The organism is Rhodoferax sp., from assembly GCF_011391645.1.
Classification (GTDB): domain Bacteria; phylum Pseudomonadota; class Gammaproteobacteria; order Burkholderiales; family Burkholderiaceae_C; genus Rhodoferax.
Map to the genome: position 1 here is coordinate 1 of NZ_JAABQC010000003.1, position 55,871 is coordinate 55,871.

52 protein-coding genes, 3 tRNA genes and 1 riboswitch (1 of these 56 running past the window's edge) are annotated in these 55,871 nt (G+C 60.7%); of the genes, 30 read left to right on the forward strand and 25 right to left on the reverse strand.

Annotated features, from left to right (window positions below; all coding sequences use genetic code 11):
* Positions 1-248 precede the first annotated feature (248 nt).
* Entirely contained in the window at positions 249-1,619 is a 1,371-nt protein-coding gene (locus tag GPS82_RS00785; RefSeq protein ID WP_296490168.1) for a tryptophanase, read from the forward strand.
* 12 nt (positions 1,620-1,631) lie between these two features.
* Here the strand turns inward: GPS82_RS00785 and ipdC are convergent, their stop codons facing one another.
* On the reverse strand, positions 1,632-3,254 hold the full coding sequence (gene ipdC, locus GPS82_RS00790) for an indolepyruvate/phenylpyruvate decarboxylase (RefSeq protein WP_296490169.1): 1,623 nt from the start codon (positions 3,252-3,254) through the stop codon (positions 1,632-1,634).
* Positions 3,255-3,329: 75 nt separating this feature from the next.
* Positions 3,330-4,493, reverse strand: coding sequence for an AAA family ATPase (locus tag GPS82_RS00795; protein WP_296490170.1), 1,164 nt, complete (start codon positions 4,491-4,493; stop codon positions 3,330-3,332).
* Positions 4,494-4,593: 100 nt separating this feature from the next.
* Here GPS82_RS00795 and GPS82_RS00800 point away from each other — a divergent pair, with 100 nt between their 5' ends.
* Positions 4,594-5,442, forward strand: a complete 849-nt coding sequence (locus GPS82_RS00800) for a 3-hydroxybutyryl-CoA dehydrogenase (protein ID WP_296490171.1) — start codon at positions 4,594-4,596, stop codon at positions 5,440-5,442.
* An 83-nt stretch (positions 5,443-5,525) separates the two neighbouring features.
* Positions 5,526-6,056: a GNAT family N-acetyltransferase gene (locus GPS82_RS00805; RefSeq protein WP_296490172.1), complete on the forward strand. Its 531-nt coding sequence runs from the start codon at positions 5,526-5,528 to the stop codon at positions 6,054-6,056.
* A 5-nt stretch (positions 6,057-6,061) separates the two neighbouring features.
* Here GPS82_RS00805 and GPS82_RS00810 read toward each other — a convergent pair whose 3' ends face one another.
* On the reverse strand, positions 6,062-7,180 hold the full coding sequence (locus GPS82_RS00810) for a beta-ketoacyl-ACP synthase III (protein WP_296490173.1): 1,119 nt from the start codon (positions 7,178-7,180) through the stop codon (positions 6,062-6,064).
* Positions 7,181-7,325: 145 nt separating this feature from the next.
* On the opposite strand from GPS82_RS00810, the gene GPS82_RS00815 reads away from it, so the two are divergent.
* Positions 7,326-8,270 (forward strand): DUF808 domain-containing protein, encoded by a 945-nt coding sequence (locus GPS82_RS00815; RefSeq protein WP_296490174.1) that lies wholly within the window; start codon positions 7,326-7,328, stop codon positions 8,268-8,270.
* Here the strand turns inward: GPS82_RS00815 and GPS82_RS00820 are convergent.
* A complete protein-coding gene (locus GPS82_RS00820; RefSeq protein ID WP_296490175.1) occupies positions 8,245-8,868 on the reverse strand; it encodes a flavin reductase family protein in 624 nt (207 codons plus the stop codon). The genes GPS82_RS00815 and GPS82_RS00820 overlap by 26 nt on opposite strands.
* Before the next feature lie 19 nt (positions 8,869-8,887).
* Positions 8,888-9,358: an SRPBCC family protein gene (locus GPS82_RS00825; protein WP_296490176.1), complete on the reverse strand. Its 471-nt coding sequence runs from the start codon at positions 9,356-9,358 to the stop codon at positions 8,888-8,890.
* Positions 9,359-9,508: 150 nt separating this feature from the next.
* Here GPS82_RS00825 and GPS82_RS00830 point away from each other — a divergent pair, with 150 nt between their 5' ends.
* The 12 genes from GPS82_RS00830 (at position 9,509) to GPS82_RS00885 (ending at position 20,528) form a co-directional block, all read left to right on the forward strand.
* A complete protein-coding gene (locus tag GPS82_RS00830) occupies positions 9,509-10,438 on the forward strand; it encodes a tRNA-dihydrouridine synthase (RefSeq protein ID WP_296490229.1) in 930 nt (309 codons plus the stop codon).
* Between the two features lie 69 nt (positions 10,439-10,507).
* Positions 10,508-11,956, forward strand: a complete 1,449-nt coding sequence (locus GPS82_RS00835; RefSeq protein ID WP_296490177.1) for a hypothetical protein — start codon at positions 10,508-10,510, stop codon at positions 11,954-11,956.
* Between the two features lie 144 nt (positions 11,957-12,100).
* Positions 12,101-14,221, forward strand: coding sequence for an excinuclease ABC subunit UvrB (uvrB, locus tag GPS82_RS00840; RefSeq protein WP_296490178.1), 2,121 nt, complete (start codon positions 12,101-12,103; stop codon positions 14,219-14,221).
* A gap of 122 nt (positions 14,222-14,343) precedes the next feature.
* Positions 14,344-14,880: a Fe-S cluster assembly transcription factor gene (locus GPS82_RS00845; protein WP_296490179.1), complete on the forward strand. Its 537-nt coding sequence runs from the start codon at positions 14,344-14,346 to the stop codon at positions 14,878-14,880.
* Between the two features lie 28 nt (positions 14,881-14,908).
* On the forward strand, positions 14,909-16,129 hold the full coding sequence (locus tag GPS82_RS00850) for an IscS subfamily cysteine desulfurase (RefSeq protein WP_296490180.1): 1,221 nt from the start codon (positions 14,909-14,911) through the stop codon (positions 16,127-16,129).
* A 25-nt stretch (positions 16,130-16,154) separates the two neighbouring features.
* A complete protein-coding gene (gene iscU, locus GPS82_RS00855; protein WP_296490181.1) occupies positions 16,155-16,553 on the forward strand; it encodes a Fe-S cluster assembly scaffold IscU in 399 nt (132 codons plus the stop codon).
* Between the two features lie 20 nt (positions 16,554-16,573).
* On the forward strand, positions 16,574-16,897 hold the full coding sequence (iscA, locus tag GPS82_RS00860; RefSeq protein WP_296490182.1) for an iron-sulfur cluster assembly protein IscA: 324 nt from the start codon (positions 16,574-16,576) through the stop codon (positions 16,895-16,897).
* Positions 16,894-17,412, forward strand: a complete 519-nt coding sequence (gene hscB / locus GPS82_RS00865) for a Fe-S protein assembly co-chaperone HscB (protein ID WP_296490183.1) — start codon at positions 16,894-16,896, stop codon at positions 17,410-17,412. The genes iscA and hscB overlap by 4 nt, the downstream gene beginning before the upstream one ends.
* Before the next feature lie 82 nt (positions 17,413-17,494).
* Positions 17,495-19,351, forward strand: coding sequence for a Fe-S protein assembly chaperone HscA (hscA, locus tag GPS82_RS00870; protein ID WP_296490184.1), 1,857 nt, complete (start codon positions 17,495-17,497; stop codon positions 19,349-19,351).
* A gap of 10 nt (positions 19,352-19,361) precedes the next feature.
* Positions 19,362-19,700: an ISC system 2Fe-2S type ferredoxin gene (gene fdx / locus GPS82_RS00875; protein ID WP_296490185.1), complete on the forward strand. Its 339-nt coding sequence runs from the start codon at positions 19,362-19,364 to the stop codon at positions 19,698-19,700.
* Entirely contained in the window at positions 19,697-20,428 is a 732-nt protein-coding gene (gene dnaQ, locus GPS82_RS00880) for a DNA polymerase III subunit epsilon (RefSeq protein ID WP_296490231.1), read from the forward strand. The genes fdx and dnaQ overlap by 4 nt, the downstream gene beginning before the upstream one ends.
* Positions 20,429-20,453: 25 nt before the next feature.
* Positions 20,454-20,528: transfer RNA gene (locus GPS82_RS00885), tRNA-Val, on the forward strand.
* 203 nt (positions 20,529-20,731) lie between these two features.
* Here GPS82_RS00885 and nrdR read toward each other — a convergent pair.
* The 3 genes from nrdR to GPS82_RS00900 all read right to left on the reverse strand — a co-directional run bounded on the left by nrdR (position 20,732) and on the right by GPS82_RS00900 (position 23,507).
* Positions 20,732-21,181, reverse strand: coding sequence for a transcriptional regulator NrdR (gene nrdR, locus GPS82_RS00890; RefSeq protein ID WP_296490186.1), 450 nt, complete (start codon positions 21,179-21,181; stop codon positions 20,732-20,734).
* 62 nt (positions 21,182-21,243) lie between these two features.
* Complete coding sequence (gene glyA, locus GPS82_RS00895; protein ID WP_296490187.1) at positions 21,244-22,488, reverse strand: serine hydroxymethyltransferase; 1,245 nt, start codon at positions 22,486-22,488, stop codon at positions 21,244-21,246.
* Positions 22,489-22,509: 21 nt separating this feature from the next.
* A riboswitch (ZMP/ZTP riboswitch) is annotated at positions 22,510-22,639 on the reverse strand.
* 16 nt (positions 22,640-22,655) lie between these two features.
* On the reverse strand, positions 22,656-23,507 hold the full coding sequence (locus tag GPS82_RS00900) for a lytic transglycosylase domain-containing protein (RefSeq protein WP_296490188.1): 852 nt from the start codon (positions 23,505-23,507) through the stop codon (positions 22,656-22,658).
* Positions 23,508-23,958: 451 nt separating this feature from the next.
* On the opposite strand from GPS82_RS00900, the gene GPS82_RS00905 reads away from it, so the two are divergent.
* Positions 23,959-26,715, forward strand: a complete 2,757-nt coding sequence (locus GPS82_RS00905) for a DUF349 domain-containing protein (RefSeq protein ID WP_296490189.1) — start codon at positions 23,959-23,961, stop codon at positions 26,713-26,715.
* On the opposite strand, the gene GPS82_RS00910 is transcribed toward GPS82_RS00905, so the two are convergent.
* From GPS82_RS00910 to GPS82_RS00925, 4 genes are all read right to left on the reverse strand, one after another.
* Positions 26,704-27,516 carry a UDP-2,3-diacylglucosamine diphosphatase gene (locus GPS82_RS00910; RefSeq protein ID WP_296490190.1) on the reverse strand — a complete coding sequence of 271 codons (813 nt, stop codon included), beginning with the start codon at positions 27,514-27,516 and terminating at the stop codon, positions 26,704-26,706. The genes GPS82_RS00905 and GPS82_RS00910 overlap by 12 nt on opposite strands.
* Positions 27,517-27,573: 57 nt before the next feature.
* Positions 27,574-28,080, reverse strand: coding sequence for a peptidylprolyl isomerase (locus GPS82_RS00915; RefSeq protein WP_296490191.1), 507 nt, complete (start codon positions 28,078-28,080; stop codon positions 27,574-27,576).
* 3 nt (positions 28,081-28,083) lie between these two features.
* Positions 28,084-28,680, reverse strand: coding sequence for a peptidylprolyl isomerase (locus tag GPS82_RS00920; protein ID WP_296490192.1), 597 nt, complete (start codon positions 28,678-28,680; stop codon positions 28,084-28,086).
* A 66-nt stretch (positions 28,681-28,746) separates the two neighbouring features.
* On the reverse strand, positions 28,747-29,316 hold the full coding sequence (locus tag GPS82_RS00925) for a tetratricopeptide repeat protein (RefSeq protein WP_296490193.1): 570 nt from the start codon (positions 29,314-29,316) through the stop codon (positions 28,747-28,749).
* Between the two features lie 189 nt (positions 29,317-29,505).
* Here GPS82_RS00925 and cysS point away from each other — a divergent pair, with 189 nt between their 5' ends.
* The 10 genes from cysS (at position 29,506) to GPS82_RS00975 (ending at position 39,157) form a co-directional block, all read left to right on the forward strand.
* Positions 29,506-30,882, forward strand: coding sequence for a cysteine--tRNA ligase (cysS, locus tag GPS82_RS00930; RefSeq protein ID WP_296490194.1), 1,377 nt, complete (start codon positions 29,506-29,508; stop codon positions 30,880-30,882).
* Between the two features lie 13 nt (positions 30,883-30,895).
* Positions 30,896-31,543, forward strand: a complete 648-nt coding sequence (locus GPS82_RS00935) for a DNA-3-methyladenine glycosylase 2 family protein (RefSeq protein ID WP_296490195.1) — start codon at positions 30,896-30,898, stop codon at positions 31,541-31,543.
* 125 nt (positions 31,544-31,668) lie between these two features.
* Positions 31,669-32,646 carry an acetyl-CoA carboxylase carboxyltransferase subunit alpha gene (locus GPS82_RS00940; RefSeq protein ID WP_296490196.1) on the forward strand — a complete coding sequence of 326 codons (978 nt, stop codon included), beginning with the start codon at positions 31,669-31,671 and terminating at the stop codon, positions 32,644-32,646.
* Between the two features lie 14 nt (positions 32,647-32,660).
* Positions 32,661-33,620, forward strand: coding sequence for a tRNA lysidine(34) synthetase TilS (tilS, locus tag GPS82_RS00945; RefSeq protein WP_296490197.1), 960 nt, complete (start codon positions 32,661-32,663; stop codon positions 33,618-33,620).
* A gap of 18 nt (positions 33,621-33,638) precedes the next feature.
* Complete coding sequence (locus GPS82_RS00950; RefSeq protein WP_296490198.1) at positions 33,639-34,907, forward strand: aspartate kinase; 1,269 nt, start codon at positions 33,639-33,641, stop codon at positions 34,905-34,907.
* 43 nt (positions 34,908-34,950) lie between these two features.
* Positions 34,951-35,043: transfer RNA gene (locus GPS82_RS00955), tRNA-Ser, on the forward strand.
* A 192-nt stretch (positions 35,044-35,235) separates the two neighbouring features.
* Positions 35,236-35,451: a heavy metal-associated domain-containing protein gene (locus GPS82_RS00960; RefSeq protein ID WP_296490200.1), complete on the forward strand. Its 216-nt coding sequence runs from the start codon at positions 35,236-35,238 to the stop codon at positions 35,449-35,451.
* Between the two features lie 284 nt (positions 35,452-35,735).
* Entirely contained in the window at positions 35,736-36,452 is a 717-nt protein-coding gene (locus GPS82_RS00965; protein WP_296490201.1) for a septal ring lytic transglycosylase RlpA family protein, read from the forward strand.
* 39 nt (positions 36,453-36,491) lie between these two features.
* Positions 36,492-37,331, forward strand: a complete 840-nt coding sequence (locus GPS82_RS00970) for a metallophosphoesterase (protein ID WP_296490202.1) — start codon at positions 36,492-36,494, stop codon at positions 37,329-37,331.
* Positions 37,332-37,408: 77 nt separating this feature from the next.
* Entirely contained in the window at positions 37,409-39,157 is a 1,749-nt protein-coding gene (locus GPS82_RS00975; RefSeq protein ID WP_296490203.1) for an alpha/beta fold hydrolase, read from the forward strand.
* Positions 39,158-39,244: 87 nt separating this feature from the next.
* On the opposite strand, the gene GPS82_RS00980 is transcribed toward GPS82_RS00975, so the two are convergent.
* Positions 39,245-40,558 carry a D-amino acid dehydrogenase gene (locus GPS82_RS00980; protein ID WP_296490205.1) on the reverse strand — a complete coding sequence of 438 codons (1,314 nt, stop codon included), beginning with the start codon at positions 40,556-40,558 and terminating at the stop codon, positions 39,245-39,247.
* Positions 40,559-40,687: 129 nt separating this feature from the next.
* Between GPS82_RS00980 and GPS82_RS00985 the strand changes: the two genes are divergently transcribed.
* A complete protein-coding gene (locus tag GPS82_RS00985) occupies positions 40,688-41,155 on the forward strand; it encodes an AsnC family transcriptional regulator (RefSeq protein WP_296490206.1) in 468 nt (155 codons plus the stop codon).
* Positions 41,156-41,206: 51 nt separating this feature from the next.
* Here GPS82_RS00985 and GPS82_RS00990 read toward each other — a convergent pair whose 3' ends face one another.
* Both GPS82_RS00990 and GPS82_RS00995 read right to left on the reverse strand, forming a co-directional pair.
* Positions 41,207-41,623: an RNA-binding S4 domain-containing protein gene (locus GPS82_RS00990; protein ID WP_296490207.1), complete on the reverse strand. Its 417-nt coding sequence runs from the start codon at positions 41,621-41,623 to the stop codon at positions 41,207-41,209.
* Entirely contained in the window at positions 41,604-42,080 is a 477-nt protein-coding gene (locus tag GPS82_RS00995; protein WP_296490208.1) for a DUF192 domain-containing protein, read from the reverse strand. The genes GPS82_RS00990 and GPS82_RS00995 overlap by 20 nt, the downstream gene beginning before the upstream one ends.
* Before the next feature lie 183 nt (positions 42,081-42,263).
* Between GPS82_RS00995 and icd the strand changes: the two genes are divergently transcribed.
* Positions 42,264-43,517, forward strand: a complete 1,254-nt coding sequence (gene icd / locus GPS82_RS01000) for an NADP-dependent isocitrate dehydrogenase (RefSeq protein WP_296490210.1) — start codon at positions 42,264-42,266, stop codon at positions 43,515-43,517.
* 27 nt (positions 43,518-43,544) lie between these two features.
* On the opposite strand, the gene hypE is transcribed toward icd, so the two are convergent.
* The 9 genes from hypE to GPS82_RS01045 all read right to left on the reverse strand — a co-directional run bounded on the left by hypE (position 43,545) and on the right by GPS82_RS01045 (position 54,858).
* Entirely contained in the window at positions 43,545-44,609 is a 1,065-nt protein-coding gene (gene hypE, locus GPS82_RS01005) for a hydrogenase expression/formation protein HypE (protein ID WP_296490211.1), read from the reverse strand.
* Entirely contained in the window at positions 44,606-45,736 is a 1,131-nt protein-coding gene (hypD, locus tag GPS82_RS01010) for a hydrogenase formation protein HypD (RefSeq protein WP_296490213.1), read from the reverse strand. Before hypD ends, hypE begins: the two co-directional genes overlap by 4 nt.
* The gene (locus GPS82_RS01015) at positions 45,733-45,972 is read right to left on the reverse strand and encodes a HypC/HybG/HupF family hydrogenase formation chaperone (protein ID WP_296490214.1); all 240 of its coding nucleotides are present in this window, start codon (positions 45,970-45,972) and stop codon (positions 45,733-45,735) included. The genes hypD and GPS82_RS01015 overlap by 4 nt, the downstream gene beginning before the upstream one ends.
* The gene (gene hypF / locus GPS82_RS01020; protein ID WP_296490215.1) at positions 45,972-48,290 is read right to left on the reverse strand and encodes a carbamoyltransferase HypF; all 2,319 of its coding nucleotides are present in this window, start codon (positions 48,288-48,290) and stop codon (positions 45,972-45,974) included. Before hypF ends, GPS82_RS01015 begins: the two co-directional genes overlap by 1 nt.
* Positions 48,290-49,231: a hydrogenase nickel incorporation protein HypB gene (hypB, locus tag GPS82_RS01025; RefSeq protein WP_296490217.1), complete on the reverse strand. Its 942-nt coding sequence runs from the start codon at positions 49,229-49,231 to the stop codon at positions 48,290-48,292. The genes hypF and hypB overlap by 1 nt, the downstream gene beginning before the upstream one ends.
* Before the next feature lie 42 nt (positions 49,232-49,273).
* Positions 49,274-49,615 carry a hydrogenase maturation nickel metallochaperone HypA gene (gene hypA / locus GPS82_RS01030; protein ID WP_296490218.1) on the reverse strand — a complete coding sequence of 114 codons (342 nt, stop codon included), beginning with the start codon at positions 49,613-49,615 and terminating at the stop codon, positions 49,274-49,276.
* Between the two features lie 30 nt (positions 49,616-49,645).
* Positions 49,646-51,946, reverse strand: coding sequence for an RNA polymerase sigma factor RpoD (rpoD, locus tag GPS82_RS01035; protein WP_296490219.1), 2,301 nt, complete (start codon positions 51,944-51,946; stop codon positions 49,646-49,648).
* Between the two features lie 243 nt (positions 51,947-52,189).
* Complete coding sequence (dnaG, locus tag GPS82_RS01040; protein WP_296490221.1) at positions 52,190-54,049, reverse strand: DNA primase; 1,860 nt, start codon at positions 54,047-54,049, stop codon at positions 52,190-52,192.
* 50 nt (positions 54,050-54,099) lie between these two features.
* The gene (locus GPS82_RS01045) at positions 54,100-54,858 is read right to left on the reverse strand and encodes a 3-hydroxyacyl-CoA dehydrogenase (RefSeq protein ID WP_296490223.1); all 759 of its coding nucleotides are present in this window, start codon (positions 54,856-54,858) and stop codon (positions 54,100-54,102) included.
* A gap of 142 nt (positions 54,859-55,000) precedes the next feature.
* Here GPS82_RS01045 and GPS82_RS01050 point away from each other — a divergent pair.
* A tRNA-Val gene (locus GPS82_RS01050) sits at positions 55,001-55,077 on the forward strand.
* 129 nt (positions 55,078-55,206) lie between these two features.
* Here the strand turns inward: GPS82_RS01050 and GPS82_RS01055 are convergent.
* On the reverse strand, positions 55,207-55,871 hold the end of the coding sequence (locus GPS82_RS01055; RefSeq protein WP_296490225.1) for an AMP-binding protein. Its footprint extends 1,036 nt past the window's final position; the window shows 665 of its 1,701 coding nt (coding positions 1,037-1,701); its start codon lies beyond the right edge, outside the window — the gene reads right to left on this strand; its stop codon occupies positions 55,207-55,209.

The following is a 55,871-nucleotide window of genomic DNA, read 5'->3' on the forward strand; positions in this document are numbered from 1 at the left end:
GACTTTTGGGCAGTATTGTTGGTCAGAGGTCGTGGCAAATTGATAGAAATCATGGATGCGCGATTTCGTGCCAAGTGACGCGTCATTGGCGTGCAGGACGCGCGTTGGGTTCAGGGCGGTTCAGGACGGTACGATTTCATTCTCCGCACGGACTCGCATCGAAGGATGGCCGATGTTGGAAATAACCGACACCACAGTCTATCGGGCGGTGCTACCTTCTTGTTTTTGAAATCCTGCAAGGACACACCATGCCCAAAACCCTGATCGAGCCGTTTCGCATCAAAAGTGTCGAGCCCATCCGTATGACCACGCGCGCAGAGCGCGAGCAACTGCTGGAAGCCGCCAAACTCAATGTGTTCAAGTTACACGCCGAAGACGTGCTGATTGACTGGCTGACCGACTCCGGTACCGGCGCCATGTCATCAAAACAGTGGGGCGCCATCATGGAAGGCGATGAAAGTTATGCCGGCGCGCGAAGCTTTTACCGGCTGGAAAAAGTCATTCAGGACATCACCGGCATGCAGTTTTTTGTGCCCACACACCAGGGCCGGGCCGCAGAAAAAGTGCTGTTCACGGCGGTGTGCAAAAAGGGCGATGTGGTGCCCAACAACTGCCACTTCGACACCACCCGCGCCAACCTCGAATACCTCGGCGTGCAGGCGCTGGACCTGGTGATTCCCGAGGGTCTGCAGCCCGCCACGCTCCATCCGTTCAAGGGCAATATTGACCTGGCGCGGGTGGCGGCGCTGCTTAAGGACCAGGCCGACCAGATTCCGTTTGGCATGGTCACCGTGACCAACAACACCGGCGGCGGCCAGCCGGTGTCGATGGCCAACATCCGCGCCTACGCCAAGCTGCTTAAAGACCATGGCAAACCCTTCATCATGGATGTCTGCCGTTTTTCAGAAAACGCCATGTTCATCAAGATGCGCGAGCCGGGCTACGAGAACACACCCATCAAAGCCATCGTGCAAGAGATGTTTTCTTATGCCGACGGCGCCACCATGAGCGCCAAAAAGGACGGCATGGTCAACATTGGCGGTTTCATCGTGCTGCGCAGCGAAGAATGGATGGACGCGGTGCGCAATGTGCTGATCATGACCGAGGGCTTTCCCACCTACGGCGGCCTGGCCGGGCGCGACCTTGAAGCGCTGGCCGTGGGCCTGGAGGAAGGCATGCAGGAAGACTACCTGCGTTACCGCCTGCGCACCGCCGAGTACCTAGGTGAACGCCTGGAGGCGGCCGGCGTGAGTTTTGTCAAACCCACGGGTGGCCATGCGGTCTACATCGATGCCCGCACCGTGCTGCCCAATATGCCAGTGGCCCATTACCCGGCCTGGGCGCTGTGCAACGCGCTGTACCTGGAAGGCGGCATTCGCGGTGTGGAAATCGGCTCGGTGATGTTCGGCAAGCGCCTGGCCGATGGCACCGAAACCTTCCACAGCATGGAACTGGTGCGCCTGGCCTTCCCGCGGCGCATGTACACGCAAAGCCATTTTGACTATGCGGCCGAGGTGATCGACGAGGTCAAGCAAAAGGCCGCCAGCATTCGCGGCGTGCGGATCACCAAGCAGCCGCAATTTTTGCGGCACTTCACGTGTGAATGCGCCTGGGTGTGAGGCGCTGCGTCCTTATTTGACCGCGTTGAGCCGTTTCACCCCGGCCACAAACCTGGCCAGCGTGGTCGACAGCACGCCGCTGGGAATGGTGACTTCGATCAGCTGAAACTTGCCGCGCGTGGCCATGGCCTTGTCCAGCGCGCGCTTCAATTCGCCCCGGGTGCCCACGCGCACACCGTCGCCGCCCAGGCCGGCGGCCATCTCGGCAAAACCCCAGTGGCCCAGGTCGTTGAAGTGCGACTCGGGCTGGAAGGTGCGCAGCATTTCCCAACTGGCGTTGTTGAACAGCAGCACGATCGGGTCCCAGCCGTAACGTTTGCAGTTGCCCAGTTCCCAGCCGGTCATCTGGAAGGCGCCGTCGCCGACCAGAATCAGCGGGCGTTCACCGGTGGCGGCTTGCAGCCCCAGGCCGGCGGGCACGCCAAAACCCATGGTGGCGTAGTAGCCGGGCGCCACCAGCGCGGTGTGGCTGATCTCCATGGCGGTGAACAGGCAGTCGCCCATGTCGGACGCCATCGGCATTTTGCCGTGCCTGGCCATGAGGTCGTTCACGGCCGTGGCAATGTCGGTCGGCGTGATGCTTTGGTCGTCCTCGGTCAAGCCGGTGGGAAAACTTTGCGGCGTCACGCTAAAGGCCTTGTCGGGCCCTGGCACACGTTCCAGCATGCGGTTGACCACCGCAGCCAGCGGCAGATTGGCGTAGGTGTGGTAACCGATGTTGACCTGGCCGTTCAAGGCCTGAATGGTCTTGCGCATGTCGATCTTGGTCTCGGACACCGCAAAGTTGGTGTCGCAAATGATCTCGCCCAGCAGAAACAGGCCGTCGGAGCTTTCCACCAGCTGCGTCACTTCTGGGAAACCGGCCACACCCATGTAGGTGCCCACCAGCGGGACGTCCTGGTCGGCCAGCAGGCCGCGGCCCATGAAGCTGGTCACCACCGGCAACCCCAAGCGGCGTGACAGGGTGGCCACTTTGTTCTCCAGGCCGTAGCGGCGCACTTCCACGCCGGCCATCAGCACTGGCGATTTGGCGCTGGCCAGGCGCTCCAGGATTTCATCGACGCAGGCATCCAGCGCATCCGGGTCCACCTTGAAGGCGGCTTCCGGCACGACCTCCACGCAGGGAACGGCCACCATGTCGCGCGGAATCTCGATGTACACCGGCTCGGAGTGGCGCAGGCAACTGGCCAGCACCCGGGCAATGTCGGCCGGGGCGCGTTCGGCATCGTCCAGGCGCACCTGGTCGCAGGTGATTTCCTTGAAGATCTGAAACTGGCTGTCGAGTGTTTTGGCCTGGTGGTGCAGCAGCAGGCCCGAGCGTGACTCGTTCTTGCCCGGCCCGCCCGAGAGCACCACCAGCGGCGACTTTTCGGCAAAGGCGGCCGCCACCGAATTGATCATGTTGAGCGCGCCCGCGCCGTAGGTGACCGCGGCAACGCCCAGGCTGCCGTTGATGCGCGCCGAGGCGTCAGCGGCAAAACCCACACCGGGCTCGTGGCTCAAGGTGTAGAGCGGCAAGATTTGCGACTCTTCGATGATGCGGAAATAGGGCAGGGCAAAGTCGCCGGGGATGCCAAAAATCTGCCGCGCACCGTGCTTTTTGAGCGCGGTCAGCAGTTGTTCGGTGAGATTCATGTGGAATTTCTCCTGGGTTGAGGGTGGCTGGATTATCCGTTGGGCCGGGCTTGCCACGCGTCTTGAGCGCGTCAATCAATGGCTATTGGCGAGCGGTATGTGCCGGGGGTCAAGGCCTCTCAAAAAGCGATCACAGGGCAGGCACATGACGCCCCCCATTTTGAGCACTTCATTGCCCATGTACAGCAGGCAAACCGTGGCCTCAGGGTAGTCTTCGCTGAAAGCTTTCAAGGCCCGCAAGTCGGTGGAGTGCACCTGGCGGGCACGCTTGACCTCGATGGCCACAAACACGCCGGGGCCGTACAACACAAAGTCAACTTCACTGCCTGACTTTGTTCGCCAATAAAAAAGTTCGGCAGGCTCGCTGTGGTAGCTTGCCCACGCCCTGAGGTGCTGTGCCACCAGCCCTTCAAGCGCCATGCCTTCAATTTCTTCGGGCTTGTCCAAAGGGCCCTTTGGCCGAATCGAGCGGTAGACACCCGCATCAAAGAAGAAGAATTTGTCATGCGCAACCAAATGCCGTTTGGCGCGTTTGGTGAACACCGGAATGCGAAACGACAGCAGCAAGTCTTCCAGAATGCTCAAGTAACCCTCTACCGTCTTGCGTCCGATCTGGCATTCTCTGGCCACCTCGGCCAGGTTGAGCAAAGACCCATGCGAAAAGCTGATGGCTTCCAGAAAGCGGGCAAAGGCGCCGACATCCCGCACCAACGCTTCGGCCTGCACTTCTTCACGCAGGTAGAGCGAGGCATAGGCGCGCAGCGTGTTTTCGGGCTCAATGGCACTCCAAACCAAAGGTACCAGCCCAATCTCAAGTGAGCGTTGAAGGTCGAAGCCGCCGCCCAATTCTGCGGCCATGAAGGGGTGCATGTGCAATTCGGTCAGGCGTCCGGCCAAAAGATTGGCGGCACCGCGGCGCAGCTTTCTGGCGCTGGAGCCGGTCAGGATGAACCGCAATGGCCGCTCGCCCTCCACCAGCGAGTGCACCACATCAAGCAGCGCCGGTACCTTCTGCACTTCGTCGATGACCACATTCACGGCTTCAGGTTGCGCAGCAATACGCTCCAGCAAACGCTCAGGCCTGGCCTGGAATCGGCGGAAAGTTTCCGGGTCGAGCAAATCGACCCAGACTGCGGTGTCGCGCAGCGCACGCAACCAGGTCGACTTGCCTGTGCCACGCGGACCAAACAGGAAGAAGCTGCCTGCATGAGGCTGTATAAATCTGCCTGATGATTCCATATTTTCTTCTTATTTGGAGTTAATAAGAGAATTATGCCAGTTTCGATGTGGCAAATTTCACTCGTTAAGATCAGGTGTTTCAAAATTTGGAGTTTTCTAGATGAACATCACAACAGTCGGCATCATTGGCGCGGGCACCATGGGTAACGGCATTGCACAGGCTTGCGCCGTGTCGGGCATCAACGTGGTCATGGTCGATATTTCAGAAGCCGCAGTGGCCAAGGGCATTGCCACGGTGTCGGGCAGCCTGGACCGTTTGCTCAAAAAGGAAAAGATCACTTCCGATGCCAAAGCCGCCGCCATGGCGCGCATCAAGGGCAGCAGCAGCTATGACGACCTTAAAGGCGCGCAACTGGTGATTGAAGCCGCCACCGAGAGCTACGACCTCAAGGTCAAGATCCTCAAGCAGCTCGACGGCTTGCTGGCCCCGGAGGTGATCATTGCCTCCAACACCTCGTCGATTTCTATCACCAAGCTGGCCGCTGTGACCACCCGCGCCGACAAATTCATCGGCATGCATTTCTTCAACCCGGTGCCCATGATGGCGCTGGTCGAGATCATTCGTGGCCTGCAAACCAGCGATGCCACCCACGCCGCTGTGCACGCCATGGCCACCGCGCTGGGCAAAACTCCGATCACGGTCAAGAATGCGCCGGGTTTTGTCGTCAACCGCATCCTGGTGCCGATGATCAACGAAGCCTTTTTTGTGCTGGCCGAGGGCCTGGCCACGCCCGAGGACATTGATGCCGGCATGAAGCTGGGCTGCAACCAGCCGATTGGCCCGCTGGCGCTGGCCGACATGGTCGGGCTGGACGTTTGCCTGGCTGTGATGGAGGTGTACCTGAGCGAGTTCGGCGACAGCAAGTACCGCGCCTGCCCCTTGCTGAAAGAAATGGTGGCCGCCGGCCGCCTGGGACGCAAAACGGGGCAGGGCGTTTACAAGTACTGAAGCGCACAGACCGCATCGAGCGCTTGCGGCGACAATGCGGCTCCTATTTTGATTGATGGCCGGGCTCGTCCCCGGCGCTTGTTATGTCTTTGATCACGCCCACCGAAGTGCGTCCCGCCATCCTGCGCGACGCCAAGTCCATTGCCGAAATCCGCACCCGCTCCGGCCAGGGTGCCTTCAAGGCCGTTTTTCCCGGCGAGGCCGTGCCCGTGGCCGGCACCCCGGAGCACGGCTTGGTGTATTGGCGCGAAGCCATTGAGTACAGCGAACCCCAGGTGCTGGTGGCGGTGCAAAAGTCAACCGTGGTGGGTTTTGTCGGCTTTGACCGCTCGCGCGATCCCAAGACGCCCAACACCATGGGCGAGATCTGGGCGCTGTATGTGCAGCCTGAGCAGTGGGGCCAGGGTGTTGGCCTGGCACTGTGGGATGCCGCCCGTGAAGGCCTGATTTACGAGGGCTGCACCAAGGTCAGCGCCTGGGTGCCGCTGGGGTTTGAGCGCGCCCTGCGCTTTTACGACATGGCCGGCTTCAAGCGCGAAATGACCAGCATCAAAACCGTGCCCATGGGCAATACACGGGTCGAAGAAATACGCTTCAAGCGCGACCTGAACTGATCAAGTCAGGTGCGCCGCAGCACCGCGCTGCCAATCGAATAACCCGCGCCAAAAGAGCAGATCACACCCACATCACCGGTTTTGAAGTCGTCGTGGTGGCGGTGAAAGGCAATGATCGAGCCTGCCGACGCGGTGTTGGCAAACTCGTTCAGGATCACCGGCGCTTCATCGGCGCTGGCATCGTGCCCGAGCAACTTGCGGCCAATCAGCTGGTTCATGGCCAGGTTGGCCTGGTGCAGCCAGAAGCGGCGCACATCGCTCGGGGCGAACCCCAGCTTGCTCAGGTGGCTGCTGATGTGCTCCGCGGCAAGAGGGCAGACTTCCTTGAACACCTTGCGCCCCTCCTGGTAGAACAGCATGTCGCGGTCTTCCGGGTTGCGGTCTTCGCTGCGCCACATGTAGCCCGCGTTGTTGCGGATGTTGTTGGAAAACGAGGTGACCAGCTTGGTGTCCAGCACCTCAAAGGCGCCGGCCGGCGCGTTGTCCAGCCGCTCGATCAGGATGGCGGTGCACACATCGCCAAAAATGAAATGGCAGTCGCGGTCTTTCCAGGCCAGGTGCGGCGAGGTGATCTCGGGGTTGACCACCAGCACGGCGCGCGCGCTGCCGCATTTGACGGCATTGACCGCCAACTCGATGCCGAAGGTGGCCGACGAGCAGGCCACGTTCATGTCAAAACCATAGCCCTGGATGCCCAGGCCATTCTGAATTTCCACTGCCAGTGCCGGGTAGGGGCGCTGCATGTTGGCCGCCGCGCAGATCACGGCGTCGACATCGCTGGCCTGTTTGCCGGCCCGGGCCAGCGCGTCCCGGGCGGCGGCAATGCTGACCTCGGCCATCAGCGACACCTCGTTGTCGGGCCTGATGCGCAGCCGCGGCCGCATGCGGGTCGGGTCGAGCACACCCGACTTTTCCACCACATAACGTTGTTGAATCCCGGAAGCCTTCTGGATGAACTCGACGCTCGAATACGGCACGGCGGCACGGGTTCCGGCTGCAATTTCACCGGCATGGGCGGCATTTTCCAGATCGGCAAACTGGTTGAACGCGACGACCAATTCGGCATTCGTGATGACTTCTGGCGGGTTATACAGGCCGGTGCTGCTGATACAAACGCGATGCATAAAGGTTCTCTTTCAGGGAGGGATGACGTTCAAGAAGGCATGACGATGCGCCATTATCCAACCTATCAGCGCGGGCCGACAGCGGGAAAGCCGCGACAATGCGTCCTTATGAATTACCCATTTTTCAAGTCTGAAGAGGTTGCCCATGGCCAGTAGTCTGTTGGTTTTACTCGACGACATCGCCACGGTGTTGGACGACGTGGCCTTGCTGACCAAGGTGGCGGCCAAAAAAACCGCCGGGGTGCTGGGCGACGACCTGGCGCTGAACGCCCAGCAAGTGGCCGGTGTCAAGGCCGAGCGCGAGCTGCCGGTGGTGTGGGCGGTGTGCAAGGGTTCCTTCATCAACAAAGTCATTTTGGTGCCCGGTGCGCTGTTGCTCAGCGCCATTGCGCCATGGTCGATCACGCCGCTGCTGATGGCGGGCGGCCTGTTTTTGTGTTTTGAAGGTTTTGAGAAGGTCGCGCACAAGCTGCTGCACAAACCTGCTGAAGTTGCCGCTGAGCACGAGCAGCTGGTCAATGCCCTGCTCGACCCCACGGTTGACCTGGTGGCGGTGGAGAAAGACAAGATCAAGGGCGCGATTCGCACTGACTTTATTTTGTCCACCGAGATCATCGTCATCACCCTGGGCACGGTGGCGGCCAGCCCGTTCGTCACGCAGTTCACCGTGCTGGCTGGTGTGGCGCTGTTGATGACAGTCGGTGTTTATGGCCTGGTGGCTGCCATTGTCAAGATTGACGACCTGGGGTTGTACCTGAGCCTGCGCAAAACCAGCGTGGCGCAAGCGCTGCAGCAAAAGCTGGGCCGCGGCTTGTTGCTGGCCGCCCCTTTGCTGATGAAAGCCCTGACCGTGCTGGGCACGCTGGCCATGTTTCTGGTTGGCGGCGGCATTCTGGCGCACGGCTGGCATGACATGGGTCAGGGTATTGAGCAACTCAGTGCCGCAGCGGGCAGCATGGCGCAGCCGGTGCTGGGAACCCTGCTGAACATGCTGCTGGGCGTGCTGGCCGGTGGTGTGGCCGTGCTGGTCATGACCCTGGGGCAGAAGCTCAAGGGCAGGTTTTTCAGCCGCGCGGACGGTACATCCTGAACAACTGCTCAGGCCCCACAGTGAAATAGTCGGCCGGACCGCCGCCGCGCAAGACATGGTCGGCCCGCGCGGTGTCATACATACCGTCGATCAGCAGGCGTTGGGCAATGTGCACTGCCACCACTTCGCCCAGCACCAGCCAGGTGGGCAGCTTGTGGCCGCAAATGTCTTGTAACTGCACCAGCTGGGTGAGTTTGCATTCAAAGCTGACCGGGCTCTCGGCAATGCGCGGCGGTGCCACCAGGCGCGATGCCACCGGTGTCAAGCCCGCCAGATCGAACTCACTGACCTCAGGCAGAACGGCGGCACAGGTCTGGTTCATCGCCTCGGCCAGCGGCCGCGTCACCAGGTTCCAGACAAACTCGCCAGTTTGCTCGATGTTGCGCACCGAGTCCTTGTAGCCGATGCTGGCAAATCCGACGATGGGCGGCGTGTAGTTGAAGGCGTTGAAAAAGCTGTAGGGCGCGGCATTGAGCCCGCCCTGCGCGCTGCGGGTTGAAATCCAGCCAATCGGACGCGGCCCGACGATGGCATTGAACGGGTCATGCGGCAGGCCATGGCCCAGCCGGGGCTCGTAAAAGTAGCTGCTCTCAGGCATGGGAAGGCCAGCTGGATGGTTAAACCTCGCCGCCAAAGTGCAGGGTGAGGTTGTCGATATATTGCTCCACCAGTTTCTCGAACTCGGATTCGACCAACGGGGCGATCATTTTTTTCATCAGGCCCGGCAGGGGCAGGGTGAGCTCGCCTTGGAGCTTGAGCACCAGATGGGTGGACTTTTTCTTGTCGGTGATTTGCCAGGAGCCTGACACCAGCGCGTTGCCTTCGCCCGCCACGGGGGTCCACACCACGCTGCCCTTGGCCTTGTTGGACACATATTTGGAGGCGTAAATGGTTTGCAGACTGATCTGGGCAATGCCGATCTTGGCCATTTCCCAGCGGTAAACGCCATCGCCCAGATCCACCAACTGGTCTACCTTGGGAAAGAAACTGGCCGACTTCGGCACGTCAGACAGGGTGTCAAAGCAAGTGGTGTAGTCGGCCTTGACGGCAAATTCGTAACCCAGATCGATGTTGACAATGATGGCCATGAGCGGATTTCCGTTTGTGTTTAAAAAGGGGTGACTGTAGGGTTTGGCTCCGATTCTGTCAAAACGAAGCCAAGAGCCCGACAATTCAGGCCCTATTGCACCTTAACCGCTGACCTGCCCGTGACCCGACCCACCCTGCTTCTCGCCCCCATGGAGGGCTTGCTCGACTTTGTCCTGCGCGACATCCTGACGCGGGTGGGCGGGGTTGACCGGTGTGTGTCGGAGTTCATCCGGGTCACCGGCACGCTCTTTCCCGAGCGCGTTTTTTTGCGCTATGTGCCGGAACTGCTGCAGGGCTGCAAGACCGCATCGGGCGTGCCGGTGCGGCCGCAGTTGCTGGGCTCGGATGTGGCTTGCCTGGCCGACAACGCGGCGCGACTGGCCGGCATGGGGGCCGAGGGCATTGATTTGAATTTTGGCTGTCCGTCGCCGGTGGTGAACCGGCATCGCGGCGGTTCGGCCCTGCTTGAAGAGCCTGAACTGCTGTTCCAGATTGTGTCGGCCGTGCGGCGGGCCGTGCCGCCGCACTTGCCGGTGTCGGCCAAGATGCGGCTCGGCCTGCATGACGATCTCCGCGCCGAAGCCTGCGCTCTGGCGCTCGAGGCTGGTGGCGCGTCCGAACTGGTCGTGCATGCGCGCACCAAGGCCGACGGATACCGGCCACCGGCCTATTGGGAGCGTATTGCCGACATCCGCCAGGTGGTGCGCTTGCCGTTAGTAGCCAATGGCGAAATCTGGACGGTTGCTGACGCCTTGCGCTGCCAAGAGGTGTCGGGCTGCCAGAGCCTGATGCTGGGGCGCGGCATGGTGGCCAACCCGGCACTGGCACGCGGCATTCGGGCAGCTTTGGGGAGCGACTCTGAGTCGGCAAGCCTGAGCTGGCCGCAGCTGATGGTGCTGATCGCTGAATTCTGGCGTCTGGTCTGCGCCCACCTGGAGCGCGACCAGCAAACCGGGCGCCTCAAGCAGTGGCTCAACCTGTTGCGACGGGTTTATCCGGAAGCCCAAACGGCCTTTGCCGAGGTGCGCACGTATCATGACCCGGCCGATGTGGAACGCTGGTTGGGTGCGCAGGCATGACGGGGTGTCCAGATTTGAATGGCTGATTTTTGGATAAAATTTTTAGACCTCATTCATCTGGAGAAACCAATGCGTTATGTCAGCACCTTGGTACTGCCCGCCCTCTTCATTGCGACCGCACACGCGCAGACTCTGGAACCGATCGAAATGGTCCGGATCACTGACAATGACCTGAGCTGTCAGCAAATCTTCGATGAGCGGGGTGGCATGGACAAGGTGATTGCCGAAGCCAAACAGGCCCAATCCAGCAGTCAAACGACTGCCACAGCCGGGCAGGCTGCCGGTGTCGCCGCCGAAGTCGCCAGCCGGACCGGCATCTTCGGCGCCCTCGGCGGGCTCGGTGGTCACCTGTTTGGCACCGTCGCCAGCAAGACTGCAGCCGGTGTCGCCGAACAGCAGGGCCAACAGGGCGCGGCTCAGGCTGCTGAGCGCGAGAAGCAAGCCATGGGCCGCAAGGAGCACCTCACCTCGGTATTTCTTGCCAAGGGCTGCTCCGCTAGCGACCCCTCCGCAGCACCGAAGACACCCAATGCGTCCATTGGCACAACGACGCCGCTGACAGCTGCGCCTGCCCCTGCGCCGGTGACTCAGGCCAGCCCGGAAACGCTGGCTGGCAAGCGGGCCGTACCCATGCCGGTAGCTGTAGAAGCCATTAATCCCGAGGACTTGCTCAGCTCGAACAAAACCTTAATTGTTCCCACCACTTACGTCACGCTGGTCACTGACGGACGCGTTTCCGCCGCTAAACAATCGGGGTTGCTGCAGCGAGGCAATGCGAGCGCACAGGCTGCCGCCAACTTCAAGGTGAAGGGCCTCGACAAGGCCTATGCCCAGCTTTTGGCGAAGGCAGCTCAGGACAACCTGGTCGCGCAATTGCGTGCGGCGGGTTATACCGTGTTGACTTATGCCGACGTCATGGATCGCGATCTCTTCCGCAATGCGGCTCGCGAAAGTGGGCCGATAAGCGCCTCGGAAGGTGGATTGAATACCCTCATGGTCGCCCCGACCGACGCGCAGATGTTCAAGAGCTCGCTGGTTGGTGGTCAGTTCAGTGAATTTATCTCTGGCGGCAAGAACCGTATCCCCGATGCCACGCTGTTGATTCCGCAGTATGTGTTTCACGCACCACAATCCTGGGCCGAGGGCAGTCGCGGGTACAGCTCCGTTTCGGCGACGACCCACGTGGTGCATGGCATGAACATGGCTCAGGCACGGGTGACTTGGTTAGGACAGCCGGTCTCTCGCATGATGCGCGGCATTCCCGGTGTTGCTACCACTAAAGCCGTCATCAATGTCGGTGAAAAAGTCGGTGAACTGTCCGCAGGTGCCGACGCCTCGCCAACTACCGCAAACGCGCTGAGCAGCGCACTCAGCGTATTCGGCGGTGGCAACATACAGCGCAGCGTTACAAATTACGAACTGACCATCAACCGTGAGGAGTTTGCCGCCGCTGTAATGAACGGCGTGCACAACTTCAATTCCGAGGTCGCCAAAGTCGCGGCCGCGGCCAAGCCCTGAGCGCCTGCCACGAATTGGCCAGCCCGAGCTGGCCGCAGCCTAAGGTGCTGTCCGCTGAAGTCAGGGTTTGAATTCGGCTTTGAGCTGGCTTAAGAGTGCATTGGATAACATGCACTCTGATTTGAATTTTTGAGCTTGTCCTGAATGTCTGAACCCTTGTCCCTGGCCGTGAGCGACGCTTCCGAGCGTCTGCGCCCCGGCACGTTTGTGCGTTATCCCGACTCGTCCTTTGAGCTGTACCAGCCCTATCCGCCCGCCGGCGACCAGCCCGAGGCCATCAATCAGCTTGTGGAAGGTGTCAACGACGGCGAGGTGTTCCAGACCCTGCTGGGTGTGACGGGCTCGGGCAAGACCTTCACCATGGCCAATGTGATTGCGCGCCTGGGGCGGCCAGCCATCGTGTTTGCGCCCAACAAGACGCTGGCGGCGCAGCTCTACAGCGAGTTCCGCGAATTCTTTCCGAAAAACGCCGTTGAGTACTTTGTCAGCTATTACGACTATTACCAGCCAGAGGCCTATGTGCCACAGCGCGACCTGTTCATCGAGAAGGACTCTGCGATCAACGAGCACATCGAGCAGATGCGCCTGTCTTGTACCAAGAGCGTGCTGGAGCGCCGCGACGTGGTGATTGTGGCCACCGTGTCGGCCATCTACGGCATTGGCCAGCCCGAGGCCTATCACAAGATGGTGATGACGCTGCGCGCGGGCGACAAAATGGGCCAGCGCGACATGATTGCGCAGCTGGTGCGGATGCAGTACCAGCGCAACGACGTCGATTTTTCGCGCGGGGCCTTTCGGGTGCGCGGCGACACCATCGATATCTTTCCGGCCGAACACAGTGAGATGGCCATCCGCGTTGAGTTGTTTGACGACGAAATTGAAAGCTTGCAGCTGTTTGACCCGCTGACCGGGCGCATCCGCCAGAAGATTCCGCGTTTTACCGTTTACCCCAGCAGCCATTACGTCACGCCGCGTGAGCAGGTGTTGAGTGCGGTGGAAGCGATCAAACTTGAGCTGGCTGATCGCATCAAGGAATTTGTGTCACAAGGCAAGCTGGTGGAAGCCCAGCGCATTGAGCAGCGCACCCGGTTTGACCTGGAAATGCTCAGCGAGGTCGGGCACTGCAAGGGCATCGAAAACTATTCACGCCACCTGAGCGGATCGCCACCCGGCGCGCCGCCCGCCACGCTGACCGACTACCTGCCCAAGGACGCGGTCATGTTTCTGGACGAGTCGCACGTGCTGATCGGCCAGTTTGGCGGCATGTACAACGGCGACCGTTCGCGCAAGACCACGCTGGTCGAATACGGTTTTCGGCTGCCCAGCGCGCTGGACAACCGGCCGCTCAAGTTCGAGGAGTTCGAGACCAAGATGCGCCAGGCCATTTTTGTTTCGGCCACGCCGGCCCAGTGGGAAAAAGACCATACCGGCCAGGTGGTGGAGCAACTGGTGCGCCCCACCGGGCTGGTGGATCCCGAGGTGGAGGTGCGCCCGGCCACCAGCCAGGTGGACGACGTGCTGCAGGAGATCCGCATCCGCGTCGACAAACACGAGCGGGTGCTGATCACCACGCTGACCAAGCGCATGGCCGAGCAGCTGACCGATTATTTGAGCGACAACGGCGTCAAGGTGCGCTACCTGCACAGCGACATCGACACTGTGGAGCGGGTCGAGATTTTGCGCGACCTGCGCCTGGGCGCCTTTGACGTGTTGGTGGGCATCAACCTGCTGCGCGAAGGCCTTGATATTCCCGAGGTGTCACTGGTGGCGATTTTGGACGCCGACAAGGAAGGTTTTTTGCGCTCCGAGCGCTCCCTGATCCAGACCATTGGTCGCGCCGCCCGCAACCTGGAAGGGCGGGCCATCTTGTACGCTGACAAGGTCACCGAATCCATGCGCAAAGCCATTGACGAAACCCAGCGCCGGCGTGTCAAGCAGGTGGCGCACAACCTGGCGCATGGCATCACGCCGCGCAGCATTGTCAAGGAGGTGCGCGACCTGATCGACGGGGTCTACAGCGAAAAGGCCGGCAAGGAAGCCGAGAAGCTGGAGCGCGATGCCATGCAGCGCGCCCAGGTGGAAGACATGAGCGAGAAAGACATCTCGCGCGAGATCAAGCGCCTGGAAAAACTCATGATGGAACATGCCCGCAACCTGGAGTTTGAAAAAGCCGCGCGGGTGCGGGATCAATTGGCCATTTTGAAGGAGCAGGCCTTTGGCGCCGGAGGCCACGACAACGTGTTGGCATTGGTGGCGGGAAAATAACCTTATTAAATTACTGATCAGTCTAGTTACCCGAGTAAAACGCTAGGTTTTTGGTTATACTTTGTTCCGTTATCACAGTTAAACATCAATTTAATCGATAACGAAACAACAGGAGAGTTGCCATGCGTTTGACTACCAAAGGCCGTTTTGCGGTCACTGCAATGATTGATCTGGGCCTGCGCCAATCGGCTGGCCCAGTCACACTGGCTGCCATCAGCCAGCGTCAACAAATTTCCCTTTCTTACCTGGAGCAACTGTTCGGCAAGTTGCGTCGCAATGCGCTGGTGGAATCCACCCGCGGCCCCGGCGGCGGCTACACACTGGCGCGCTCACCAGCCGACATCACCGTTGCCGAGATCATCACGTCGGTGGACGAGCCCCTTGACGCCACCCAGTGCGGCGGCAAGGAAAACTGCCTGGGCGAGGGCGCGCGCTGCATGACGCACGAGCTGTGGGCCTCGTTGAACGTCAAAATGGTCGAGTTTCTGGACTCGGTCAGCCTGCAAAAGCTGGTTGACGAACAATTGGCCAAGGGCTTTCAGATGGAAGAAAAGCCCACGCTCAAGCGCGCCATTTCCAGCATGCCGGTGATGCAGCCGATTCGCGTCAACGCGCCCAATTCGGTGTTTGCGCTGGGCAACAGCTACGCCAAGATGTAATCCACAAACCTGACAAGAAATCCCAAACATGGACAGCACCCCGCACTTTCCCATTTACATGGACTACAGCGCCACCAACCCCTGTGACCAGCGGGTGGTGGATGCCATGATTCCCTGGCTCAGAAGCCACTTTGGCAACCCGGCGTCACGCAGTCACGCCTGGGGCTGGGAGGCCGAGGCCGCCGTTGAAAACGCCCGTGAACAGGTGGCCGCCCTGATTGGCGCCGACCCGCGCGAGATCGTCTGGACCTCCGGCGCCACCGAGTCCAACAACCTTGGCATCAAGGGCGCAGCGCACTTTTACCAGTCCAAGGGCAAGCACATCATCACGGTCAAGACAGAGCACAAGGCGGTGCTCGACACCTGCCGCGAACTGGAGCGCCAGGGCTTTGAGGTAACTTACCTTGAGGTGCAACCCGACGGCCTGGTCAATCTGGACGCCTTCAAGGCTGCCATCCGCCCCGACACCATTCTGGCCAGCGTGATGTACGTCAACAACGAAATCGGCGTCATCCAGGATGTGGCCGCCATTGGCGCCATTTGCCGCGAAAAGGGTGTGGTGTTCCATGTGGATGCCGCCCAGGCCACTGGCCGCGTGGCTTTTGACATCAGCAAAATGCCCATCGACCTGATGAGCCTCACCTCGCACAAAACCTACGGCCCCAAGGGCATTGGTGCGCTGTTTGTGCGGCGCAAGCCCCGCATCCGCCTGGAAGCCCAGATGCACGGCGGTGGCCATGAGCGCGGTATGCGCTCCGGCACACTGCCCACGCACCAGATCGTCGGCATGGGCGAGGCCTACCGCATTGCCAAAGAAGAAATGGCTGCGGAACTGGTCAAGGTGCAGGCGCTGCACGACCGCATGATTGCCGGCCTTGAAGGCATTGAGCAGGTGTTCATCAACGGCCATCTGACGCAGCGTGTGCCGCACAACCTGAACATGAGCTTCAACTACGTCGAAGGCGAATCGCTGATCATGGGGATCAAGGGCCTGGCGGTGTCAAGCGGCTCGGCCTGCACCTCGGCCAGTCTGGAGCCCAGCTATGTGCTGCGCGCCCTGGGCCGCAGCGACGAGTTGGCGCACAGCAGCCTGCGCATGACCATTGGGCGCTGGACCACCGAAGAAGAGATTGACTATGCCATAGCCACCATCAAGGAAAACGTGGCGCGCCTGCGCGAACTTAGCCCGCTGTGGGACATGTACAAAGACGGTATTGATATTTCCACGATTCAGTGGGCTGCCCACTGAACCTTAGCAATCAAGGAGAAACAAAATGGCATATTCAGAAAAAGTTGTAGATCACTACGAAAACCCCCGCAACGTGGGCTCCTTTGACAAGGGTGACGACTCTGTGGGCACCGGCATGGTCGGCGCGCCGGCGTGCGGCGACGTGATGAAATTGCAGATCAAAGTCAACCCCGAAACCGGCGTGATCGAAGACGCGCGCTTCAAAACCTATGGTTGCGGCTCGGCCATTGCCTCGTCGTCGCTGGTAACCGAATGGGTCAAGGGCAAGACGCTGGATCAGGCGGCTGCGCTAAAAAACAGCGAAATCGCTGAAGAATTGGCCCTTCCACCTGTCAAAATCCACTGTTCTATCCTGGCTGAAGATGCCATCAAGGCGGCCGTCAACGACTACCGCCAAAAGCACGCCGAAGCGCAATCCACATAAACAAAACCTATTAGTTCATCATGGCTGTGACGCTGACCGATGCCGCTGCCCGGCACATCACCCGCTACCTGACCAAACGCGGCCAGGGTGTGGGCGTGCGACTGGGTGTCAAAACAACCGGGTGCTCCGGCATGGCCTACAAGCTGGAATATGTCGACGACATCGGCCAGGAAGACATGGTGTTTGAAGGCTTTGGTGTCAAGGTGCTGGTTGACCCAAAAAGTTTTGCCTATCTGGACGGCACCGAGCTTGATTTTGTGCGCGAAGGGCTCAACGAAGGTTTCAAGTTCAACAACCCAAAAGAGCGTGACCGCTGCGGTTGTGGTGAATCGTTTCGCGTGTGAACCTCCAGTCTGACGATTTCGAGCTGTTCGGGCTTGAGCGGCGCTTTGCCCAGGACCGCGCGGTGCTCGATGCACTCTGGAAAGACCTGCAGCGTCAGGCCCACCCCGACAAGTTCAGTGCCCAGGGCGCTGCGGCCCAGCGCATCGCCATGCAGTGGTCGGTGCGCATCAATGAGGCTTACCAGCGCCTGAAAAACCCTCTCAAACGAGCCGCCTACCTGTGCGAACTGCACGGCGCGCCAGTCAATGCTGAAAACAACACCGCCATGCCCGCTTCGTTCCTGATGCAGCAAATGCAGTGGCGCGAAGAGCTTGACGAGGCGCAGGGTGCACCGGACCTTGAGCAGATCGGCCAGCAGTGCCGCCAGGCCGAGCGCGACGTGCTTCATAAAATAGAACAGCTGCTGGACCAGTCGCACGACTATGCAGCCGCCGTGGCGCAGGTCAGGGCGCTGATGTTCATCGAGCGCTTTGCCGCAGATGTCAATGACCGGCTGGACCAGATCGAATCTTGAGAACAGCGAAAATTGCGTCAATACCGAAGCCGCGAGCTGTCATTGCGGACCTGATCCGCAATCCATATTTACCCAATTGATCATGGCTTTACTCCAAATCTCCGAACCCGGGCAAACGCCCAACCCGCACGAGCGCCGGATTGCCATTGGCATCGATTTGGGCACCACCCATTCGCTGGTGGCCAGCGTACGCCATGGTGTGGCCGAATGCCTGCCAGACGCCAACGGCCGGGTGATTTTGCCGTCAGTGGTGCGCTACCTGGCCGGGGGCGGCCGCCAGATTGGCGATGATGCCGTCACCGGCGGTGTCGGCGACCCGGAAAACACCATTGCCTCGGTCAAGCGTTTCATGGGCCGCAGCCTGAAAGACGTGGCGCTGGCCGCCAAGCTGCCCTACCATTTTGTCGACCACCCCGGCATGCTGGGCCTGCAAACCGTGCAGGGCGAAAAGTCTCCGGTTGAAGTCAGCGCCGACATCCTGGCCACGCTGCGTTACCGCGCCGAAGACACCTTCAATGCCGACCTGTATGGCGCTGTCATCACGGTGCCGGCCTACTTTGACGACGCCCAGCGCCAGGCCACCAAGGACGCGGCGCAACTGGCCGGCCTGAATGTGTTGCGCCTGATCAACGAACCCACGGCAGCGGCCATTGCCTATGGTCTGGACAACGCCAGCGAGGGCGTTTACGCGGTTTACGACCTGGGCGGCGGCACTTTTGACATATCAATTCTTAAACTCACCCAGGGCGTGTTCGAGGTGGTGGCCACCGGCGGTGACTCGGCCTTGGGCGGTGACGACTACGACCACGCCCTGGCCGACTGGGTGCTGGCGCAAACCGGCGCAACTGTTGCCAATGCCACTGACAAAGCCGCCCTGAAGGTCGCTGCGCGTGCCTGCAAAGAGGCCTTGACGGACGCACAGGCTGCACCTTTTCGGGCCCAACTGTCCAGCGGCGAACTCGTTCTGGATGTCACGCGCTCGGCCTTTGAAGCCGCCACCGAGACGCTGACCGCGCGCACCCTGCAGGCGGTGCGCAAAGCGCTGCGCGACGCCAAGCTGGCCGCCATTGATGTTAAGGGCGTGGTGATGGTGGGCGGCTCCACCCGCATGCCGCAGATTCAGCAGGCGGTGAACACATTCTTTGGCCAGACACCGCTCACCAACCTCAACCCCGACGAAGTGGTGGCGCTGGGCGCGTCCATCCAGGCGAATCAGCTGGCTGGCAACAACCCGGGTGGCGACCTGCTGCTGCTCGACGTGATTCCGCTGTCCTTGGGTATCGAGACCATGGGCGGCCTGGTGGAGCGCATCGTGCTGCGCAACGAAACCATTCCCACCGCCAAGGCGCAGGACTTCACCACTTACATTGACGGCCAGACCGCGCTGGCGCTGCATGTGGTGCAGGGCGAGCGCGACCTGGTGGCCGACTGCCGCAGCTTGGCGCGCTTTGAGCTGCGCGGCATTCCGCCGATGGCCGCCGGTGCGGCGCGCATTCGTGTCACCTTTACCGTGGACGCCGACGGCCTGTTGAGCGTGGCAGCGCGCGAGCAGGGCAGCGGCGTGGAGGCACAAATTGCCGTCAAGCCGTCTTACGGCCTGGCTGACGACCAGATCGCCCGCATGCTGCAAGAAAGTTTTACCACCGCCGAGGCCGACATGCAGGCCCGCGCCGTGACCGAGGCGCGCGTGGACGCCGACCGCATGATTCTGGCCACGTTGAGCGCGCTCAACGCCGATGGTGACTTGCTCGATGCCGCCGAGCGCGCCGACATCGACCGCCTGATGCAGGCCGTGCAGGCCGCCCGCACGCTCGAAGACGCCAAGGCCATCGAGGCCATCACACTGGCGCTGGCCAAAGGTACCGAAGCCTTTGCCGCGCTGCGCATGAACCGCGGCATCCAAAAAGCCCTGGCCGGTAAAAATATTGAATCAATCTAATCAATTCATCATGCCCATCATCAAAATTTTGCCCCACGCCGAATATTGCCCTCAGGGTGCGGAAGTGTCTGCACCCGCAGGCACCTCCATTTGCGAAGCCTTGCTGGACAACCACATCAACATCGAGCACGCCTGCGAAATGAGCCGCGCCTGCACCACCTGCCACGTCATCGTGCGCGAAGGCTTTGAGTCATTGGCCCCGTCGGAAGAAGACGAAGACGATCTGCTGGACCAGGCCTGGGGCCTGCAACCCAACTCGCGCCTGAGCTGTCAGGCCATCCTGACGCAGAAAAACCTGGTGATCGAGATCCCCAAGTACTCCATCAACCATGCCAAGGAAGGTCACTGATGCGCCAGGTATTTCTGGACACCGAAACCACGGGGCTGTCGGCCGACAACGGCGACCGCATCATCGAGATCGGCTGCGTCGAAATGCTGCACCGCAAGCTCACCGGCAACAACCGCCACTTCTACGTCAACCCGGGGCGGGACAGCCACGAAGAAGCGCTCAAGGTGCACGGCATCACCAGTGACTTCCTCAAGGACAAACCCAAGTTCGCAGAAGTCGCCCAAGACCTGCTGGACTACCTGAAAGACGCGCATGTGGTTATCCACAACGCGCCGTTTGACCTGGGTTTTTTGAACATGGAACTGGCGCTCCTTAAGCAGCCGCCAGTCAAAAGCGTGGTGGCCAGTATCACCGACACGCTGGTCATGGCCAAGGAGATGTTTCCGGGCAAACGCAACTCGCTCGATGCGCTGTGTGACCGCCTGGAGGTAGACAACTCGGGCCGCACCCTGCACGGCGCGCTGCTCGACGCCGAACTGCTTGCCGACATGTACATCAACCTCACCCGTGGGCAAAATGCGCTGCTCATGGACGAGGCGCCCACCACCGATGCCAACGGTGCGCGAATCATCGCGCTCGATTTAAGCCAGTTTGTGCTGCCGGTGATTTGCGCCAACGAGCAGGAAATCGCCGCGCACGAAGAAGTGCTGATGCAAATCGACAAGTCAAGCAATGCCAAGACAATCTGGCGTTCTGTAGAGCAGAAAACACCGGAAAATGTGACATAATCTGCCTCTTTCCTGAACAGGGAAAGGGCGGTTAGCTCAGGGGTAGAGCACTGCATTCACACTGCAGGGGTCACAAGTTCGAAACTTGTACTGCCCACCAAAAATACCAATTGAATCAAGCACTTATCGGAAACGCTAAGTGCTTTTTTCTTGGCGATGTCTTAAAAGTGTCCTGAACCGCTCATTTTTGGCGGCTTGCATTTCTACTGGGGTTCTGCGTCCCAACGATGGGATTGTTTTCGTAACTTCGTGGCGATCTCCCCGCAAACAGGCCCTGCCAACCGCCGCGCAACGTCGCTTTGGTCAGCGCCCCACTTCGTCCACCAGCGTCCTGAAGTCGTCAATGTCTTCAAAGCTGCGGTAAACGCTGGCAAAGCGCACATAGGCGACTTTGTCGAGTTTTTTGAGCTCGTACATCACCAGTTCACCGATGCGGGTGGACAGCACTTCGCGCAGGCCCAGATTCAGCAGCTTTTCTTCGATACGCTCTACCGCGCCATCCACCTGCTCGGTGCTCACCGGGCGCTTGCGCAGCGCCAGGTTCATGGATGCCTGCAGTTTGGCGCGCTCATATTCAATGCGGCGACCGTCTTTTTTGACAATGGCCGGAAACGTGACTTCGGGGCGCTCGTAGGTGGTAAACCGCTTGTCGCACAAGGCACAGCGGCGTCGCCGCCGGATGAAGCCCCCGTCTTCAGAAACCCGGGTTTCAACCACCTGGGTTTCGGGATGACTGCAGAAGGGGCATTTCATGCTTGCTCAGTCAGTTGGGGACAGAACTGGTTTACTTCGTGTAACTGCGGTCTGTCCTGCGATCAACCATAGACCGGGAAGCGCGCCGTCAGCGCATTGACCTTGGCGCGCACGGCGGCGATGTTGGCCTCGTCGCGCGGGTTGTCGAGCACATCGGCGATCAGGTTGGCTGTCATGCGGGCTTCTTCGTCCTTGAAGCCCCGCGTGGTCATGGCCGGGGTGCCCACCCGCACGCCGCTGGTCACCATGGGCTTTTCGGGGTCATTGGGGATGGCGTTTTTGTTGATGGTCATGTGGGCTGCGCCCAGCACAGCTTCCGCTTCTTTGCCAGTGATGTTTTTGGAGCGCAAATCCACCAGCATGACATGCGATTCGGTACGGCCGCTCACAATCCGCAGGCCGCGCTGGGTGAGCGTTTCGGCCACGATGCGTGCATTTGTCAGCACTTGCTGCTGATATACCTTGAAATCAGGCTGCAATGCTTCCTTGAAGGCCACGGCCTTGGCGGCAATCACATGCATCAGCGGGCCGCCCTGCAGGCCGGGGAAGATGGCGCTGTTGATGGCTTTTTCATACTGTGACTTCATCAAGATGATGCCGCCACGCGGGCCGCGCAGGCTCTTGTGGGTGGTGCTGGTCACCACGTCTGCATGCGGCACCGGGTTGGGATAGACGCCCGCGGCAATCAGGCCGGCGTAGTGCGCCATGTCGACCATAAAGATGGCGCCCACGTCTTTGGCCACCTTGGCAAAGCGCTCAAAGTCGATGCGCAGGCTGTAGGCACTGGCACCGGCAATGATCAGCTTGGGCTTGGATTCATGCGCCTTGCGCTCCATGGCGTCGTAGTCGATGGCTTCATTGGCATCCAGGCCATAAGACACCACGTTGAACCATTTGCCGCTGATGTTCAGGGGCATACCATGCGTCAGGTGACCACCTTCGGCCAAGCTCATGCCCATGATGGTGTCGCCGGGTTTCAAAAATGCCAGAAAAACGGCTTCATTGGCCGATGCACCGCAATGCGGCTGCACGTTGGCAGCTTCGGCGCCAAAGAGTTGCTTGACCCGGTCCAGGGCCAGTTGCTCGGCAATGTCGACAAACTCGCAGCCGCCGTAGTAGCGCTTGCCAGGGTAGCCTTCAGCGTACTTATTAGTGAGTTGGGTGCCTTGCGCGGCCATGACGGCAGGTGAGGCGTAGTTTTCGCTGGCAATCAGCTCGATGTGGTCCTGCTGGCGCTGGTTTTCAGATTGGATGGCGGCAAACAGTTCGGGGTCGGTTTGCTCAATGAGAATGTTACGGTCGAACATGGCAGTCCTTAAAGACGTGGGTTAAGGTGCCCAGGCGAACGGCTGATCACAACACCCGAATTGGTGCTGTGGCACGCTCCCCCGTGGTGTTCCCACTTCGGCAGCACGCCCGCTTTGGGGGTGATGCCTATCGCCAGTTGCGCACTGTCAGATTTTAGCTGACGTCATCAACCCATCGCCAGGGTGGCGGCTTTGTCGGGCGTGGCGGGCGCTTCTGGTGTCTCTTGGGCTGCAGGCGTGAGCACCTTGATGGCCGCAGGGGCAAGCGTGGTTTGCCGTGGTGCCGAGTTGCCGTGCACCACCGACTGCAGGCGGGCGTACTCGGCCATTACTTTGGCGGCATAGCCACCGTCTGTTTCCAGGTTGGCCGCGCCCACATAGTATTTCAGGCCGCCCTCAATGGAGCCCGCCATGCGGATGCAATCCTTCAGCACTTTCACGCCAACATGCAGGTTTGCCAGCGGGTCAAAGGCTGCAAACTGGCCACCAAAACTCTGGTATTTGTCGTGGTGGATCTTGGTCATGACCTGCATCAGGCCTTGCGCGCCAACCGAGCTTTGGGCGAACGGGTTAAATCCCGACTCCACGGCCATCACCGCCAAAATCAGCGTGGGGTCGAGCTTGACGCGCGCGCCAACAGCATAGGCTTCGGCCACCAGTGCGCTGATCGGCTCAGGCGCCACGCGGTACTTCTTGCTGAGCCAATAAGCCACGGCGGCTTGTTGCTTGGGCAACTCTTTGGGATCGGCCGCAGTGGCGCGTTCGCTGGCGGAGGCGTGGTTGCCAGCGACCAGGTCGCTGACGACGCCGCTCACCTCTTGCTGGCGCTCTTGCAGCCAGCTAAAGAGCTTGATTTCGCCCACCTGGCGCAGCTCGGGGCGAGCCACCAAAGCCATGGTGCTAAACAAGACAGCCAGACCGATCAGGGCAAAACTGTTGTGGGTAATCTGAAAAAAGCCTTTGGTCACGGCAGCTAGCGCTTGCCTCAGACCTGAGCTCATGGTGTTAGATGCTGTCATAGCTTTTCCTTCTTGCGCGAGGTCTGATGCAATTTAAAGACACGTCCATAAAGTGCGGCAGGGACCAGGCATGGGTTGTTACGCTATCAATATCCTGCGGTTGTTGCGCGTTGGTGCAGAGATTTGATGTTGCCGGGGTCGGCAGCGGGTTAGGGTTATCCCTTGATTTTGTCAAGAGTCCGCGGATTCTAGAGGCGCTGGATATAACAAGTCAACCATATCAAATAGGTTTGATATTCTAATAATGGTTTCAAGACTGGACCTGCCGAGGGATTTCGCAGGATTTAGGGCGGGTTCCAGGCCTGATTTTTAACCTCCGGCGAGTGGCAGAGATCATGCTACTTCTTGGGGCTTGATTGTTTTTTTGGGGAGCACGCAAAACCCGGCGAAAATACGCGTTTATTCCCGCCGCCTGCCGGCGGGCACATTTTCACTTTAGTGCGCGACGTCGATGTTCCCTTTTTCTACCCAAAGCAAAGCCAGCCCCACCCCTGACGCCCCTGTCGTCAGTGCCAAGACCCCCGAGGCCCATCCACTGGATGCCCTGACGCATGGCGCGTTTTCGGCGCAAACCTCGGGTGAGCGCATGGCCTGCATCCGCGAATGGCTGGCCAGCAGCCCGAGCAGCGAACAGTTGCAGCAGGTGTTCAAGGAACTGAGCGGCAAGGACAAGGGTGCCGCCAAATTGCTGCGCGAAAAACTCGATGAGATCAAGCGCAGCAAAACCCAGGCCACCATTGCGCTGGAATGGGCTGACAAGGCGCAGGCGCTGCTGGCCCTGGCCAAGCTCAATCTGGCCGATGCCCTGGCCTGGCAGCGCGATGCCGCCAAAGCCGGTGCGCCGCTGAGCAAAGAGCCCCTGGCAGGTTTGAAAGCCCAACTGGTCGAGCGGGTGCGTGCCATTGAAGACTTGCAGCACCGGGTGCAGGTGCAGCGTGAGGCGGCGGTGCTGCTGGCGCAGCGCATTGAGGTGCTCTCCACCAAGCCCTGGACCGATGCCCAGTCCACCCAGGAAGCCCTGGCCGCGGACGTGGCCCATTGGCAGACTGAGTCTGATGCCTTGGTGGCCGATGCCAATTGGTCCAGCGTCGATGTGCGTTTTGTGTCCCAGTTGAATGATTCCCAGGCCCAGTTGCAACTGGTCTGGCAAGCTTTTCAAGAAGCTCTGGCACTCACCATCGCAGCCGCAAAAGACGCGGCCGCGCCGCTGCCCAAGGTGCCGGTGTGGGCCGATGAACTGCGTCTGGCACGCGGCGTTCCGCTGGAGCCGGTGGCAGCACCAGCCAAACCCAAGGTGGATCCCGAGATTCGCGCCAAGGCCTCCGCGCATGTGGCCGAAGTGCTGGCCAAGTTGGAACATGAAATGGCGCAGGGCCATGGCAAGGCCAGCGCCGGTGCTGCCAATGCCCTGCGGCAGACGCTCAAGGACAACGGCCGTTTGATTGACGACAAGCTCGAAGCCCAGGCCCATGCGGCGCTGGTGGCTGCGGGCGAGTTGGAAGGCTGGCAGCGCTGGCGTGCCGACCAGTTGCGCGAAGAACTGGTGACCAAGGCAGAGGCGCTGCTCAAGCGCCCCGAGGGTCAGGCCATTGGCGGGCGCAAGATGCAGGACCAGTTGCGCCAACTGCGTGAGCAGTGGAAGCTGACCGACCAGGGTGGCGTGCCCAACCACGCGCTGTGGAAACGCTTTGATGAAGCCTGCAACGAAGCCCACAAGGTGGTGGAAGCCTGGCTGGAAAAAATCAAGGCCGAGTCGGCGGAGCACCGCGCCCAGCGGCTGGCGCTTATCGAAGAGGTCAAGGCGTGGGCCGAAGCCAATCGTGTGGCGCTTGACGACGACTGGAAGGGCTTCAGCCGCTTGCTGCACCAGTTTGGCGACCGCTGGCGCGAGGCGGGTCATATCGGCGAAAAAATGTTCGCTGAATTGCAGCCGCTCTGGAAAGCAGCCATTGACCATGCCGCGGAGCCGCTGGAAACCCTGCAAAAGCTCAGCCTGGAGGCACGCCACGCCATGATCGATGAGGCCAGGGCGCTGGGCGCCGAGGCCATGCTGCGCATAGATGCCGTCAAGGCGCTGCAGCAGCGCTGGCAGGCGGAGGCGCATCGCGTGCCGATTGACCGCCGCCACGAGCAAAAGCTGTGGGACGCGTTCCGCAAGCCGATCGACGAAGCCTTCAACCGCAAGACGGTCGAACGTGAGAAAGCCCAGAGTGCCTTGAGCGACCGCGACCGTATCGTGCTGGAGGCTTCCAAAGCGCTGCAGGCCGCCAATGCCTCGGGCGATGCGCAAGCCATTCGCAGCGCCATGAGCGCGCTGGAAGCGGCCCTGAGTGGTCAGCGCCAGGCGCAAGCGGCCGTAGTGGCTGCCGGACCTGCTGAACAGAACGCCGATACCCAGACAGACAACGCGCCAGCAGCGCCAGACAGCACCGAGGCTCCCGAAGCTGTCATGGCAGAAGGGGTTGCCAGTGAGGCCGCAGAAACCACAGAAGCCGCGCCTGAGCCGGCCAAGCCGGTGACACCGCCCAAACGCGTGGTTGCCATGCGCGGTGATGACCGCCCCGGCATGAAAAAAGAAGAGCCTGCCGGCATGGGCCGCGGCGGCAAGTTTGGTGACCGCAAAGACAGCGGTCGTCCGGGTGGCCGCGATGGCGGGCGTGATGCGCGCGGCCCTGGCCGCATGGACGAGCGTGGCGGGCCGCGTGGCGAGCGCTCAGACCGTCCGGCGTTTGGCGAGCGTCCTGACGCGCCACGCTTGGGTGACGCAGCCTTCAGGGCCCAGCGCGATGCGCTGGAACAAGCGCAGTTTGCCTTGCGCAAGCTGGCGGCTCAGGCCCATGGCGAGGCCCTGACGCATTTGCTGGCCGCCTGGGAGTCGCGTGATGCAACCCAAGTGCCAACAGTGCAGGAATTGGGCAGTCGCGTCAATCCGGCGGTTCGGGGTGCCTGGGTCAAGGCGGTGTCAGAGCCCGCAGCCGGTGACGCAGCGACGGCGCTTTTGCGGCTTGAAATGGCCGCTGAAGTTCCCACACCTGCCGAGCAGTTGAGCGCGCGGCGAATGTACCAGTTGCAGTTGCTGACCAAGCGCAACGACCCGGCACCGGCGCAAACCTGGGGTCAGGACACCGCCACGGTGCTGGCATCTGCCTTTGATGCCGCTCAGGTGCGCCGCCTGCAAAACGTGCTCAAAGTCTTGTTAAAGCCCTGAGATTAGCGGCAGGCGCTGGGGCGCGTGCCCTGCCTGCAGCCGCAGCACCTGCAGCCGTGGCGGCTGAGCGGCTGCGTCCCAGTCGCTCAGCACAAGACGACGCAGCGGCGGCTGCGTGGTGGTATCCAGCACATGGTCATTGGGCAGATGGGTGTGGCCATGAATCAGGGTGCTGGCGCTGGCCTCAATAAGCAAGGCTTTGGCGGCTGCTGCATCGACATCGGCATAGACCGAGCCATTTGCCTTGCGCGACTCGCTCTCTGAGCGCAGCCCGCGGGCCAGCAACTGACGCTCTGTCAGCGGTTTTGCCAGCAAAGCCTGTTGCCATGCCTGGTTACGCACCAGTTGGCGAAACTTCAGGTAATCCACGTCGTCCAGGCACAGCGCATCGCCATGCGACAGCAGCCAGCGCTGGCCGTCAAACGTCAGCACCGTCGGGTCAGCTAGCAGCGTCATGCCGCAGGCACGGGCAAAGTCTTCGCCCAATAAAAAATCGCGGTTGCCGTGCATGAAATACACCGGCAAGCGCCTGGACGTGGCGTGCAACACCTGCTGGCACTGCAGCGCGAAAGACCCATCGGCGTCACTGGCGGCCGTGATGTCGTCGCCGACCCAGGCGTCAAACAAGTCGCCAAGGATGAACAGGGCGTCGGCCGGCGTGCTGGCCATGTAGCGCTGCCAGGCCGCAAAAGTGGCGTGCTGGCTGGCCTGCAAATGCAGGTCGGAGATGAAGTCCAGCGCGCGCCAGGCGGGGGCAGCCCTGACCTCAGGCACTGGCGTTGGCAAAGGTTCCGCTGCCACAGTCTGTCATTGCGGGTCAGGCCAGCAATCCATGAGGCTTCAAAAGTAGCACTTGCCTCAAAGCGCAACGGCTTTTTCGATCACCACGTCTTCCAGCGGCACGTCATCGTGGTGGCCCTTGCGGCCGGTTTTGACGGCCTTGATCTTGTCCACCACATCGGTGCCAGCGACCACTTTGCCAAACACGGCGTAGCCCCAGCCTTGGGCGCTGGGTGCTGTGTGGTTCAAAAAGGTGTTGTCGGCCACGTTGATGAAGAACTGGGCGGTGGCCGAGTGCGGGTCGCCGGTGCGCGCCATGGCCACGGTGTAATTCAGATTTTTCAGCCCGTTGTTGGCCTCATTTTGAATCGGCGCATCGCAGGTTTTTTGCGCCATGCCCGGTTCCATGCCGCCGCCCTGCACCATGAAGCCGGGAATCACGCGGTGAAAAATGGTGTTGTCGTAATGGCCCTTGTTCACATAACTCAGAAAGTTGGCGGCGCACTTTGGCGCTTTGTCAGCGTCGAGTTCTAGTGTGATGGTGCCGTAGTTTTTGACGTGGAGTTCGACTTGTGGATTGCTCATGATTTATTTCACCAGGGTTGCAGAGTTGATAAGAAGGGGGGTTTTGGGGACGTCGGAGCCAAACGGGCCGCCGGGGCCGGTGGGCACCGCCTTGATGGTGTTGACCACATCCATGCCGGAGATGACTTTACCAAAAACCGTATAGCCAGGCGCCTGGGCGCTTGGGTCGAGAAAGGCATTTTCCTTGACGTTGATGAAAAATTGGGCGGTGGCAGATTGGGGGTCGTTGGTGCGCGCCATGGCCAGGGTTCCATTTGTGTTGCGCAGCCCCTTGTCAAACGCCTGGCGGCCTTCGTGAACTACCGGTGCGCGGGTGGGCCTTTGCTGGTAGTTGGCATCAAAGCCACCGCCCTGGACCATGAAGTTGGCAATCACCCGGTGAAAAATCGTGCCATCGTAGTGCTTGTCTTTGACATACTGCAAAAAGTTCTCTACTGTTTTTGGGGCTTTGTCGGGGTACACCTCAACCACAAAGCTGCCTGCCGAAGTGGTGAACTTTACCTGCGGCGCGGCTTGCGCCAGCGCCAGTTGGGCGGCGGTAAACAGCACTGTGGCGGCGATCGTGGCACGGGCCAGCTTGCCTGATGTCTTGAAATTCATCCGTTGACTCCTTCGTGAAAATGGGTTTGTTCTGCCATCCGGGCAGCCATTGTGACTTGCCGGGGCTTAAGGCTTGACCGCCGGGGCCACCGATGGCAGTCCCGGATTGGCGAGGTTGAGCTTCAAAACCTCACGGATCACCGCCAACTTGGGTGGCGCGGAGGTGTTGCCTTTGTCAAGTTGCAGGGTTTTGTTGTAGGCCTGGCTGGCCAGCAGGGCATAAACATCACCCAGGTTCTCATGGGCAATGGCGTAGTTCGGATTGGTGCGGACCGCCATTTCAAGCGCTGCGCGAGCCTGCTCAAGCTGACCCTGAGCCGCATAAAGCGCGGCCAGGTTGTTGTACGGCTCGGCCAACTCCGGGTAGTCCTGGGTAAGGCTGGTAAAGGTGGCAATGGCATCCGCCGGCTTGCCCAACTGGCGCTGGATCACGCCCTTGATAAAGCGCATTTGCGGGTCGGCAGGTTTGTTGACCAGATAGCTGTCGGCCTTTGCCAGCGCCTCGGCAAGCTGATTGGTGCGCACCAACTGGTTGACATCCGTGATTTCATCGGCCCGGCCTGGCATGCTCAAACAGGAAGCAGCCAGGGTGAGCCAGAGCAAAAATTTGTAAATGACTGAGCAAGCCTGTTTCATGGGGGGACGGGGCGAATGGGGTGATCTGGCGTGCCAACAAGCAGGTCAGGGCGGAGCCTTATACTGGCAAGAATTGTAGCTGAGGGGGTGTTTTTGAGGTGTTTGCCCACCGCAGGCCGCCTTGCCCAAAGACCGGATTAGCCCCCTTGGCTGGCCAACTCTAAATTTGACACTGGATTTGAACGACTCATGAGTTTGCGCATTTACAACACGCTGTCGCGTGTTCTTGAAACTTTTACGCCGCTTGAGCCCGGCCGTGTTCGCATGTATGTCTGCGGCATGACCGTCTATGACCTGTGTCACCTGGGCCATGCGCGTGCCATGGTGGCCTTTGATGTGGTGCAGCGCTGGTTGAAGTGCACTGGCTTTGATGTGACATATGTCCGCAATGTGACTGATATTGACGACAAAATCATCAAACGCGCACTGGAAAACGGTGAAAGCATCCGCTCCCTGACCGATCGCATGGTCGCCGCCCTGCATCAGGACGCCGATGCGCTGGGCATTGAGCGGCCCACCTATGAGCCGCGCGCCACTGATCACGTGCCCGCCATGCTCAAACTTATTGGTCAGTTGCAACACAAGGGTCTGGCCTACCAGAGTGGTGATGGTGACGTGAACTTTGCGGTGCGCAAATTTGAGGGTTACGGCAAGCTCAGCGGCAAATCGCTCGACGAATTGCGCGCCGGTGAACGTGTCGCGGTGGATGATGGCAAGACCGATCCGCTGGACTTTGTGCTGTGGAAATCCGCCAAACCCAGCGAGCCTGCCGATGCCAAGTGGGACAGCCTGTACGGCGCGGGGCGCCCGGGCTGGCATATTGAGTGCTCGGCCATGTGCGGCGAGTTGCTGGGCCAGACGGTCGATATTCACGGTGGCGGTGCCGACCTGCAGTTCCCTCATCACGAAAACGAAATCGCCCAGAGCGAGGGCGCCAACGGGCAGGCGCTGGCGCGTTTCTGGATGCACAACGGTTTTGTCACGCGTGACAACGAGAAGATGTCCAAAAGCCTGGGCAATTTCTTCACCATCCGCGAAATTCTGGCCCGTTTCGATGCCGAAACGCTGCGTTTTTTCATTGTGCGTGCGCATTACCGCAGCGCTTTGAATTACAGCGATGTGCATCTGGAGGATGCCCGCCAGTCGCTCAAGCGTCTTTACACCGCGCTGGATGCCGTGCATCCGCAAGCGCTGGACATTGACTGGAATGATCCTTTTTCCGCCCGCTTCAAGGCGGCGATGGACGAGGACTTTGGCACGCCGGAAGCCGTGGCGGTGTTGTTCGATTTGGCCAGCGAAGTCAACCGCAGCCGCTCGGTTGCGCTGGCGGGCCTGCTCAAGGCTTTGGGCGCTTGCCTGGGGCTGTTGCAGCAAGACCCGAAAGGCTATTTGCAGTCGGGTGCCGGCTTGAGCGAGGCCGACATTGCCCAGCGCATCAGTGCGCGGGCGGCCGCCAAGGCCAGCAAAAACTTTGCCGAGGCCGACCGCATCCGCCAGGAGTTGCTGACTTTGGGCATTGTGCTGAAAGATTCCGCCGCTGGCACCAGCTGGGAAGTGGCCAAATGAAGGCGACCAGGTGATGGCCACAGCAGCAACGGCGGAGTGCATCGCCACACCGCACTATTGGGAGGAAGCCTGCAAGCATCTGATCAAGAAAGACCGCGTCATGAAGCGGCTGATCCCGCAGTTTGGCAAAGCGCGCCTGCAGAGCCGGGGCGATGCCTTTGCCACCCTGGCGCGCAGTGTGGTTGGTCAGCAGATCTCGGTCAAGGCGGCACAAACCGTGTGGGACCGTTTTGCCAAGCTGGCGCCATCGATGAACCCCGGGCAAGTGCTCAAGCTCAAAATCGACGACATGCGCGCGGCGGGCTTGAGCGCCCGCAAGGTGGAATACCTCGTTGACCTGTCGATTCACTTTGACAGCGGCCTGGTGTGCGTGGACGACTGGGCCGCGATGGATGACGAGGCCATCATTGGTGAGCTTGTGGCCATTCGAGGCATTGGCCGCTGGACCGCCGAGATGTTTTTGATTTTTCATTTGATGCGCCCCAATGTGCTGCCGCTCGACGACGTCGGGTTGATCAATGGCATCAGCAAAAGCTATTTTTCGGGTGAGGCGGTCAGCCGCAGCGACGCGCGTGAGGTGGCGCTGGCCTGGGCGCCTTACCGCACCGTGGCAACTTGGTATATTTGGCGCTCGTTGGATCCGGCGCCGGTGGAATACTGAAACCTTGCGGGTCAGATCAGGAATTGCGCAGCAATTTTGCTCTGACCCCAACTGATTGTCGGATGTTGGATGTCGACCTTGCAGGTCAGATCTTTAGCTCTGACCCCAACCTATAAGGAATTTGTGTGACTAAAAAAACTTTCCTCGATTTCGAGAACCCGATTGCCGAGCTGGAAAACAAGATTGAAGAGCTGCGCTACGTGCAGACCGAGTCGGCAGTTGATATTTCGGCTGAAATCACCCAGTTGGCCAAAAAGAGCCAGCAGCTCACCAAGGACATCTACAGCGACCTGACGCCCTGGCAAATCACCAAAATTGCCCGCCACGCCGAGCGCCCCTACACGATGGATTATGTGAACGAGTTGTTCACCCATTTTGTTGAGTTGCATGGGGACCGTCATTTTTCTGACGACCTCAGCATCGTGGGCGGCCTGGCCCGGTTCAACGGCACACCCTGCATGGTGATTGGCCAGCAAAAAGGCCGCGATACCCGCGAGCGCGCCACCCGCAACTTTGGCATGAGCAAACCCGAGGGGTACCGCAAAGCGCTGCGTTTGATGAAAACAGCAGAAAAATTCAAGCTGCCGGTATTCACTTTTGTCGACACGCCCGGCGCCTACCCTGGCATCGATGCCGAAGAGCGCGGCCAGTCGGAGGCCATTGGTCGCAATATTTTCGAGATGGCGCAACTGGAGGTGCCGGTGATTGTGACCATCATCGGCGAGGGCGGCTCGGGTGGTGCGCTGGCAATTTCCGTGGGCGACCAGGTGCTGATGCTGCAGTACTCCATCTACTCGGTGATCAGCCCCGAGGGCTGCGCCTCCATTTTGTGGAAAACCTCCGACAAGGCGCAGGAGGCGGCCGACGCGCTGGGCATTACCGCACACCGCCTCAAGGCCCTGGGCGTGATTGACAAAATCGTCAACGAGCCGGTGGGCGGCGCGCACCGCGACCCCAAGCAGATGGCTGCCTTCCTCAAGCGCGCATTGACCGAAGCTTACCGCCAGGTCAGTGACCTCAAGCTTGCAGACTTGCTGGACCGGCGCTATGAGCGGCTGCAAAGTTATGGCCGCTTCACCGACACCAAAAACACGGGTAAATAAGCCGTTGTGATGCCATGACACGCTCCTTTGAGCAGGCCATGGCCAGTTTTGAGCCAGCACTGCCCCTGGCGGTGGCTTACAGCGGCGGCGCAGATTCCACGGCCTTGTTGCTGGCCTGCGCGCGCGCATGGCCGGGGCAGGTGATGGCCGTGCATGTGCACCATGGCCTGCAGGCCGCCGGGGACGACTTTGAGCGCCATTGCCGAAGCTGTTGTGCCGACCTGCAGGTGCCGCTGGTGGTGCAAAGAGTCAATGCCGGCCACGCTCCCGGCCAAAGCCCCGAAGCGGCGGCGCGACACGCCCGCTACAACGCCATTGACGCGCTGGTGCTGGCCGAAATCGGGCCAGCCACCATTCAAACCATCGCCATTGCCCAGCACGCCGACGATCAGGCTGAAACCCTGCTGCTGGCGCTGAGCCGCGGTGCCGGCCTGCCGGGCCTGAGCGCCATGGCGGCGCAGTGGCAGCGTGGCGGCTTGACGTATTGCCGTCCCCTGCTGCAGGTCAGCAGTGCGGCGATTCGGGACTGGCTCAAAGCGCAGGGCGCCACCTTCGTTGAAGACCCCAGTAACCTGGATGAGCGCTTTACCCGCAACCGCATCCGCGCCCGTCTGTTGCCGGCGCTGCAAGCCTGTTTTCCGCAGTTCCGCGACACCTTTGCCCGCAGCAGCCGACATGCGGCGCAGGCTAAAGGCCTGTTGCAGGAGGTGGCGGCTGAAGACCTGCAGCGCATCGGCGTGCCGCCCGATATCAAGGCGTTGCAGACCCTGAGCCGCCCGCGATTGGCCAATCTGCTGCGCCACTGGCTGCTGAGTGTTCATCAGGCGACGCCCAGCAGCGCCCAATTGGAAGAATTATTGGACCAACTGGCGGCTTGCCGCACCCGGGGCCATCAGTTGCACCTGAAGGTGGGGCACGGCCTTTGTGTCAGGCGGGGGAAAGTACTCGATTGGTACAATCCGCAGCTTTTGTAACCCACCTCGACCCCCCTCATGTCCTTGATTGTTCATAAATACGGCGGTACCTCGATGGGCTCAACCGAGCGCATCAGCAATGTCGCCAAACGCGTCGCCAAGTGGGCCCGCGCCGGCCACCAGATGGTGGTGGTGCCCAGCGCCATGAGCGGCGAAACCAACCGCCTGCTGGCGCTGGCCAAAGAGCTGGCGCCATCCACCTTGACCGATTCCTACAACCGCGAACTCGACATGCTGGCCGCCACCGGCGAGCAGGCATCAAGCGCCTTGTTGGCCATTGCGCTGCAAGCCCAGGGGCTGGAGTCGGTGAGCTACGCCGGCTGGCAGGTGCCCATTCGCACCAACAGCGCCTACACCAAGGCCCGCATCGAATCGATTGATGACGCGCGTGTGCGCGCCGACCTGAACGCCGGCCGCGTGGTCATCGTGACCGGTTTCCAGGGCCTGGACGAATCTGGCAACATCACCACGCTGGGTCGCGGTGGCTCCGACACCTCGGCCGTGGCCGTGGCGGCCGCCATGAAAGCCGATGAATGCCTGATCTACACCGACGTGGACGGCGTTTACACCACCGACCCGCGTGTGGTGCCCGAGGCACGGCGCCTGCAAACGGTGAGCTTTGAAGAAATGCTGGAGATGGCCTCCATGGGCTCCAAGGTGCTGCAAATCCGCTCGGTGGAATTTGCCGGCAAGTACAAGGTCAAACTGCGTGTGCTGTCGAGCTTCACGCCGTGGGACATCGACATCAACGAAGAAGCCAAATCCGGCACCCTGATCACTTTTGAGGAAGACGAAAACATGGAGCAAGCCATCGTTTCAGGCATCGCATTCACCCGCGATGAGACCAAAATTTCTGTATTGGGCGTGCCCGACAAGCCCGGCATTGCCTACCAGATTCTGGGTGCCGTGGCTGATGCCAACATCGAAGTTGACATGATCATCCAGAACATCAGCAAGGACGGCAAGACCGATTTCAGCTTTACCGTAAACCACAGCGACTTCGCCAAAGCTATGGATTTGCTGAAAAACGTGGTGGTGCCCAAGCTCGGCGCGCAGGAAGTGGTGGGCGACACCAAGATCTGCAAGGTGTCGATCGTGGGTATCGGCATGCGCAGCCATGTGGGCGTGGCCAGCACCATGTTCCGCGTGCTCGCTGAGGAAGGCATCAACATCCAGATGATTTCCACCAGCGAAATCAAGACCTCGGTGGTCATTGATGAGAAGTACATGGAACTCGCCGTCAAGGCGCTGCACCAAGCTTTTGGCCTGGATCAGGTGCCAGCCTGATAAAAGCCCCGAAGTCGTGACATAATCGCGGCTCTGATTTTCAGGAAACGTGACCGAGTGGCCGAAGGTGCTCCCCTGCTAAGGGAGTATGGGGTGTAGAGCCTCATCGAGGGTTCGAATCCCTCCGTTTCCGCCAAAACTTATAAATCAACGACTTACGAGCAAGTTAAGCTGCAAATAGGTTTTTTGATGTTACCCAAAGAAACCCACCAAGACCCACCAATCAACGGTGTTTTGGTGGTTTTTTTTCGTCCAGTTGAACCTTCAAGACAGCAAATGGACCCCGCTTTTGTCCTCTCTCATCTGCATAACCGTCAAGAGGTCCACCGTGCCAGAATCCATTTTTGAAATTGCTCAACTTTTGACACCCGATGATGCCGAGGCTGTGATGTTCGAATTACAGGACTTGCCGTGTGTAAACCAGGCTGACGTTGACATTGTCAAACGCCAGGCCTGGGTGAGCCACACCAGCATGATTTCTTCCGAAGACATCGCTGCAGCGTTGGAGGACGCCGGCTACACCAGCAAGCTCCTGGAAAAATAAGAATCCATGCTTTGGCGAGGTAAATTGTGCCGGCGTTCCCGCCACCAACTGACGCACTGAAATTTATCCGGTGTGATCCGGCTCGATTTGCCCTCAGGGCTAACCAGACAACCAGCGACTTTCCCGGGGGCGGGTATTTGTGTCAGGTGGCAACAATCCCGCAAATTATGGTGACGAGGCTAAAATGCTCGCTCGGCCTGGTCATCTTCACCACCATTGCCTACCTGTCGTGAGTTTTCTTGCCACGTCCTTTTTTACCGGCAATGCCAAATGAACCCCGATACATGCACATCAACAACACTGCAAACGCCGCTTCCATCCAGTCAGGCAAACGAGCGACTCGAAGACTGACGCTTGGCGAACTTCGAAGTCTCATGGTTGTCTTGTTGTGCAGCCTGTGGGTCAGTGCCCCGGTTTGGGCGGCAGAGGAGTCGGCCAGAGCGCAGAGCCTGAGTTCGGCAGCCAGCGCAGCAGTTGAATCCAATGTCTTCCCCGCTGCAGTTCCTGTGTCTGCGGGCGAGCCGCAAAACACGGTGCCGTTGGCCGGCACAGAAGCGCTGACTGGCGCCAATAAGCCCCTTGAGTCCATCATGAATGCAACCTCAAATGCGGTGGCATCGGTCAACGCGGTTGCGTTGGCGGTGGCTTCGGCGGGCTCAGAGGCGTCCGGCAAGGTCCTCGACGCGGCCGGTGTGCTCCAGCAGGGCATTGCGTCATGGTACGGAGCGAAATTCCACAACAAGCGCACCGCCAACGGTGAGCGGTTCAATATGAACGCGCTCACCGCTGCCCACCCCACACTCCCATTTGGCACCAGGTTGTGTGCACATTCCCCCGTGACCGGGAAATCAATCGTTGTTCGCATCAACGACCGTGGTCCATTCGTCAAAGACCGGATTATTGACCTCAGCAAGGCTGCTGCCCAGGCGCTTGGCATTCTGCAACGGCCCAATGTTGTGGCGCTCCTGCATTTTTCCGACAAGCGCTGCTCGTTGGGGTGAGTTGTTTGCTCTGGCCAGCAGCGCCGGACTCAAGTTTTCATGCGCATTCAACTGCTGTCTGACCTGCACCTGGAACGCCATCCCGAGTTCATGCCGCAGGCTGCCGCCAACGTGGATGTACTGGTTCTGGCCGGCGACATTGGCTCGTACCAAGCCGGCTCAAAATTGGACAGCGACGACTTTGGTCTGTCCCGGTTCTCACCTTTGCGCTCACATGCTGCCTGGCCCAGGGTGCTGTTCACGCCCGGCAATCACGAGTTTGATGGGTTGGATTTCGGCGACACCTACGCCAGGCTGCGCGAGCTTTGTCAAACGCTGGGAATTGAATGGCTTGAGCGAGAAATCATCACCATTGGCCGGGTCCGCTTTGTGGGAACCACTTTGTGGAGTGACTTTGACGCTCTTGCAACGTCAGAAAAGACCTTCACAAAACAAATGCAGCAACGAGAAAAGGCATTCAGGGCGGCCAATCATTACCTGTCCAAAAATACCACCCTGAGCCAGGGGCAGCTGATGCTTGCAGGCGCCATCCGTGAGATGTCGCTGGAATGCCAGGCTTGGCTGCGCCGCGCCCTGGCAACTCCGTTCAATGGCACGACTGTTGCCGTCACCCACTTTGCACCCACCCTTGCAAGCGCCGACCCAAGGTACGGTCATCAGCCCGGCACCGCTGGATTTTGCAATGCCATGGATGACCTGTTGCCCTTTGCGCAGGTATGGATGCACGGCCATTTGCACTGCGCCAACAATTACACGGTGCGCGGAACGCGGGAGGGGCGTGACTTTGCCTGCCATGTCATGGCAAATCCCATGGGATACCTGGCCAAAGATGAGCAAATGGCCTTTGTCGAAGGATTTTTCGTGGACGTGCCGGCCTAGACCGCGAGCGCCGGGGTTGGCGCGGTCCGGGCGCAGAGCGGAGTAATATATTGCCCTAACAACAAGGTTCATCCAACATGCTCAATCGACAAATTACCCAGCCTGAAGGGGCTGAAAGTACCGGCTTGGCTTCGCTTGAGGCCGCCATCCGGGCCATCAACAAACAGGCCGACCCCTTTGGCATCATCTCGTCCCAAATCAACGCCCAGGTGGCCTTGCTGATGCACCCGCAGGAGTTTTTGAAGGCCGTTGACGACTTGTCCTCGGACTGGGTTGCCCTGTATGACCATGCGCTGCGCCGCATGCTCGGCATGCCCACCCATGAAGTGTTTGAGCAAAACCCTGAAGATGCCCGTTTCGCCGACCCCATCTGGACCGAGTCGGCCACCTGGGACATCTACAAGGAGTGGTATCTGACGTTTTCGAACCGCCTGCAGAAAATCTGCCTGGAAACGCCCGGCTTGTCTGGCCACGCGCGCCGCCAGGCTGCTTTTTGGCAGCGCAATTGGCTCAACAAGGTGTCGCCCACCAATTTCTTCTGGCTCAATCCGCAGGCCATGGCCCGCGCGGTTGAAACCAAAGGGGCGAGCCTGCAGGCGGGGCTGAAAAACTTTTTGCGAGACGCAGAGGCCAAAAACATCCGGATGGTCGAGCCGGATGCTTTTACCGTGGGCAAGGACCTGGCCACCACGCCCGGCAAGGTGATTTTTCGCAACCGGCTGGTGGAGCTGATCCACTATGCGCCCACCACCAAAGAGGTGCGCGCCATGCCCATTCTGATCATCACGCCATGGATCAACAAGTTTTACATTCTGGATCTGACCGCGCAAAAGAGCATGGTCAAGCACCTGACCGACCAGGGCTTCTCGGTGTTCATCAGCAGTTGGAAAAACCCTACCGCCGAGATGCGCGATGTGCGCCTGGACGATTACCTTCATGACGGCATTCACGCGCTGGTGAGCGCCACCACCGAATTCTGCAAAGTGCCTCAAGTGCATCTGGTGGGTTACTGCATTGGCGGCACGCTGGCGGCCACCTACATGGCCTGGGCCAACAAGCGGTACGGCGCAGACAACATGCCGGTGGCGCACTGGACGCTGCTGACCTCGCTGACCGATTTTTCGCACCCCGGCGAGATTGAGGTTTTTATTGACGAAGCCTGCATCAGCGCGCTGGAAGACCTGATGGCCAAAAAAGGCTATCTCGATGGCGAGGAAATGGCTAGCTCGTTCCGCTTGCTGCGCTCCAACAGCCTGATCTGGCATTACTGGGTCAAGAGCTATTTGCTGGGCGAGAGCCTGCCGCCGTTTGATGTGCTGTTCTGGAACACCGACACCACACGCATGCCGCAAGCCATGCATTCCTATTACCTGCGCGAGATGTACCTGCACAACAACCTGGTCAAGCGCGACCAGCTCAGCATTGCCGGTGAGTCGATTGACCTGAACCGCATCACCCAGCCGCTCTACGCGGTGACCGCCGAGGAGGATCACATCGCGCCGTGGCAACAGTGTTACCTGATCCGCCGCGACGTGAATGGCGCGGCCCCCGTGCGCTTTGTCCGGTCGACCTCAGGGCATATTCTGGGCATTGTCAACCCGCCGGTCAGTCCGCCCAAGCGGGCCTTCTGGGTGGCCGAACCCGGGAGCAATGATGATGCCGAGCGCTGGCTCAAGCTGGCCGAGAAAAAGTCGGGAAGCTGGTGGCCCGACTGGACTGCCTGGCTGCATGCGCGCACCGGCAGCATGGTGCCGGCCTATGCCACGACCAGCCGGCAATTCCCGGCGCTGGCCGATGCGCCCGGCACGTATGTGATGGAGAAATAGCGATTCAGGTTAGCGGGGCCCCGTGGGAGCGGCTGTAGTTGTGGGAGCGGCGCCCTCGCCGCGAATGCGTTCAGAGGCACATACGATTCAGGCCGTTGCGCTGACCACCCGTTTTGGCAGGCCCCGTGACGGCGTCGCATGGCTGTAACGGTCCAGCGCCAAACCCTCGGTGCTGATGGCGGGTTGCCGGCCGGTAACCAGATCAGCCAACAACTGCCCGGAGCCGCTGGCCATGGTCCAGCCCAGCGTGCCGTGACCGGTGTTCAAAAACAGGTTGGGGTACTGGCGGGTGGCGCCGATGATGGGGGTGCCATCGGGGGTTTGCGGGCGCAAGCCGGTCCAGAACTCGGCCTTGGGCAGGTCGCCGCCGGGAAACAGGTCGGCAGTCACCATTTCCAGCGTCGCGCGGCGTTTGGGGTTGAGCGCCAGGTCAAAACCGCACAGCTCGGCCATGCCGCCAACCCGGATGCGTTTGTCAAAACGGGTGATCGCCACCTTGTAGGTTTCATCCAGCACGGTCGATTGCGGCGCCAGGCTGGCATCCAGCAAAGGCACGGTGAGAGAATAACCCTTGACCGGGTAAACCGGCAGGTCAAGGCCCAGCGGCTGCAACAGTTGGCGGGTGTAGCTGCCCAGCGCCAGCACATACTTGTCGGCCTTGACCACTTCGGCCTCGGGCCCGGCCAGTTGCACGCCTTGCAGGCTTTGTCCGTCGTTCAGCAGTTGCCTGACATCGACACCGTAGCGGAACTGCACACCCAACTGCTGTGCTTTTTCGGCCAGTTGCTGGGTAAACATGAAGCAGTCACCGGTTTCATCCTGGGGCAGCCACAGGCCGCCCAGCAGCCGGTCTTGCGTGTGGGCCAGCGCGGGCTCCACCCGGGCCAGCCCGGCGCGGTCGAGCACTTCATGGGCGACACCGCAGGCGCGCAGCACCTCCAGGTCACGCGCCACGGCGTCAAGCTGTGCCTGCGAGCGAAACACCTGCAGCGTGCCGCCGGTGCGCTGCTCGTAGGCGATGCCAGTGTCCAGGCGCAGTTGCTGCAGGCAGGCGCGGCTGTATTCCGACACGCGCATCATGCGTTCCTTGTTGACCGCGTAGCGCGCCGACGTGCAATTGCGCAGCATGCCGGCCAGCCAGCGCAACTGGAACAGCGAGCCATCAGCACGCAAGGCCAGCGGCGCATGTTTCTGAAACAGCCATTTGATGGCCTTGAGCGGAATGCCGGGAGCGGCCCACGGTGTTGAGTAGCCGGGCGACACCTGGCCGGCGTTGGCAAAACTGGTTTCCAGCGCCGCGCCTGGCTGCCGGTCAAGCACCGTCACCTCGGCCCCCGCACGCGCCAGGGCGTATGCCGTTGAAACACCAATCACCCCAGCGCCCAAAACAACAACTTTCATGAGAACCTCGTGTTAAACAATTGATTCGTGAAGTTTAGTGAAGCTAGTGCAGTTACTTTTATTGTTTTTGGCCATCTTTTCAGTGGAAAATACAAATAAGCACTCAAAAACCCAACTCAAACCAAAAATATGGCTGAACTCGACCGCATTGACAAGAAAATCCTCGACATCCTGCAGCGCCAAGGCCGCATTTCGATGACCGAACTGGGTGAGCAGGTCGGGCTCTCAACCTCGCCTTGCGCCGAGCGGGTGCGGCGCATGGAGCGCAACGGCGTCATTACCGGCTACCACGCCCAGGTCGATCCCAAATCGGTCGGCAAAACGCTGCTGGTGTTTGTTGAAATCACCCTCACCACCAAGTCGGGCGACGTGTTTGACCAGGTTCGCAAGGCGCTGTTGCACATGCCCGAGGTGATGGCGTGTTATTTGGTGTCGGGCAACTTTGACTACCTGGTCAAAGCGCGGCTGAATGCCATGCCCGACTACCGGGAACTGCTGAGCAGCATCCTGCAAAAAATCCCGGTGCCGTCGCAGTCGCACAGCTACGTCGTGATGGAAGAAGTAAAGGACACGGCCATCATGAACATTAAGTTCTAATCAGTTGGGGTCAGAGCACGTCGCTGCGCGAGTGGTCTGACCCGCAAAGTTTCAGCTTTTGAGGCTGGCGCTCCAGCGCGCGTCCCAGCCATGCTGGCGCAGTTGCTCGGTGTCGCGCCGGTCGCGTTTGGTGGGGCGGCCCTGGCTCAGACTCAGGGCTGGTTCGGGGGCCAGGCGCCGCTGCTCGGCTGCCTGTTGGCGCTGGCGAATGGAGTCTTCGGTTTCCTGGTAGAGCAGGGCGGCGACCGGCGCCGGGCCCCGCTTGTCGCTGATCGCCAGCACGGTCACGGTGCGGCTGACGGGCCCGCTGCGCAGCAGCACACTGTCGCCCGCTTTGAGCTCGCGTGCCGGTTTGGCCACCACGCCATTCACCTGCACCCGGCCCTTGTCGATTTCTTCGCTGGCCAGCGTGCGCGTCTTGTAGAAACGCGCCGCCCAAAGCCACTTGTCAAGGCGAAGTCGTTCCATTTGGTGCTTTGGGTTTAAACGGTGGGCCGCTCAGCTTGAAGCCCGCCTTGATGCCTTTTTGGGCAAACCAGCCCTGGTTCATTTCCAGCACAAAGCGCACCGGCTTTTCCGAGCAATGCGAGTCGTCGGTTTGGGGTTTCATGTCGACCAGGTTGACGATGGTGCCGTCATCGGCGACAAAGGCAGCGGTCAGGGGCAGCAAGGTATTTTTCATCCAGAAGCATTGCTCGCCGGCTTGCTCAAAGACAAACAGCATGCCCTCGGCCTGCGGCATTTGGCGGCGAAACATGAGACCGGTGGCGCGCTGCTCAGGAGTGGCCGCCACCTGGGTGTCCACCAGGTACATGCCTGCCGTGAGCTTGACGCGCGGCAAATCCAGTTGCGGCGCGCCTTGCGCAAAACTATGACCGCCCAAGAGCAGCGAGACGGACAAGACGGCGGTGGCCAGATGGTTCATGGCTTGATTTTGACGCAAAAAATATCGGCCGGTTTGAATCCGGTTTTTGACGTCCGGTGAGTCGCCTGCAAGGCTGTATTCGGCAAAATATTGGGACTAGAATCAAAAAGTCTAAAAAACACGGGTCGGTCTGATCGCTGGCCTGTTCCCCGACCATTGATCAACTACCGGAGACACAAGACCATGTATCAGCACATCAAGGTGCCCTCAGAAGGCCAAAAAATCACCGTCAATGCAGACTATTCATTGAACGTGCCTGACCAGCCCATCATTCCTTTCATTGAGGGTGATGGCACCGGGTTTGACATCACCCCGGTGATGATGAAAGTGGTGGACGCGGCCGTGGCCAAGGCTTACGGTGGCAAGAAAAAAATCCACTGGATGGAAGTCTACGCCGGTGAAAAATCAACCAAGATTTATGGTCCCGATGTCTGGCTGCCCGAAGAAACCCTGCAGGCGCTGCGCGAATATGTGGTGTCCATCAAGGGCCCGCTGACGACCCCTGTGGGCGGCGGCATCCGTTCGCTCAATGTGGCCTTGCGTCAGGAACTCGACCTGTATGTTTGCCTGCGCCCGATCCAGTATTTTGAAGGCGTGCCCAGCCCGGTCAAGGAGCCGCACAAGACCAACATGGTGATCTTTCGTGAGAACTCTGAGGACATTTACGCCGGCATTGAATTCGAAGCTGAATCGGCCAAGGCCAAAAAACTCATCAAGTTTTTGCAGGACGAGATGGGCGTCACCAAAATCCGCTTCCCCAACACCTCCGGCATTGGCATCAAGCCAGTGTCACGCGAAGGCACCGAGCGCCTGGTGCGCAAGGCGATTCAGTACGCCATCGACAACGACAAGCCCAGCGTGACGATCGTGCACAAGGGCAACATCATGAAATTCACCGAGGGCGGCTTCCGAGACTGGGCTTATGGTCTGGCACAAAAGGAATTTGGCGCCGAGCTGATCGACGGCGGCCCATGGTGCCGGCTCAAGAACCCGAAAACGGGCAAGGAAATCACCATCAAGGACAGCATCGCCGACGCCTTCCTCCAGCAAATCCTGCTGCGCCCGGCCGAGTACAGTGTGATAGCCACGCTGAACCTCAACGGCGACTACGTGTCTGACGCGCTGGCCGCTCAAGTGGGCGGCATCGGCATTGCCCCGGGTGCCAATTTGTCCGACTCCGTTGCTTGTTTTGAAGCCACCCACGGCACCGCGCCCAAGTACGCCGGCAAAGACTATGTGAACCCGGGCTCAGAAATTTTGTCGGCTGAAATGATGCTGCGCCACATGGGCTGGATCGAAGCCGCCGATGCCATCATCAAGTCGATGGAGCGCTCCATCAAGAGCAAGAAAGTCACCTACGACTTTGCCCGCCTGATGGACGGCGCCACACAGGTGAGTTGCTCTGGATTCGGTGAGGTGATGATCGCCAATATGTGATGGCACGGCCAGCATCGGGCCCCGCGCTCAGCAAATGCGCGGCAACGGCTCGCTGGTCAGCCAATCCACCATGCGCCGACCACCAAAGGCGGTGGTGAGCTGCACAAAATGGTGGTCGTCGACGATCACTTCGCCAATCTGGGCGGCATCCAGGCCCAGCGGATGCGCGCGCATCACGGCAAGCAACTGCGGCGCATCGGCAACGGGGCAAATCACAATCAGCTTGCCCTCGTTGGCCACATACAGCGGATCCAGCCCCAAAAACTCGCAGGCGGCGGCCACCACCGGTTTGATCGGAATGGCCTTCTCATGCAGCATCATGCCCACGCCCGACTGGGTGGCAACTTCGTTCAGCGCCGTGGCCAGGCCGCCGCGGGTGGGGTCGCGCAGGCAGCGAATGTCGGCCCCGGTGGCCAGCAGCGCGGCGATCAGGCCGTGCAACGCAGCCGTGTCGGATGTGATGGCCGCCTCAAAGGTGAGGTTTTCGCGCAGGCTCATGATCGCCACGCCGTGGTCGCCCAGGGTGCCTGAGACCAGCACCACGTCGCCTGGTCGAACCCGCGCACCTCCGAGTTCAAGGCCCTCGGGCAGCACACCGACGCCGGTGGTGGTGATGAAAATGCAGTCGCCCTTGCCACGCTCCACCACCTTGGTGTCGCCGGTCACCACCGGCACCCCGGCGTGCCTTGCGGCCCGGGCCATCGACTCGACAATGCGCGCCAGCTCGGCCAGCGCAAAACCTTCTTCCAGAATAAAACCGGCGGCCAGGTAGAGCGGCGTGGCGCCCATCACCGCCACGTCATTGAGCGTGCCGTGGATTGAGAGGCAGCCGATGTCGCCACCCGGAAAAAACAGCGGCGACACCACATGGCCGTCGGTGGACATCACCAGGCGCGCCGGCTTGCCGTCCAGCAGCGCTGGCGGCAACACCGCGCCGTCATTGCCCTGGCCCAGGTACTGGTTTCCCAGGTGCAGGCAGAACAGTTCCGAGATCAGTTGCGCCATGGCGCGGCCGCCCGAGCCGTGCGTCATGTCCACCCGGCCGTGCTTGATGTCGAGCGGGCGCGCGTAACCGCGTTTGACGCCACTCATGTCGCCATGTCCTTGTAGCGGCCGTAACTGTAGTGCGCCGCGCAGGCGCCCTCGCTGCTGACCATGCACGAACCCACCGGGTTTTCGGGAGTGCAAACGGTGCCGAATATCTTGCAGTCTTGCGGCCGTTTGACGCCGCGCAAGATGGCACCGCACTCACAAGCCTTGTTGTCGGGCACCGATGCATATGTCAGCAGGAAGCGGCGCTCGGCATCAAAACTGGCGTATTTTTCCCGGATCATCAGGGCCGAATAGGGCACCATTGACAGGCCGCGCCACTCAAAGTCTGGGCGCAATTCAAACACCTCGGCGATGCGGTCTTGCGCCTTGCGGTTGCCGTCGCGGCTCACTGCGCGGGAGAACTCGTTTTCAACCTCGGCGCGGCCGTCGTTAACCTGGGCAATCAGCATCAGAATGGCCTGCATCACGTCGAGCGGCTCAAAGCCGGCGATCACCACCGGTTTGCGGTAGTTGGCGGCAAACCGTTCGTAGGGTCGGCTGCCGATCACGGTTGACACATGGGCCGGGCCGATGAAGCCGTCAATTGGCACCGTGCCCCACTGCCGCACTTCGGGTGATTCGAGAATCTGGGTGATCGCGGCGGGCGTGAGCACATGGCAGCAGAGCACGCTGAAGTTGGCCAATTGCTCCTGGGCCGCGTGCAATATGGCCAGCGCGGTGGGCGGTGTGGTGGTCTCGAAGCCAATGGCAAAGAACACCACCTCGCGGGCCGGGTTGTCGCGGGCAATTTGCAGTGCATCAAGGGTGGAATAGACCATGCGAATGTCGCCACCGCGCGCCTTGGCTTTGATCAGCGACAAGCCATCGGAGGCGGGCACGCGCAGCATGTCGCCATAGGTGCACAGGATCACGTCTTGGTGCAGCGCCAAATCAATCGCCATGTCGATGCGGCCAATCGGCAGCACACATACCGGGCAGCCCGGGCCGTGCACCATGCGCACGTTGGGCGGCAGCAGGTCCGGCAGGCCGTAGCGGGAGATGGCATGGGTGTGGCCGCCGCAAAATTCCATGAAGCTGTAGGTGCGCTTAGGCTGCACCAGCCGGGCGATTTTGATCGCCAGCGTCCTGGCGAGATCGCCGTCGCGGAACTCGTCGATGTATTTCATGCCGGCGGGGCTGACTCAGACAGTTCAGCAAACAGCGCCAGCGTGCGCGCGGCCTCGTCGGGGTCGAGCCTGGACAGCGCGTAGCCCACATGCAAAATCACATAGTCGCCCACCTGCACATCGTCGAGCAGTGCCAGCGAGATTTCTTTCTTGACGCCACCCAGGTCCACCCGGCCCATGTCGCCCGCCGGGCCGCAGCCCACTTGAATCACCTTGACCGGTAGTGCCAGACACATCAGTTTGTCTCCAGGTAATGCAGGGCCACCCATGCCTGCCCAAGCGCTATGCTGCCATCGCCCGGCGGGGTCAGGCTGGGCGCCAGCACCATGATGCCATGTTGTGCCAGATTCTGCCGCAAATGCATTGACAGCAGGGTGTTGCAAAAGCAGCCGCCGCCCAAGGCCACGGTGGTCAGGCCGCTTTGCGCGCAGGCCTGCAGCACCCATTCGGTCAAGGCCGCCACCAGGGTGGCGTGAAAGCGTGCCGCCGCCCGAGGAACATCATGGGCATCAATCAGTGACGCCAGCAGCGCCAGCAGGTTGAGCTGACCGTCGTTGCCGATTGAGTAACCGCCGGGCATAGGTTCTGGCCAGCCATGGGCCTGTGAAAAAGTAGTAGCCGCCTGCTCCAGCAGCATGGCAGCCTGGGCTTCGTAAGCCATGGTGTGGCAAATACCAAGCAGGCCCGCCGCGGCATCAAACACCCGGCCCATGCTTGACGTGCGCGGGCAGTTGAACCGGCGCGCCAGCATGGCGGCCACGGTGCGGGCAGCTGGCTCCCGAAAGCGCTGGGCGATGTCGGCGTTGCGGCCCAATTCATGCAGCGCGGCGGCGGCCATGCGCCAGGGCGCGCGGGCGCTGCTGTTCCCACCCGGCATGGGCAACGGGCGCAGGTGGCCCAGCCGCTCAAAGTGTGCGCCATCAACCCTGAGCAGTTCGCCACCCCAGGCTGTGCCGTCGCTGCCCAGACCCACGCCGTCAAGCGCCAGCCCCAGCACTGGGGCCTGCCAGCCATGCTCGGCGCAGACGGCGGCAATGTGGGCGTGGTGGTGTTGCACGGCCAGCGTGGCAAGGTTGTGGTGGTGGGCATAGGCGATGGCGGCGCGGGTGCTGTAGTCGTCGGGGTGCAGGTCGTGCGCCACAAGGTGCGGCCTGACGGCGATCAGATCGCACAGACGCTGCACCGTTTCGTCCTGAAAGCCGCAACTGGCCGCGTTGTCCAGGCTGCCAATGTGCGGCGACAAAAAGGCTTCGTTGCCGCGCGTGATGCAGACGGTGTTTTTCAGGTGGCTGCCAAACCCCAGCACTGATGGCCCGGCGCTGGCCAGCCGGATGGCAGCCGGGGCGTAGCCGCGGCTGCGCCGGATGAATTGCGGCGTGCCGGCCATGACCCGCAGCACGCTGTCGTCGCAGCGCGCCACAATGTCGCGGTCGTGGTCGAGCACTGCATCGGCAATGTCCGCCAGCCGGGCCTGGGCTTCTTGACCATCGCGCACGATGGGTTCGCCGCCCGGGTTGGCGCTGGTCATTACCAGCACCATGGGCTGGGGTTCATTGAGCCACGCCGTGGCCGCAGGGCGGCCTGCGGCCTCATGAAACAGCAAGAAATGGATCGGCGTGGCGGGCAGCATCGCCCCCAGGCTCAGCAGACCGGGGGCAATGCCGGGCAAAGCATTCTCGCCAACCGGCAGGGCGCGCAGCAGCACGATCGGCCGCTCGCGGCTTTCCAGCAGCGTGCGATCGTTCCTTGCGGCCTGCGCATAAGGTGCCAGGCTGGCCACATTGGCCAGCATCACGGCAAAGGGTTTGGCCTCGCGGGTTTTGCGATCGCGCAACCGCGCAACTGCCTGCGCGTTGCGCGCGTCGCAGGCCAGATGAAAGCCACCCAGGCCCTTGATGGCGACGATTTTTCCAATCTGCAGCAGGTGCAGGGTTTGCGCAATGGGGTCGCCCGCAATGGGTTGTCCTTGCGCATCAGACAAGCTCAAGCGCGGCCCGCACTGCGGGCAGCAGGTGGTTTCGGCATGAAAACGCCGATCCTCTGGCGCGGTGTATTCAGTGCTGCAACTCGGGCACAGTGCAAAGGCAGCCATGCTGGTCTGTGGTCGGTCATAGGGCAGGGCGCGGGTGATGGTGTAGCGCGGGCCGCAGTGGGTACAGGTGATGAAGGCGTGGCGATAACGCCGGTTTGACGGGTCAAACAGCTCGTGCAGGCAATCGGCACAGACCGCCACGTCGGGGCCGATCGCGGTGGCGGCCTGGCCCGACTGGCTGGCAATGATGCTGAACGCGGTGAAGGGCTCGGCCGCGAGATTCTGCGCCTGCACGTTGTCAACACGTGCCAGCGGCGGCGCGTCCAGACGCAAGCGCTCCAGCAACTCGGCCAGACGGGGCTGGCTGCCCTGGGCCAGGATTTCGACACCCCGGGCATCGTTGCGCACCCAGCCGTGCAGGCCTAGTTGCTGCGCCAGACGCCAGACAAAGGGCCTGAAACCAACGCCTTGGACAATGCCGGTGACGCGGATATGCTGCGAAAGCACGGCCAATGCTGCCATCAGGCCGCTGCGTTGGCGCTGGCTTGAAGTTGCGTTTCGAGATGCGCGATGCGGGTTTTCAGGCTGGCCATGGTTTGTGCTTTGGCCGCATGGGCCTGGGCCATATTGGTGCGCAGATAGGCCAGCCACTCACCCATGCCCTCGCCGCTGGTGGCGCTGAGCTGGATCACCCTGATCTGCGGATTGACCCGGCGTGCATAGGCAATGGCCGCATCCACGTCGTAGGTCAGGTGCGGCAGCAGGTCAATCTTGTTGAGCAGCATCAGGCTGGCGGCCCGGAATATGTCGGGGTACTTGATGGGTTTGTCCTCGCCCTCGGTCACCGACAAAATCACCACCTTGTGCGCCTCGCCCAAATCGAACGCGGCCGGGCACACCAGGTTGCCCACGTTTTCAATCAGCAGCAGGGTGTCATCCGACAACTGGAGTTGCGCCATGGCGTGGCCCACCATGTGCGCGTCCAGGTGGCAGCCCTTGCCGGTGTTGATCTGGATGGCCTGGGCGCCGCTGGCGCGAATGCGGTCGGCGTCCAGGCTGGTTTGTTGGTCACCCTCGATCACGGCCACCGGGCTCGCGCCCAGCAGGTCGATGGTTTTGCACAGCAGCGAGGTCTTGCCCGAGCCCGGGCTTGACACCAGATTAAGGGCAAAAATACCGCGATCGGCAAGCAGTTGCCGGTTGCGCGCGGCATAGGCGTTGTTCTTGGCCAGGATGTCCTGCTCGATTTGCACCATGCGGGTGGGCGACACGCCAGGGGCATGGGAATGCGCAGCTACTGAGTCATGGGTGCGTTCGTGCGTGTGCGCATGATCGCGCCCGTGGTCATGGGGGTGTTCATGGGAATGGCGCGTGCCATCGGCGTGGACATGCTCGTGCGCGCGCGACGGTTCCTCGCCTTCGATTCTGACGTCACCTTCACCACAACCACATGTCACACACATCGCTTTTCTCCTCGTTGAAGTCGGTTGTAAGCACCTCGACGCTCAGCTTACCTCAAGTTCCTTGACCCGCATTTCGGTGCCGCCGATCACTTGCAGCGGGTAACCCCCGCAACTTGGGCATTCGGCAAAAAGCTCGGTCATGGGCACGGTTTTGGCGCAGGTCGGGCACCAGCCCTGACCGGGGGTGGCAATGATTTCCAGCCGGGCACCCTCAGCTACGCTGCCGCGTGTGACAGCGTCAAAACAAAAGGCCATGGCCTGGGGCTCCACGCCCGAGAGCTGGCCAATTTCAAGCCAGACGGTGCTGACCTGGTTAAACCGGTCCCGGCGGGCTGCGTCCTCGATGAGTTGCAACACGCCCTCGGCCAGCGACATCTCGTGCATGGCGCCGCCTGATGCCAGCCAGTGGGCAGCTTACAGGTTGTCGGTGAAGCTGCGCAGCTTGTCGGAGCGGCTCGGGTGCTTGAGCTTGCGCAGCGCCTTGGCCTCAATTTGGCGGATGCGCTCACGCGTCACGTCAAACTGCTTGCCCACCTCTTCCAGCGTGTGGTCGTTGGTCATCTCGATGCCAAAACGCATGCGCAGCACCTTGGCTTCGCGCGGGGTCAGGCTGTCCAGAATGTCTTTGACCACGTCACGCAGGCCGGCCTGCATGGCGGCTTCCATGGGGGCGGTGTTGGCGCCGTCCTCGATGAAGTCGCCCAGGTGGCTGTCGTCGTCGTCGCCAATTGGCGTTTCCATGGAGATCGGCTCCTTCGCGATCTTCATGATTTTGCGGATCTTATCTTCCGGGATCTCCATGCGCTCGGCCAGCACCGACGCATCGGGTTCGTAGCCAAATTCCTGCAAATGCTGACGGCTGATGCGGTTCATCTTGTTGATGGTTTCGATCATGTGCACCGGGATGCGGATGGTGCGGGCCTGGTCGGCAATGCTGCGCGTGATGGCCTGGCGGATCCACCAGGTGGCGTAGGTGCTGAATTTGTAGCCACGGCGGTATTCAAACTTGTCCACCGCCTTCATCAGGCCAATGTTGCCCTCCTGAATCAAGTCAAGAAACTGCAGGCCGCGGTTGGTGTATTTTTTGGCAATCGAGATCACCAAACGCAGGTTGGCCTCGATCATTTCCTTTTTGGCCGCGCGTGAGGCGTACTCGCCCTCGTTCATGCGCTTGTTGATGTCTTTCAACTGGTCCAGCGGCACCACCACCTTGGTTTGCAGGTCCATCAGGCGCTGCTGCAACTCCTGCACCGGCGGAATGTTGCGGCCCATCACGGCGCTCCAGGGCTTGCCCACGGCCGCCTGCTTTTCGATCCATTTCTGGTCGAGCAAGCGGCTGGCAACCTTGTTGTGGTGCTTGTCGCGGCCGCTGAATTCGGCAATGAAGTGCTCTTGCGGATAGCCGCATTTGTCCACAATGATGCGGCGCAATTCACGTTCCTTCTTGCGCACTTCATCGACCTGCCCGCGCACCATGTCGCAAAGTTTTTCAATGGTTTTGGCGGTAAACCGGATCGACATCAACTCGTCAGACAACAGCCTCTGGGTTTTTAGATAGGTCGGCGTGCCGTAGCCTTCCTTGTCATAGGTTTTTAAAATCTTCTCGTGGTACTCGCGCAAGCGGTCAAAGCGGCTCATGGCCTCTTTTTTGAGCTCTTCGAGTTTCTTGGTCAGCGCCTTGGAGCCACCATTGCCGTCGTCGTCGTCTTCGGCGTCAAACTCGTCAAAGTCTTCTTCGGCCACGTAGTCGTCGGCTTCGTTGGGGTTGGTAAAACCATCCACGATGGTGGTGATCACCACCTTGTCGCTGCGAATGTCTTCGCCCAATTTCAGAATCTCGACAATGCTGGCGGGGGAGGCCGAAATGGCCTCCATCATGGCCATCAGGCCGCCTTCGATGCGCTTGGCAATTTCAATCTCGCCCTCGCGCGTGAGCAGCTCCACCGTGCCCATTTCGCGCATGTACATGCGCACCGGGTCGGTGGTGCGGCCAAACTCGCTGTCGACCGTGCTCAGGGCTGCTTCGGCCTCTTCCTCGGCTTCTTCTTCGGTGGCGGCGGTGGGGCCGTTCTGGTTGAGCAGCAGGGTTTCGGCGTCAGGCGTGTGCTCGTAGACGGCCACGCCCATGTCGTTGAGCATCGAAACCACCACTTCCATGGTTTCGGCATCGACCAGTTTGTCGGGCAGATGGTCGGAAATCTCGCCGTGGGTCAGGTAGCCACGGGTCTTGCCCAGCTTGATCAAGGCCTTCAGGCTCAGCCGACGCTTGTTCAGGTCTTCTTCCGACAACACGGTCTCGTCCAGACCAAATTCTTTCATCAGCGCGCGCTCTTTCGCCTTGCTGATTTTCATGCGCAGGGGCTTGACCTTTTCGGTGGTGGCTTCCTGCACCTCGGGTTCGCCCACCAGGTCTTCCTCGATGTCGCTCATGTCAACATCATGGTCGTCGCCGGTTGCGCCCGTTTTGCCAGCCTTTGCCTTGGGGCCGCGCTTGGCCGCCACTTTGGCCGGCGCTGCGGGGTCGGCGGCCTTGGCCGCTTTTTTCTTTTCGACGGGAGCAACAGCTTTAACGACCGTTTTCTTTTCTTCCGGCAGGGTTTTGGTCTTGGAAACAGTCACGGGTGCGGCTTTCGGTTTGGATGAGGTGTTGGGTTTCTTGGCAACGCTGGGTTGTGCAGTGGGCGCGGCAGGTACTTTGGGCTTGGTAGCAGGCATGGTGACACCTCAAAAACAATAACGACAAAAAGGACTAACGCTTTTGCAGCCAGCGTTGGGCAGGACGAGGAAGAAACGGGTCAGACAAGGTGTGCGGGCGAACATTTGGTGTGCAGTCCTTGCGGTAGGTTGGCCGGATGAAAGGTAGCTCATCGATTGGCCGGGCCCGGAGGTGCTGCTGTCGCGCTTGTCGGAAAGTGCCGGATTATACCTTTTGTCAGCAACCTGACACGCCCTGCGGATTCAGGTGGCGGCTTCCAGCAGCAGGCGGCGCGCCTGCAACTCGCGGTAACGCAACAGCGCGCCAGGCTCCACCTTGGCGGCTTCTATGGCCAGTGTTTCTTCGGCTTTCAGATGCTCAATCAGCATGCGATTGATCAAATGGCGCAGCTCGTTGAGCTCCTCGGCGGCGTCGCTGTCCGCGCCCAGTTCGTAGCCGGCCATCAGCTTGAGCGCAAAGGGCTCGCTCTCATGCCCTTGCAGCCCCTCACGCAGGGCAACCCAGGGGATCGAGCCGTGCTCATGGAGCTGGCCCTCCAGCCAGGTGAACAGCGGGCCATGGGGCGCAGGCAAGGCGCACAGCAGGGTGTGGTCTTCGGCCGAAAGAGACTCCAGCGCGGCCATGTTGTCGAGCAGAATGCGCGCGGCGTGGTCGGCCCGGCTGGCGGGCAAACGGCTGACCGATAGCCGCTCAGGCGCCTTTTTGCGGTAATTTGCGGGGCTGTACTGCGGGTAGTCCTGGCGCGCCGCAGCGTCTTTGGCATATCCCGCAGAGCGTTCGCGCTTGGCCTTGGCCGGGGCCGGGTGCCAGATGTCGGTGAGCTCGCGCGGACTCAGTTGCACCAGGTCGGCGATTTCCGCCAGCAGTTGCTGCTTGAGGGCGCCGGCGGGCAGCGTTTCCCATAGCGGTTTGGCGTTGCTGGCCAAGTGGGCGCGACCCTCGGCGCTGTGCAGGTCGCAGCCGTCGCGCGCGGCATCGATCAAAAAGCGGCTCAAGGGCACCGCCTCGCTGACATAGCGGGCAAAGGCGTCCTTGCCGTGCTTGCGGATAAAGCTGTCGGGGTCGTGCTCGGGCGGCAAAAACAAAAACTTGACCGAGCGCACGTCGGTGGCCAGTGGCAGCGCGGCATCCAGCGCCTTGCGCGCCGCGCGCCGGCCCGCGCTGTCGCCGTCAAAGCTGAACACCACCGAATCGGTGAAGCGAAACAGCTTGTGCACATGCTCGGGGGTGCAGGCGGTACCAAGCGTGGCCACCGCGTTGGGAAAGCCCAGTTGCGCCAGCGCCACCACGTCCATGTAGCCCTCGGTGACCAGCGCATACCCCAGCTCGCGTAGCGCGTTGCGCGCCTCGAACAGGCCGTAGAGTTCGCGCCCCTTGCTGAACACCGGCGTCTCGGGCGAGTTGAGGTATTTGGGTTTGTCGTCGCCCAGCACGCGGCCGCCAAAGCCGATGAATTCGCCCTTGATGTTGCGAATCGGGAACATCACCCGGTCACGAAAACGGTCGTAGCGCTTGGCCTCCTGGCCTTCTTCTTCGCTCAAAATCACCAGACCGCTTTCCACCAGCAGCGGGTCGTCGTAATTGGGGAACACGCTGGCCAGGCTGCGCCAGCCCTCGGGCGCGTAGCCGAGCCCAAACTGCTTGGCAATCCGCCCCGACAGCCCGCGTCCCTTGAAATAGGCCACCGCGCGCTCGGAGCCCTTGAGTTGCTTTTGATAGGCCAGGCAAGCCTTTTCCAGCACTTCATTGAGCGTGCTCTGCTTCTGGCGCTGCTCGGCGGCGCGGGCCCGGTCCTGCGGGCTGGCATCGTCCTCGGGCACCTTCATGCCAAATTGCTGGGCCAGGTCTTGCACCGCCTCGACAAAGCTCATGCCGGCGTGCTCCATCAGGAAGCCGATGGCGTTGCCGGTTTTGCCGCAGCCAAAGCAGTGGTAGAACTGCTTGGTCGGGCTGACTGAAAAGGAGGGCGATTTTTCGCTGTGAAACGGGCACAGGCCCATAAAGTTGGCGCCGCCCTTTTTAAGCGGCACATAGCGCCCGACAATTTCCACCACGTCAGCGCGGGCGAGCAGTTCCTGGACAAAGGTCTGGGGGATGGACATGCCCGGATTGTAGGAAGCTGCCGCCCGACCCCGTGCGGCCGGGGTATCGGTCAGCGCGGTGCCAGTCGAATCGCGCCGTCGAGCCGGATCACCTCGCCGTTGAGCATGTCGTTCTCAAAAATATGAACGGCCAGCTTGGCGTAGTCTTGCGGTGTGCCCAGGCGCGACGGAAACGGCACGTTGGCCGCCAGCGCGTCTTGCACCTCCTGCGGAAAACTGAACAGCATGGGCGTGCCAAAAATGCCGGGCGCAATGGTCATGTTGCGAATGCCGTTGCGTGCCAGATCACGCGCAATGGGCAGCGTCATGCCCACAATGCCGCCCTTGGAGGCGCTGTACGCGGCCTGGCCAATCTGGCCGTCATAGGCAGCCACCGAGGCGGTGGAGATCAGCACGCCGCGCTCCCCGGTTGACTCGGGCGCGTTTTTGCTCATGGCGTCCGCACTCAGGCGGATCATGTTAAAACTGCCGATCAGGTTGACCGAGATGCACTTGCTGAACAAGGCAAGAGCGTGCGGGCCGGCCTTGCCCACGGTTTTTTCGGCGGGCGCAATGCCGGCACAGTTCACCAGCCCCATCAATTTGCCCAGCCCGGTGGCGCAATCGACCACGGCCTGGCCGTCGGCCTCGCTGCTGACATCGCATCTGACAAACGCGCCGCCAATGGCCTTGGCCACGGCTTCGCCCTTGTCAACCTGCATGTCGGCAATCACCACCCGGCCGCCCTTGCTGGCGAGCATGCGGGCCGTGCCCTCGCCCAGCCCCGAGGCGCCGCCGGTGACGATGAATACCTTGCCTGCAATCTCCATGTGTTTCTCCAAAAATGATTGACGTTGACGTCAACGTTAATTATGGCGCAAGCCATGGGTGTGAATTTTGAAGCCCGGGGCCTCGCGGCCTCGGAACGGCGCGATATTGCGGCTATACTCACGTTCTCTTTTTGAGACCCTTAGGCGCGTAGCTCAGCTGGTTAGAGCACCACCTTGACATGGTGGGGGTCGTTGGTTCGAGTCCAATCGCGCCTACCAAATTTGGTAGATAAATCAAGCACTTAGCAGTTTTGCCAAGTGCTTTTTTTTCGTCGGTGTCTGATAAGTGTCTAATTCAATCGCGAATCAAGGCGGTGTCTATTTGCGGGTTGAACTCGATCCAATCAGCTAATCCGCGACCTTAATTGGCCCCACTGGGGTTGCTTCACTGCCGTCGCGAAGTTCGCGGCGCAGAATCTTGCCGATGTTGCTCTTCGGCAGCGGCTCATTGCGAAACTCGATGCGGCGTGGCACCTTATATCCGGTTAAATGGCGCTGGCAGTGCGCAAGCACCTCGGCCTCGGTCAGCGTGGGCATCTTCGGCACGATCACCACCTTCACCACCTCACCGGAGCGCTCATCGCGCACACCAATCGCAGCCGCCTCCAGCACGTCCGGGTGCATCGTCAAGACGTCCTCGATCTCGTTGGGAAACACCTTGAACCCGGAGACCACGATCATGTCCTTCTTGCGGTCGGTGATGCGGATGCTTCCCTGCTCATCCATCACACCCATGTCGCCGGTGCGCAGCCAACCGCCAGGCATGAACGCCTTGGCACTCTCCTCGGGCTGGTTCCAGTAGCCCTTGATCACTTGCGGACCGCGCAGGCAGATCTCGCCGACCTGCCCCAGCGCGACCGGACTACCGTCGTCAGCGAGAATGACCGCTTCCGTGCTCGGCAGGGGCACCCCGATCTGGCCGCTCCATTCCTGCACGGTGACCGGGTTGGCAATGGCCACGGGCGCGCTCTCAGTCAGACCGTAGCCTTCAACCAGTGGCACGCCGGCCCGCG

What these genes read in the sequence shown, in the direction of transcription:
- GPS82_RS00785 (WP_296490168.1), top strand. Translation starts at nt 249, where the DNA reads ATGCCCAAAACCCTGATCGAGCCGTTTCGCATCAAAAGTGTCGAGCCC.
- ipdC (WP_296490169.1), bottom strand. Translation starts at nt 3,254, where the DNA reads ATGAATCTCACCGAACAACTGCTGACCGCGCTCAAAAAGCACGGTGCG.
- GPS82_RS00795 (WP_296490170.1), bottom strand. Translation starts at nt 4,493, where the DNA reads ATGGAATCATCAGGCAGATTTATACAGCCTCATGCAGGCAGCTTCTTC.
- GPS82_RS00800 (WP_296490171.1), top strand. Translation starts at nt 4,594, where the DNA reads ATGAACATCACAACAGTCGGCATCATTGGCGCGGGCACCATGGGTAAC.
- GPS82_RS00805 (WP_296490172.1), top strand. Translation starts at nt 5,526, where the DNA reads ATGTCTTTGATCACGCCCACCGAAGTGCGTCCCGCCATCCTGCGCGAC.
- GPS82_RS00810 (WP_296490173.1), bottom strand. Translation starts at nt 7,180, where the DNA reads ATGCATCGCGTTTGTATCAGCAGCACCGGCCTGTATAACCCGCCAGAA.
- GPS82_RS00815 (WP_296490174.1), top strand. Translation starts at nt 7,326, where the DNA reads ATGGCCAGTAGTCTGTTGGTTTTACTCGACGACATCGCCACGGTGTTG.
- GPS82_RS00820 (WP_296490175.1), bottom strand. Translation starts at nt 8,868, where the DNA reads ATGCCTGAGAGCAGCTACTTTTACGAGCCCCGGCTGGGCCATGGCCTG.
- GPS82_RS00825 (WP_296490176.1), bottom strand. Translation starts at nt 9,358, where the DNA reads ATGGCCATCATTGTCAACATCGATCTGGGTTACGAATTTGCCGTCAAG.
- GPS82_RS00830 (WP_296490229.1), top strand. Translation starts at nt 9,509, where the DNA reads ATGGAGGGCTTGCTCGACTTTGTCCTGCGCGACATCCTGACGCGGGTG.
- GPS82_RS00835 (WP_296490177.1), top strand. Translation starts at nt 10,508, where the DNA reads ATGCGTTATGTCAGCACCTTGGTACTGCCCGCCCTCTTCATTGCGACC.
- uvrB (WP_296490178.1), top strand. Translation starts at nt 12,101, where the DNA reads ATGTCTGAACCCTTGTCCCTGGCCGTGAGCGACGCTTCCGAGCGTCTG.
- GPS82_RS00845 (WP_296490179.1), top strand. Translation starts at nt 14,344, where the DNA reads ATGCGTTTGACTACCAAAGGCCGTTTTGCGGTCACTGCAATGATTGAT.
- GPS82_RS00850 (WP_296490180.1), top strand. Translation starts at nt 14,909, where the DNA reads ATGGACAGCACCCCGCACTTTCCCATTTACATGGACTACAGCGCCACC.
- iscU (WP_296490181.1), top strand. Translation starts at nt 16,155, where the DNA reads ATGGCATATTCAGAAAAAGTTGTAGATCACTACGAAAACCCCCGCAAC.
- iscA (WP_296490182.1), top strand. Translation starts at nt 16,574, where the DNA reads ATGGCTGTGACGCTGACCGATGCCGCTGCCCGGCACATCACCCGCTAC.
- hscA (WP_296490184.1), top strand. Translation starts at nt 17,495, where the DNA reads ATGGCTTTACTCCAAATCTCCGAACCCGGGCAAACGCCCAACCCGCAC.
- fdx (WP_296490185.1), top strand. Translation starts at nt 19,362, where the DNA reads ATGCCCATCATCAAAATTTTGCCCCACGCCGAATATTGCCCTCAGGGT.
- nrdR (WP_296490186.1), bottom strand. Translation starts at nt 21,181, where the DNA reads ATGAAATGCCCCTTCTGCAGTCATCCCGAAACCCAGGTGGTTGAAACC.
- glyA (WP_296490187.1), bottom strand. Translation starts at nt 22,488, where the DNA reads ATGTTCGACCGTAACATTCTCATTGAGCAAACCGACCCCGAACTGTTT.
- GPS82_RS00900 (WP_296490188.1), bottom strand. Translation starts at nt 23,507, where the DNA reads ATGACAGCATCTAACACCATGAGCTCAGGTCTGAGGCAAGCGCTAGCT.
- GPS82_RS00905 (WP_296490189.1), top strand. Translation starts at nt 23,959, where the DNA reads ATGTTCCCTTTTTCTACCCAAAGCAAAGCCAGCCCCACCCCTGACGCC.
- GPS82_RS00915 (WP_296490191.1), bottom strand. Translation starts at nt 28,080, where the DNA reads ATGAGCAATCCACAAGTCGAACTCCACGTCAAAAACTACGGCACCATC.
- GPS82_RS00920 (WP_296490192.1), bottom strand. Translation starts at nt 28,680, where the DNA reads ATGAATTTCAAGACATCAGGCAAGCTGGCCCGTGCCACGATCGCCGCC.
- GPS82_RS00925 (WP_296490193.1), bottom strand. Translation starts at nt 29,316, where the DNA reads ATGAAACAGGCTTGCTCAGTCATTTACAAATTTTTGCTCTGGCTCACC.
- cysS (WP_296490194.1), top strand. Translation starts at nt 29,506, where the DNA reads ATGAGTTTGCGCATTTACAACACGCTGTCGCGTGTTCTTGAAACTTTT.
- GPS82_RS00935 (WP_296490195.1), top strand. Translation starts at nt 30,896, where the DNA reads ATGGCCACAGCAGCAACGGCGGAGTGCATCGCCACACCGCACTATTGG.
- tilS (WP_296490197.1), top strand. Translation starts at nt 32,661, where the DNA reads ATGACACGCTCCTTTGAGCAGGCCATGGCCAGTTTTGAGCCAGCACTG.
- GPS82_RS00950 (WP_296490198.1), top strand. Translation starts at nt 33,639, where the DNA reads ATGTCCTTGATTGTTCATAAATACGGCGGTACCTCGATGGGCTCAACC.
- GPS82_RS00965 (WP_296490201.1), top strand. Translation starts at nt 35,736, where the DNA reads ATGCACATCAACAACACTGCAAACGCCGCTTCCATCCAGTCAGGCAAA.
- GPS82_RS00970 (WP_296490202.1), top strand. Translation starts at nt 36,492, where the DNA reads ATGCGCATTCAACTGCTGTCTGACCTGCACCTGGAACGCCATCCCGAG.
- GPS82_RS00975 (WP_296490203.1), top strand. Translation starts at nt 37,409, where the DNA reads ATGCTCAATCGACAAATTACCCAGCCTGAAGGGGCTGAAAGTACCGGC.
- GPS82_RS00980 (WP_296490205.1), bottom strand. Translation starts at nt 40,558, where the DNA reads ATGAAAGTTGTTGTTTTGGGCGCTGGGGTGATTGGTGTTTCAACGGCA.
- GPS82_RS00985 (WP_296490206.1), top strand. Translation starts at nt 40,688, where the DNA reads ATGGCTGAACTCGACCGCATTGACAAGAAAATCCTCGACATCCTGCAG.
- GPS82_RS00990 (WP_296490207.1), bottom strand. Translation starts at nt 41,623, where the DNA reads ATGGAACGACTTCGCCTTGACAAGTGGCTTTGGGCGGCGCGTTTCTAC.
- GPS82_RS00995 (WP_296490208.1), bottom strand. Translation starts at nt 42,080, where the DNA reads ATGAACCATCTGGCCACCGCCGTCTTGTCCGTCTCGCTGCTCTTGGGC.
- icd (WP_296490210.1), top strand. Translation starts at nt 42,264, where the DNA reads ATGTATCAGCACATCAAGGTGCCCTCAGAAGGCCAAAAAATCACCGTC.
- hypE (WP_296490211.1), bottom strand. Translation starts at nt 44,609, where the DNA reads ATGAGTGGCGTCAAACGCGGTTACGCGCGCCCGCTCGACATCAAGCAC.
- hypD (WP_296490213.1), bottom strand. Translation starts at nt 45,736, where the DNA reads ATGAAATACATCGACGAGTTCCGCGACGGCGATCTCGCCAGGACGCTG.
- GPS82_RS01015 (WP_296490214.1), bottom strand. Translation starts at nt 45,972, where the DNA reads ATGTGTCTGGCACTACCGGTCAAGGTGATTCAAGTGGGCTGCGGCCCG.
- hypF (WP_296490215.1), bottom strand. Translation starts at nt 48,290, where the DNA reads ATGGCAGCATTGGCCGTGCTTTCGCAGCATATCCGCGTCACCGGCATT.
- hypB (WP_296490217.1), bottom strand. Translation starts at nt 49,231, where the DNA reads ATGTGTGTGACATGTGGTTGTGGTGAAGGTGACGTCAGAATCGAAGGC.
- hypA (WP_296490218.1), bottom strand. Translation starts at nt 49,615, where the DNA reads ATGCACGAGATGTCGCTGGCCGAGGGCGTGTTGCAACTCATCGAGGAC.
- rpoD (WP_296490219.1), bottom strand. Translation starts at nt 51,946, where the DNA reads ATGCCTGCTACCAAGCCCAAAGTACCTGCCGCGCCCACTGCACAACCC.
- dnaG (WP_296490221.1), bottom strand. Translation starts at nt 54,049, where the DNA reads ATGTCCATCCCCCAGACCTTTGTCCAGGAACTGCTCGCCCGCGCTGAC.
- GPS82_RS01045 (WP_296490223.1), bottom strand. Translation starts at nt 54,858, where the DNA reads ATGGAGATTGCAGGCAAGGTATTCATCGTCACCGGCGGCGCCTCGGGG.